50 protein-coding genes (2 of these 50 running past the window's edge) are annotated in these 57,671 nt (G+C 58.6%); 26 read left to right on the top strand and 24 right to left on the bottom strand.

The features are described 5' to 3' along the window. A protein-coding gene (locus LG294_RS03540; protein ID WP_404289554.1) for an isoprenyl transferase crosses the window boundary here: on the top strand, positions 1-143 show its final stretch. It extends 619 nt beyond the left edge of the window; only the last 143 of its 762 coding nucleotides appear in the window; its start codon lies beyond the left edge, outside the window; it ends in the stop codon at positions 141-143. 258 nt (positions 144-401) lie between these two features. After that, entirely contained in the window at positions 402-1,715 is a 1,314-nt protein-coding gene (locus LG294_RS03545) for a PhoH family protein (RefSeq protein ID WP_404289556.1), read from the top strand. Here LG294_RS03545 and LG294_RS03550 read toward each other — a convergent pair. Further along, positions 1,712-2,506: a hypothetical protein gene (locus LG294_RS03550; RefSeq protein ID WP_404289558.1), complete on the bottom strand. Its 795-nt coding sequence runs from the start codon at positions 2,504-2,506 to the stop codon at positions 1,712-1,714. The two genes, LG294_RS03545 and LG294_RS03550, sit on opposite strands and share 4 nt — an antisense overlap. An 84-nt stretch (positions 2,507-2,590) precedes the next feature. Here LG294_RS03550 and LG294_RS03555 point away from each other — a divergent pair, with 84 nt between their 5' ends. Together LG294_RS03555 and LG294_RS03560 are read left to right on the top strand one after the other, a co-directional pair. Continuing rightward, the gene (locus LG294_RS03555; RefSeq protein WP_404289560.1) at positions 2,591-3,085 is read left to right on the top strand and encodes a prepilin peptidase; all 495 of its coding nucleotides are present in this window, start codon (positions 2,591-2,593) and stop codon (positions 3,083-3,085) included. A 4-nt stretch (positions 3,086-3,089) separates the two neighbouring features. Continuing rightward, positions 3,090-3,557, top strand: coding sequence for an NUDIX hydrolase (locus LG294_RS03560; RefSeq protein ID WP_404289562.1), 468 nt, complete (start codon positions 3,090-3,092; stop codon positions 3,555-3,557). A gap of 173 nt (positions 3,558-3,730) precedes the next feature. On the opposite strand, the gene LG294_RS03565 is transcribed toward LG294_RS03560, so the two are convergent. Next, a complete protein-coding gene (locus LG294_RS03565; protein ID WP_404289564.1) occupies positions 3,731-5,428 on the bottom strand; it encodes an MDR family MFS transporter in 1,698 nt (565 codons plus the stop codon). A 49-nt stretch (positions 5,429-5,477) separates the two neighbouring features. After that, complete coding sequence (locus LG294_RS03570; protein ID WP_404289566.1) at positions 5,478-6,137, bottom strand: TetR/AcrR family transcriptional regulator; 660 nt, start codon at positions 6,135-6,137, stop codon at positions 5,478-5,480. Positions 6,138-6,244: 107 nt separating this feature from the next. On the opposite strand from LG294_RS03570, the gene LG294_RS03575 reads away from it, so the two are divergent. Continuing rightward, entirely contained in the window at positions 6,245-6,811 is a 567-nt protein-coding gene (locus LG294_RS03575; RefSeq protein WP_404289567.1) for a GNAT family N-acetyltransferase, read from the top strand. Positions 6,812-6,909: 98 nt separating this feature from the next. Here the strand turns inward: LG294_RS03575 and LG294_RS03580 are convergent, their stop codons facing one another. The 3 genes from LG294_RS03580 to LG294_RS03590 all read right to left on the bottom strand — a co-directional run bounded on the left by LG294_RS03580 (position 6,910) and on the right by LG294_RS03590 (position 9,812). Then, entirely contained in the window at positions 6,910-8,322 is a 1,413-nt protein-coding gene (locus tag LG294_RS03580; protein WP_404289569.1) for a class II fumarate hydratase, read from the bottom strand. 140 nt (positions 8,323-8,462) lie between these two features. Continuing rightward, the gene (locus tag LG294_RS03585; protein WP_404289571.1) at positions 8,463-9,092 is read right to left on the bottom strand and encodes a carbonic anhydrase; all 630 of its coding nucleotides are present in this window, start codon (positions 9,090-9,092) and stop codon (positions 8,463-8,465) included. 63 nt (positions 9,093-9,155) lie between these two features. Then, positions 9,156-9,812, bottom strand: coding sequence for a DUF4245 domain-containing protein (locus tag LG294_RS03590; protein WP_404289572.1), 657 nt, complete (start codon positions 9,810-9,812; stop codon positions 9,156-9,158). A gap of 146 nt (positions 9,813-9,958) precedes the next feature. Between LG294_RS03590 and glpX the strand changes: the two genes are divergently transcribed. After that, positions 9,959-10,993 carry a class II fructose-bisphosphatase gene (gene glpX, locus LG294_RS03595; protein WP_404289575.1) on the top strand — a complete coding sequence of 345 codons (1,035 nt, stop codon included), beginning with the start codon at positions 9,959-9,961 and terminating at the stop codon, positions 10,991-10,993. Between the two features lie 76 nt (positions 10,994-11,069). Here the strand turns inward: glpX and manA are convergent, their stop codons facing one another. The 4 genes from manA to LG294_RS03615 all read right to left on the bottom strand — a co-directional run bounded on the left by manA (position 11,070) and on the right by LG294_RS03615 (position 15,753). After that, positions 11,070-12,278, bottom strand: a complete 1,209-nt coding sequence (manA, locus tag LG294_RS03600; protein WP_404289577.1) for a mannose-6-phosphate isomerase, class I — start codon at positions 12,276-12,278, stop codon at positions 11,070-11,072. Between the two features lie 85 nt (positions 12,279-12,363). Beyond that, positions 12,364-13,890: an LCP family protein gene (locus LG294_RS03605; RefSeq protein WP_404289579.1), complete on the bottom strand. Its 1,527-nt coding sequence runs from the start codon at positions 13,888-13,890 to the stop codon at positions 12,364-12,366. A gap of 113 nt (positions 13,891-14,003) precedes the next feature. Next, complete coding sequence (gene purE, locus LG294_RS03610; protein WP_404289581.1) at positions 14,004-14,537, bottom strand: 5-(carboxyamino)imidazole ribonucleotide mutase; 534 nt, start codon at positions 14,535-14,537, stop codon at positions 14,004-14,006. A gap of 55 nt (positions 14,538-14,592) precedes the next feature. Next, the gene (locus LG294_RS03615; protein WP_404289583.1) at positions 14,593-15,753 is read right to left on the bottom strand and encodes a 5-(carboxyamino)imidazole ribonucleotide synthase; all 1,161 of its coding nucleotides are present in this window, start codon (positions 15,751-15,753) and stop codon (positions 14,593-14,595) included. 241 nt (positions 15,754-15,994) lie between these two features. Here LG294_RS03615 and LG294_RS03620 point away from each other — a divergent pair, with 241 nt between their 5' ends. Next, entirely contained in the window at positions 15,995-16,552 is a 558-nt protein-coding gene (locus LG294_RS03620) for a GtrA family protein (protein WP_404289585.1), read from the top strand. Here the strand turns inward: LG294_RS03620 and LG294_RS03625 are convergent. Further along, complete coding sequence (locus LG294_RS03625) at positions 16,549-17,277, bottom strand: TIGR03089 family protein (protein ID WP_404289587.1); 729 nt, start codon at positions 17,275-17,277, stop codon at positions 16,549-16,551. The two genes, LG294_RS03620 and LG294_RS03625, sit on opposite strands and share 4 nt — an antisense overlap. A gap of 282 nt (positions 17,278-17,559) precedes the next feature. On the opposite strand from LG294_RS03625, the gene LG294_RS03630 reads away from it, so the two are divergent. The 3 genes from LG294_RS03630 to LG294_RS03640 are packed head-to-tail and all read left to right on the top strand — an operon-like array spanning position 17,560 to position 23,746. Then, complete coding sequence (locus LG294_RS03630; protein WP_404289589.1) at positions 17,560-18,081, top strand: WhiB family transcriptional regulator; 522 nt, start codon at positions 17,560-17,562, stop codon at positions 18,079-18,081. Next, positions 17,985-21,554 (top strand): glycosyltransferase, encoded by a 3,570-nt coding sequence (locus LG294_RS03635; protein WP_404289591.1) that lies wholly within the window; start codon positions 17,985-17,987, stop codon positions 21,552-21,554. The genes LG294_RS03630 and LG294_RS03635 overlap by 97 nt, the downstream gene beginning before the upstream one ends. After that, the gene (locus LG294_RS03640) at positions 21,554-23,746 is read left to right on the top strand and encodes a DUF5719 family protein (protein WP_404289593.1); all 2,193 of its coding nucleotides are present in this window, start codon (positions 21,554-21,556) and stop codon (positions 23,744-23,746) included. The genes LG294_RS03635 and LG294_RS03640 overlap by 1 nt, the downstream gene beginning before the upstream one ends. A gap of 6 nt (positions 23,747-23,752) precedes the next feature. Here the strand turns inward: LG294_RS03640 and LG294_RS03645 are convergent, their stop codons facing one another. Further along, positions 23,753-24,211: a metallopeptidase family protein gene (locus LG294_RS03645; RefSeq protein WP_404289595.1), complete on the bottom strand. Its 459-nt coding sequence runs from the start codon at positions 24,209-24,211 to the stop codon at positions 23,753-23,755. 89 nt (positions 24,212-24,300) lie between these two features. Between LG294_RS03645 and LG294_RS03650 the strand changes: the two genes are divergently transcribed. Together LG294_RS03650 and LG294_RS03655 are read left to right on the top strand one after the other, a co-directional pair. Continuing rightward, the gene (locus LG294_RS03650; protein ID WP_404289597.1) at positions 24,301-24,669 is read left to right on the top strand and encodes a DUF3499 domain-containing protein; all 369 of its coding nucleotides are present in this window, start codon (positions 24,301-24,303) and stop codon (positions 24,667-24,669) included. A 261-nt stretch (positions 24,670-24,930) separates the two neighbouring features. Beyond that, on the top strand, positions 24,931-26,490 hold the full coding sequence (locus LG294_RS03655) for a TIGR01906 family membrane protein (protein WP_404289598.1): 1,560 nt from the start codon (positions 24,931-24,933) through the stop codon (positions 26,488-26,490). A gap of 90 nt (positions 26,491-26,580) precedes the next feature. Here the strand turns inward: LG294_RS03655 and LG294_RS03660 are convergent, their stop codons facing one another. Both LG294_RS03660 and LG294_RS03665 read right to left on the bottom strand, forming a co-directional pair. Continuing rightward, complete coding sequence (locus tag LG294_RS03660; RefSeq protein WP_404289600.1) at positions 26,581-28,422, bottom strand: AMP-dependent synthetase/ligase; 1,842 nt, start codon at positions 28,420-28,422, stop codon at positions 26,581-26,583. Between the two features lie 70 nt (positions 28,423-28,492). Further along, the gene (locus LG294_RS03665; protein ID WP_404289602.1) at positions 28,493-30,103 is read right to left on the bottom strand and encodes a dolichyl-phosphate-mannose--protein mannosyltransferase; all 1,611 of its coding nucleotides are present in this window, start codon (positions 30,101-30,103) and stop codon (positions 28,493-28,495) included. A 67-nt stretch (positions 30,104-30,170) separates the two neighbouring features. Between LG294_RS03665 and rsmI the strand changes: the two genes are divergently transcribed. Both rsmI and LG294_RS03675 read left to right on the top strand, forming a co-directional pair. After that, on the top strand, positions 30,171-31,031 hold the full coding sequence (gene rsmI, locus LG294_RS03670) for a 16S rRNA (cytidine(1402)-2'-O)-methyltransferase (protein WP_404289604.1): 861 nt from the start codon (positions 30,171-30,173) through the stop codon (positions 31,029-31,031). Between the two features lie 138 nt (positions 31,032-31,169). After that, positions 31,170-32,657, top strand: a complete 1,488-nt coding sequence (locus LG294_RS03675) for an NAD-dependent succinate-semialdehyde dehydrogenase (RefSeq protein WP_404289606.1) — start codon at positions 31,170-31,172, stop codon at positions 32,655-32,657. Between the two features lie 98 nt (positions 32,658-32,755). On the opposite strand, the gene LG294_RS03680 is transcribed toward LG294_RS03675, so the two are convergent. From LG294_RS03680 to LG294_RS03690, 3 genes are read right to left on the bottom strand one after another with little or no spacing between them, the layout of a single operon-like run. Beyond that, entirely contained in the window at positions 32,756-35,164 is a 2,409-nt protein-coding gene (locus LG294_RS03680) for a transglutaminaseTgpA domain-containing protein (protein ID WP_404289608.1), read from the bottom strand. Continuing rightward, positions 35,161-36,492 (bottom strand): DUF58 domain-containing protein, encoded by a 1,332-nt coding sequence (locus LG294_RS03685; RefSeq protein ID WP_404289610.1) that lies wholly within the window; start codon positions 36,490-36,492, stop codon positions 35,161-35,163. The genes LG294_RS03680 and LG294_RS03685 overlap by 4 nt, the downstream gene beginning before the upstream one ends. Positions 36,493-36,495: 3 nt before the next feature. Beyond that, a complete protein-coding gene (locus tag LG294_RS03690; protein ID WP_404289612.1) occupies positions 36,496-37,458 on the bottom strand; it encodes an AAA family ATPase in 963 nt (320 codons plus the stop codon). Between the two features lie 203 nt (positions 37,459-37,661). Between LG294_RS03690 and LG294_RS03695 the strand changes: the two genes are divergently transcribed. The 7 genes from LG294_RS03695 to LG294_RS03725 all read left to right on the top strand — a co-directional run bounded on the left by LG294_RS03695 (position 37,662) and on the right by LG294_RS03725 (position 46,575). Continuing rightward, entirely contained in the window at positions 37,662-38,609 is a 948-nt protein-coding gene (locus LG294_RS03695; protein ID WP_404289613.1) for a TatD family hydrolase, read from the top strand. 271 nt (positions 38,610-38,880) lie between these two features. Beyond that, positions 38,881-40,071, top strand: a complete 1,191-nt coding sequence (locus tag LG294_RS03700) for a transglycosylase family protein (RefSeq protein WP_404289615.1) — start codon at positions 38,881-38,883, stop codon at positions 40,069-40,071. A 99-nt stretch (positions 40,072-40,170) separates the two neighbouring features. Then, on the top strand, positions 40,171-41,052 hold the full coding sequence (rsmA, locus tag LG294_RS03705; RefSeq protein ID WP_404289617.1) for a 16S rRNA (adenine(1518)-N(6)/adenine(1519)-N(6))-dimethyltransferase RsmA: 882 nt from the start codon (positions 40,171-40,173) through the stop codon (positions 41,050-41,052). A 2-nt stretch (positions 41,053-41,054) separates the two neighbouring features. Further along, complete coding sequence (locus LG294_RS03710) at positions 41,055-41,987, top strand: 4-(cytidine 5'-diphospho)-2-C-methyl-D-erythritol kinase (RefSeq protein WP_404289619.1); 933 nt, start codon at positions 41,055-41,057, stop codon at positions 41,985-41,987. Between the two features lie 101 nt (positions 41,988-42,088). After that, positions 42,089-43,459: an NAD(P)/FAD-dependent oxidoreductase gene (locus LG294_RS03715; RefSeq protein WP_404289621.1), complete on the top strand. Its 1,371-nt coding sequence runs from the start codon at positions 42,089-42,091 to the stop codon at positions 43,457-43,459. Positions 43,460-43,983: 524 nt separating this feature from the next. Then, on the top strand, positions 43,984-44,211 hold the full coding sequence (locus tag LG294_RS03720) for a heavy-metal-associated domain-containing protein (RefSeq protein ID WP_404289623.1): 228 nt from the start codon (positions 43,984-43,986) through the stop codon (positions 44,209-44,211). Positions 44,212-44,283: 72 nt separating this feature from the next. Next, positions 44,284-46,575, top strand: coding sequence for a heavy metal translocating P-type ATPase (locus tag LG294_RS03725; protein ID WP_404289625.1), 2,292 nt, complete (start codon positions 44,284-44,286; stop codon positions 46,573-46,575). Positions 46,576-46,659: 84 nt separating this feature from the next. Here the strand turns inward: LG294_RS03725 and LG294_RS03730 are convergent, their stop codons facing one another. Beyond that, positions 46,660-49,116, bottom strand: a complete 2,457-nt coding sequence (locus LG294_RS03730; protein ID WP_404289627.1) for a S26 family signal peptidase — start codon at positions 49,114-49,116, stop codon at positions 46,660-46,662. A 25-nt stretch (positions 49,117-49,141) separates the two neighbouring features. Further along, positions 49,142-49,768 (bottom strand): hypothetical protein, encoded by a 627-nt coding sequence (locus LG294_RS03735; protein ID WP_404289629.1) that lies wholly within the window; start codon positions 49,766-49,768, stop codon positions 49,142-49,144. Between the two features lie 568 nt (positions 49,769-50,336). Between LG294_RS03735 and LG294_RS03740 the strand changes: the two genes are divergently transcribed. Next, positions 50,337-50,597, top strand: coding sequence for a hypothetical protein (locus tag LG294_RS03740; protein ID WP_404289631.1), 261 nt, complete (start codon positions 50,337-50,339; stop codon positions 50,595-50,597). A gap of 49 nt (positions 50,598-50,646) precedes the next feature. Here the strand turns inward: LG294_RS03740 and LG294_RS03745 are convergent, their stop codons facing one another. Continuing rightward, positions 50,647-51,009 (bottom strand): iron chaperone, encoded by a 363-nt coding sequence (locus tag LG294_RS03745; RefSeq protein WP_404289633.1) that lies wholly within the window; start codon positions 51,007-51,009, stop codon positions 50,647-50,649. 229 nt (positions 51,010-51,238) lie between these two features. On the opposite strand from LG294_RS03745, the gene LG294_RS03750 reads away from it, so the two are divergent. Further along, positions 51,239-51,763: a hypothetical protein gene (locus tag LG294_RS03750; protein WP_404289635.1), complete on the top strand. Its 525-nt coding sequence runs from the start codon at positions 51,239-51,241 to the stop codon at positions 51,761-51,763. Between the two features lie 146 nt (positions 51,764-51,909). Next, complete coding sequence (locus LG294_RS03755; protein ID WP_404289636.1) at positions 51,910-52,845, top strand: alpha/beta hydrolase; 936 nt, start codon at positions 51,910-51,912, stop codon at positions 52,843-52,845. Between the two features lie 29 nt (positions 52,846-52,874). Here LG294_RS03755 and LG294_RS03760 read toward each other — a convergent pair whose 3' ends face one another. From LG294_RS03760 to LG294_RS03775, 4 genes are all read right to left on the bottom strand, one after another. Beyond that, positions 52,875-53,372: a hypothetical protein gene (locus tag LG294_RS03760; RefSeq protein ID WP_404289638.1), complete on the bottom strand. Its 498-nt coding sequence runs from the start codon at positions 53,370-53,372 to the stop codon at positions 52,875-52,877. Between the two features lie 153 nt (positions 53,373-53,525). Further along, entirely contained in the window at positions 53,526-54,242 is a 717-nt protein-coding gene (locus tag LG294_RS03765; protein WP_404289640.1) for an alpha/beta fold hydrolase, read from the bottom strand. 779 nt (positions 54,243-55,021) lie between these two features. Continuing rightward, positions 55,022-55,681 carry a GDSL-type esterase/lipase family protein gene (locus LG294_RS03770; RefSeq protein ID WP_404289642.1) on the bottom strand — a complete coding sequence of 220 codons (660 nt, stop codon included), beginning with the start codon at positions 55,679-55,681 and terminating at the stop codon, positions 55,022-55,024. Between the two features lie 139 nt (positions 55,682-55,820). Next, complete coding sequence (locus LG294_RS03775; protein ID WP_404289644.1) at positions 55,821-56,270, bottom strand: hypothetical protein; 450 nt, start codon at positions 56,268-56,270, stop codon at positions 55,821-55,823. Positions 56,271-56,370: 100 nt separating this feature from the next. On the opposite strand from LG294_RS03775, the gene LG294_RS03780 reads away from it, so the two are divergent. Together LG294_RS03780 and LG294_RS03785 are read left to right on the top strand one after the other, a co-directional pair. Then, a complete protein-coding gene (locus LG294_RS03780; protein ID WP_404289646.1) occupies positions 56,371-57,573 on the top strand; it encodes a histidine kinase in 1,203 nt (400 codons plus the stop codon). After that, positions 57,570-57,671, top strand: partial view of a response regulator gene (locus LG294_RS03785; protein ID WP_404289648.1) — the start only. The gene runs 582 nt beyond the window's last position; the window shows 102 of its 684 coding nt (coding positions 1-102); its start codon is at positions 57,570-57,572; its stop codon lies beyond the right edge, outside the window. The genes LG294_RS03780 and LG294_RS03785 overlap by 4 nt, the downstream gene beginning before the upstream one ends.

Here is a 57,671-nt window from a genome sequence, read left to right on the forward strand (position 1 = left end):
AGCGGCTTAGCGGATTTCTGACCTGGCAGAGCGCCTACTCCGAGTTCTATTTCTGCGAAGCGTTGTGGCCAGATTTCAGGCGCGTCGACTTCCTCCGCGCGTTGCGCGATTTCGCAGATCGCCAGCGCCGCTTCGGCGCTTAAAACTACCAAGTGAAATACCAAGTTTCCAGCGTTCTCAAAAATGATACTTGCTCTTAACCTACTGGAGCCCTGAGCGGTCTATGGTGAGAATATGGCGGGACGCAACAGTCCCGGCTGACCGAAAGGTTTCTCACTAGATGACCAGATGCGGCGTTTCCCCGGAGCAATTCGTGGGTCACCCTTGGCATCCGGTGGCGGAACTTCCCACTAAAGCGTGGGGAGATTCCCCACGCCGGATTCGAGAATGGGTGCGCTGCTATGACCCGAACTACCGACTCGGCTGTCCGAACCTACGTCATTGACACTTCGGTGTTGCTGTCGGACCCGAAAGCGATGTTCCACTTCGAGGAACACCATGTGGTGATCCCGTTGACAGTCATTACCGAGCTGGAACATAAGCGCAAGGACCCTGATCTGGGCTTTTTTGCCCGCCAAGCGTTGCGGCTACTTGACGAGCTGATCGCCAGCCATGGCGGTTTAGCTGAAGCGGTCCCGGTCTCCGATGCCGGAGGCACATTACGCATCGAGCTGAATAACATCGCCTCCGAGGTGCTTCCTCTGGGGATGCGTTCGGGCGAAAATGACACCCGCATTCTGGCGGTTGCCAAACACCTGCTCGATCAAGGCAAAGACGTGGCTTTGGTGACCAAAGACCTGCCCATGCGCATCAAGGCCTCGGCCATCGGCATCCACGCCGAGGTGTATCGAAACGAGCTGATCGCCTCCTCGGAATGGAGCGGGGTGGAATCCCTAGAGCTCGACGAATCGAAGATGGCCAAGCTCTATGACACCGAGCGACTCATTGATCTTCCCGAGGCTAAGCATTCTCCGGTGAACACCGGCTTTGTGATTACCTCTCCGCGCGGTAGCGCGCTGGCTCGCAAGGTCTCAGCCGACACGGTCAAGCTGGTGCGCGGTGATCAGCAAGCTTTCGGGCTGCATGGGCGCAGCGCGGAGCAGCGCATCGCGCTGGACTTGCTGATGGACCCGAACGTGGGAATCGTCTCGATGGGCGGTAGCGCAGGAACAGGTAAATCCGCGCTGGCCCTGTGCGCGGGGATGGAAGCGGTGCTCGAACGCCGGGAACACCGCAAAATCACCGTGTTCCGTCCGCTCTATGCAGTGGGTGGCCAAGAACTCGGCTACCTGCCGGGCTCTGAGGGAGAGAAGATGGGGCCATGGGCCCAGGCGGTCTTCGATACCCTCGGATCCATCGTGTCGAAGAACGTGATCGACGAGGTGGTCGAGCGTGGGATGCTCGAAGTCTTGCCGCTGACCCATATCCGCGGACGCTCGCTGCATGACTCCTTCGTGATCGTGGATGAGGCGCAGTCCTTGGAGCGCAACGTGCTGCTCACGGTGCTCTCGCGTATCGGACAGAACTCAAAGGTGGTGCTCACCCACGACGTGGCTCAGCGCGACAACCTCCACGTGGGACGCCATGACGGGGTCGCCGCGGTGGTTGAACAGCTCAAGGGGCATTCGCTCTTCGGGCATGTGACGCTCATGCGTTCGGAGCGTTCGGCGATCGCCGCGCTGGTTACCGAGCTGCTTGAGGGACCACTGGTCTAACGTTGTGCGCGCACCGTCCACGGGATGTGTGCGCGCACGTCCGTCATCGTGGGGGTGGCTACGGTGAACAGCGAGTCGATGTAGTACTCGTTTTTCGCCAGCACCGCGATGCGTAGCGGCGGTTGGCTCCCGTCCAGGAGCCTGCGCTCGACGCAGATTCCAGTCTCCAAATCCAGGATAATCAGCGCCTTGGTTCCGGTAGGGACCAAGGCGAATGACTCGCTGCTCGAATGATAGCTGTGCCCGGCGGTGAGCACCGCGGATAGCTGAGCGCGCCCGTGCTCGCTGCGCGTGGGAGCCAGCTCGTGGATGTACGTGGGATGTTCGAAGGCGAGATCAAGAGAAGCCGGCTCGGTTCCCGCCAGTTCATAGGGATCAAGCATGCTCTGCAAGAAATCCAAGGGTAAGAGATCTTGATAGCCGTCGATCTCCGGCCGCCTGGCGATCAGATGATCATTGGTGTACACCGGATAGGTCAATGAGGCCGGCAGCTTCCAGGAGGACTCGGTCGCGGCCACATAGTCGCGGCCCCGGTCCGCGGTGAACAATTCGCGCTGATAGCGCAGGGAATCTGATTCGTCGCTGATGGCGACGGCCTCACGGCCACGCAGGATCATCCCCAGCGTGCCGGAAAGCGAGTGCTGGGCGAAGATGAGCGGAACGTCTAGTTCCAGGCGCAGCGACGTGCTGAGCCACGGAGCCGAGCGAGCTAGTGCACGGAAACGCCTGCGCGCCGCGGAATCGGGTGCCGGATGCTCGGGAAACAACTGCGGAGCTGCTGACTGGATCATAATCCAAGTGTAGAAGCGCCCAAGTTATTCACAACCCCACAGCCAACACTAGAGTCCAAGTCCATGCCGCCTTATGCTCTAACCATGATCGCGATCTGGCAGGACTCAATCGGTACGGCTTTGCTGCTCATGCTGTTCTGCGCCTGCTTCCTGAGCTTCGGAGTGGCACTTGCGGTGGCCGACGTAAAGAGCCATCGATTGCCGAACCGCTTGCTTTTGCGTTGGGCTGTGGCAAGTGTGCTGCTCTTACTGGCGCTCAGTGCGGTGCGGGCAGAATTCATGCCTCTGCTCTGGGCGTTGCTCGGCGCGATTATTTTAGGCGGCGCCTACTTGGTGCTCGCGCTGATCTCCCGCGGGTCGATGGGCATGGGCGACGTGAAGCTGGCTGCGGTGCTCGGCTTGAACCTCGGCTACTTCTCCCTGTCTGCGCTATTCGTAGGCAGCGTTTTTGCCTTCGTGCTTGCCAGCCTCGTGGTGCTGGTGGGAATTATCGCGCGAAAACTCACGGCAAAGTCGGCGGTGGCCTTCGGCCCGTTCATGATCCTCGGTGCGGCCCTAGCCTTGCTTATGACACGATAGGCCCATGGCAACTCCCGAATTCATAACCGAACTGCGTACCCATATCGGCCATGGGATGCTCTGGCTCAGCGGCGTGAAGATCGTTGTTCTGGATGGGACTAAGGTCTTGCTGGTGCGCCGGGCAGACAATGGGCTATGGACGCTGCCGGCAGGAATTATCGAACCCGGTGAAGAGGCTTCGCACACCGCGGTGCGCGAGGTCCACGAAGAGACCGGGGTCGACTGCGAGCTGACCCACCTGCTGGGCATCGGGGTCACTGCGCCGGCAACATATCCGAACGGTGACCACGCCCAGTATCTTGACGTGGTCTTCCGGGCGACCCACGTGGGCGGTACGGCGCAAATCAATGATGATGAAAATGTGGAAGTCGGCTACTTTGAACTCGATGACCGCCCACGGCTGCCACCGCTGCATGAGCGAGCCATCGACTGGGCGCTGAATCCGCGGCCCGGAGGGTACTTCGCTGCCTAAGGGACCGTTTTAGTCGGCGATTCACTGGCGGCGCATGAGGCGTTTGCCTGCCCGTCGCCCAGAAAAACGAACACTGTGGAAAAAGACAACGCCCCGCACGAGCGCTTCCTCATCTCCCAGCAGGCTGGGGGAGAGGAAGTGCACGTGCGGGGCGGCGCTTAGCGCGAGGCAAGTTACACCCTTGGGTCTGCCTTGCTCTGCGGGCCGGTAGCTGCATCCTGCTCGGACTCACCTTGCGGGGGATGGTTCACCAACCTCGCTTGTCGTTCTGCATCTTCCAGCAGCTTGGCTTCCTCGCCACCTATCGCCTCGCCACGTGCCACCATGCCAGCGGTGTCCGAGAGCGGGACCTGCTTGAGCAGCAAGGCCAAGACGAAGGCGATGAGAATGAAGGGGATCAAGTACCAGAACACCGGCGCCAGCGAATCGGCGTAGGCCGTCACGATCCCATCGCGCATTTCTTCGGGCAACTTGGCCAGAGTCTGCGGGTCCAGCGTCGCGGTTGCATTGCCAGCGTCCGCGGCGCTTGCCCCGGAAGCGGTGAACACCTCGGTGAGCTTTTCGGATAGCCGGTTGGTGAACATGGCACCGAAGATCGCCACACCCAAAGAGGCACCGACTTCACGGAAGTAGTTGTTCGTCGAGGTGGCGGTGCCGACCATGATGGGATCCACCGCATTTTGCACGACGAGCACAACAACCTGCATGATCAGGCCAAGACCGGCACCGAAGACGAACAGGTACACGCAGATCAGCCACAACGGGGTGCTAGCGCTCAGCGAGGTGAACGCGAGCATGGCCAGCGCGGTCACCAGAGCACCGGCGATCGGATAGCCCTTGTACTTTCCGGACTTCGAGATGGCGATACCGGACCAGATGCTGGTACCCATCATGCCGATCATCATCGGAACCATGAGCAGTCCGGAGACTGCGGCGGAGGTTCCCGAAGACATCTGCAGGAAGGTCGGAACGAAGGCAATCGCCGCGAACATGCCAAGGCCCAAGGTGAATCCGATAGCTGTGGCGTTGACGAAAATTCGGTTCTTGAATAGTGAGAGCGGAATGATTGGGTCTTCTGCCCGGGCTTCGACTATCACGAACAGCAATGCGGCTGCCAGCATGCCAAGGCCCCAGCCCCAGGTTTCCAGGGCGGCCCAGCCATGGTTCTTCGATCCGCCGAAGTCGGTGAACAAGATCAGGCAGGTGGTGGCGGCCGAGAGCAGCAGCACGCCGAGAATGTCGATTTTCTTGCTGGCCTTCTTGCTCGGCAGCTTCAGTGCGAACCAGGCGATCAGGAAAGCGCCGATGCCAATGGGGATATTGATGTAGAAAGCCCACTGCCAGGTCAGGTGGTCTACGAAGAATCCACCAAGCAGAGGACCTGCGACGGCCGAGATGCCGAAGATCGCGCCCAGCGGACCCATGTATTTGCCGCGTTCGGAGGCCGGGACGATGTCAGCGATGATTGCCTGCGAAAGGATCATCAACCCGCCGCCGCCCAGACCCTGCATGGCGCGGAAGAACACGAACATCCAGAAGGTGCCGGCAAACGCGGCGCCCACGGAGGCCAGGGTGAACAGCGCGATGGCGATCAGGAACAGGTTGCGCCGACCTAGCACGTCGCCGAACTTGCCGTAGATCGGCATCACGATGGTAGTAGCCAGCAGGTAAGCAGTAGTAATCCACGCCTGATGCTCCACACCACCGAGCTGCCCCACGATGGTGGGCATGGCGGTGGAGACGATGGTCTGGTCGAGGGAAGAGAGCATCATCCCGGCGATCAGCGCCGAGAAGATGATCCAGATACGCCGTTGCGTCAGTAGCAGCGGCGCCGGTTCCGGGTTTTTCCGGGACGCGGTGGTCGTTGACATGCGTGTGTCCTTGCGAGATATATAGCTGGTTGGTGTTTCTGGCGTCCGGTTAGGAACGAGTCAGGGGCTGGCAATACAATTCCCGAGCCATGTCGATGACTATGAGGAATTCTTCTGCAAGCGTTCTTTCGCTGTCCGACTCCAGGAAGCGGTCGATGGCTTTGAAGGTGGAGAACTGCAATGAATGAACAAGTAGTGCAAGACCTGGATGATCCGCATCGACGCCTTCACGTTGGGAGACGAGCTTCATGAACTCGGCCTGACGCTCGGGGCCAACCTGCATCATGCGTTCGAGCAATTCGGGTTCGCGGTGCACGGCGGCGAAGAACCCCTGGGTGCTTTGGATTGCCTGTTCATCGCGGTCCAGTTGTTCGATGATCAGGGCGACGAGATCTGCCTGCAAAGTGGGGGAGATCCCAACGATCCCCGCCGGCCGGGCGGCAAGAAAACGATCCAATGCACCCTCGGGAACCCCGTCATCGGCGTGCCCGAAGACCGCATCGATTTTTGTTGCGAAGTAGTTGAAGAAGGTGCGTCGGGAGATGCCCACCGCTGCGCAGAGCTGATCCACGGTGAACCCGGCAAAGCCGTGTTCGGCGGTGAGCTCGCGTGCGTGGCGGGTGATCGACAGACGCGTTTTTTGCATGCGTGCGCTGAGACCGGCAGGTGCTGCGGCCGGTTTTGAATCCTTCGTTGCACTTTTATTCACAAGATGCAGTTTTGCACTCAGGTTGACCGCAGTGCAACTTAAGTAATCGGGAACACTAAACCGCCAACGATGGCAGCGGACGGCCAGCGCGTATTAAGCTCGGCTTTATGACATTGCTAAAGTTGATCGAACCGAGCGCTCAATTGCACGAATCATGGCTTGCGAGCAACCGGGAATGGAATGGAGAGGACCAGCAGGGTGCCTCGGTATTCTTTGCCGAAAAGTTTGATTGGGATTTGGAGAAGCCCGAGGATTTCGCCTGCTGGGTGGCACTGCTCAACGAACTGAGCGACGACACCATTCTCCCGCCGCAGGGCTTCGTCAATCAGAGCACTCTCTGGCTGGAACGAGATGGCCATTATCTTGGTGCGGTCAGCCTGCGCCACGAATTGATCAACGATGCCCTCAAGCAGGTCGGCGGGCATATAGGCTACGGGCTGCGCCCCAGCGCACGAGGTGCCGGCCTAGCAAAACGGGCGCTAGGCGAAATGCTCGAAATTTCTCGCCGACGTGGCCTCGAAGAGGTTCTGCTTACCTGCGCTGACTCGAATATCGCTTCGGCGCGGACCATCGAGTCCTGCGGAGGGGTCCTCGAACGAATATGCCCGGTAGAGGAGATCGCCGAACCGTTCGGACTTCACGAGCCGCAACGACGTTATTGGATCAAGCTCTAAGTTCATTTCCTCGAAGAGCGCACTCAGGCGGCCACCAGTTGTTTCGGTGGCCGCCTGAGTCATGCGCTAGTTCGCCACGAAGTGCGTGGCGTTGGCTCTTAGTATTTGCCGATCATCGTGGAAACATCCAACAACTCATCAAGTTGAGCCTCGGTGACTTCGCCGCGCTCCACAAAGCCCAGCGCGATGGTTGCCTCGCGGACTGTCAGTCCATCGGAGACTGCCTTTTTGGCGATCTTCGCAGCATTCTCGTAGCCGATGAGCTTGTTCAGCGGGGTCACGATCGAGGGGGAAGCCTCGGCGAGGAAGCGTGCACGCTCCACATTCGCGGTAATTCCATCGATCATTTTCTCGGCCATCACCGTTGAGACGTTGGCCAGCAAACGGATGGATTCAAGCAGGTTCGAGGCCATCACAGGGATGCCGACATTGAGCTCGAATGCGCCATTGGTGCCGGCCCAGGCGATCGCAGTGTCATTGCCGATCACCTGTGCAGCAACTTGAATGGCCGCCTCGGAAATCACCGGGTTGACCTTGCCTGGCATGATCGATGAGCCCGGCTGCAGGTCCGGGATCGCGATCTCGCCCAGGCCGGTATTTGGGCCCGAACCCATCCAACGCAGGTCGTTGGCGATCTTGATAATGGAGATCGCGATGGTGCGTAACGCGGCAGAACCCTCGACTAGGCCATCGCGATTAGCTTGGGCTTCGAAGTGATTGCGCGCCTCGGTGATCGGCAGACCGGTATCTTCACGCAGGAATTCCAAGACCCGCTGCGGGAAGCCATCAGGGGTGTTGATGCCGGTGCCTACCGCGGTGCCGCCTAGGGGGACCTCGGCCACACGCGGCAGGGCGGCCTCGACGCGTTCGATACCGTAGCGGATCTGTGCCGCGTATCCACCGAACTCTTGGCCCAAGGTGACCGGGGTGGCGTCCATCAAGTGGGTGCGCCCGGACTTCACCACGTCCTTGAACTCGGTCTTCTTTGCCTCCAGTGAGGCGGCAAGTGTGTCCAGCGCCGGGAGCAGGTCGTTGACCAATGCGTTTGTGGCAGCTAGGTGCACCGAAGTGGGGAAAACATCATTTGAGGACTGCGAAGCGTTGACGTGGTCGTTCGGGTGGACTTCTGTTTCGCTTCCCGACTCCTTCAGCGCACGTGTCGCCAACTCGGCCAGTACCTCGTTGGTGTTCATATTCGAGCTGGTACCGGAGCCGGTCTGGAATACGTCGATCGGGAAGTGCGCATCAAATTTACCGGAGGCGACCTGGTCTGCGGCCACTACGATGGCGTCTGCGCGTTCGGAGTCGAGCACCTGCAAGGCTTCATTGGCGAGTGCGGCAGCCTTTTTGACCTGAGCGAGGGCTTTGATGTGGGAGGACTCCAACGTTTTCCCCGAGATCGGGAAGTTTTCTACAGCGCGCTGGGTCTGGGCACGGTACAGGGCCTGAGCCGGAACCCGGACTTCGCCCATGGTGTCATGTTCAATTCGAAATTCTTCACTGTTGATCATGAGGCTCACCATACGCCTGGAAGTCGGAGCAGAACAGGGATCTGCCGCAAACATCACAGGCATCAGTGAGGTTAACGGAAACAGGGAATAAACTCCGGATTAAATGCAGTGACCCGCGGAAACTCCGCGGGTCACTTAGATTATTCCAGGCCCATGTTGGAGACCAGTTGCGCTTCGCCTTCGGCTAGCTTGTAGGCCACGCCGGCCACGGCGGTGCGGCCTTCGGCGATCGCGGTCTCAATGATGCTCGACAGGTCAACCAATCGCGCGGTGGTCTGCTTGACGTGTTCGACGACTGTACCGTTCACGTCGGTGACATTTGCTCTTTCGGCGGCAAAGACCGAAGGGATGATGTGCTCGACCAAGTCGCGGACGAACCCCTTGGGCATATTGCCCGATTCCTTGGCCTTGATCGCACTTGTGACTGCGCCGCAACTGTCATGTCCGAGAATCACGATCAGCGGAATATTGAGGATATCGACGGCGAACTCCAGGGAGCCGAGGGCTGCCGTGTCCAGCACGTGGCCGGCGGTGCGCACCACGAAGACATCGCCCAATCCCACATCGAAAATGATCTCAGCTGCAAGACGGGAATCGGAGCAGCCGAAGATGACTGCGAAAGGTTCTTGTCCCGTCACGAGGGACTGACGTCGGGCACCGTCCTGATTGGGGTGCTCTGTGGCGCCTTGGATGAATCGGCTGTTGCCTTCGGTGAGCTTTTTCCAAGCTTCTTGAGGGGTCAACGGTGTCTGGCTGTGTTCAGAATCCATAAGTGGAATTCTACTCTTGAGGTCGAAGGATCGGCCTCACCGATGTCCATGACCAGGCAATAATTACGAGATCTGCGCCTCGGCAGCTTGCACGATTGACATGATTTCTTCCTCGCCGGTGTCGCTGGAGATGATCAGCGTGGAGTCCTCGCGTTCGGAAATCATGTAGGTGGTGTCGTCCTTGACTCGGACCTCCCAGGTTGAGCCGTTGACTATGCGCTCATCACTGGGGACAGCATTTTCAGTGACCATAGCAACCCAGGTGGGGTTCGCATCAGCGGTTTGGCGCACGTAGACAAAGTTCGTTTCGCTCATCACCAGACCGAACTCCCAGTAAGAAATATCCTGCACCTGATTACTCTTCCAACGCGCGAAGTTCGCATAGTCTTCGCCGGAAACCTCCGGGGCGAAAACCTCAAATTCTGCAATACCAGAAGCTTCACTAGCCACCTTTTGCAGATCAACCGCGTGCTGGAAATTTTCTTCCTTGGTGCCAGGGTTCAGCAGCAGCAACGGAATGAGCACCGCGATGGTAAAACCAATGGACAGGATCATGCCCTTGAACGTCTGGTTAGCGCGCTTTGATTGCTTCTCGGTGAGTACCGGGGTGAATGGAAGATCTTCAAAGGTAGCTTTGGGGTCATTCAGGTCACGGCGTACCGGCTGCGGACCGGTCTGGCCGTCATTCTGGGGAGTGTTCTCTGGCTGCACGAGTCCCATTCTCCCCGATGTTCCTGTGCAAATCGAACCGAGGTGCCCAAACACACGTTGTCTGCGGCCCGGCGCGCTCGACACGAATTACATGCAAAAAATCGATGGGGATATGATGGAGTTGTTTGCATAGGCGCAATGACTACGACTCTGTGATGGGATCTTTCGTGACCGAAAACAACAATTATGCCCAGCTTTCCCCTCGACTGTCGGTAACCGACTCGGAACCGGACCGCAACCTTGCCTTGGAGCTGGTGCGTGCCACGGAAGCGGCAGCCATTGCTTCATCCCCTTGGGTTGGCTTCGGTGACAAGAACGCAGCCGACGGCGCAGCAGTGGATGCAATGCGCGGACTGCTCTCCTCCGTGAACTTCAACGGCGTGGTAGTCATCGGCGAAGGCGAAAAAGATGAAGCCCCGATGCTTTACAACGGTGAACAGGTCGGCAACGGCTCGGGTCCCGAATGCGACGTGGCAGTTGACCCGATTGACGGCACTCGCCTGACCGCCCTGGGCCTGAACAACGCCCTGTCCGTGTTGGCCGTGGCCGACCGAGGCTCGATGTTCGACCCTTCGGCAGTGTTCTACATGGAGAAACTGGTGACCGGCCCGGAAGCCGCGGACCTCGTTGACCTGCGCCTGCCGGTGAAGCAGAACCTGCACCTGATCGCCAAGGCCAAGGGCAAGAAGATCAGCCAGATCACCGTGACCCTGCTCGACCGCCCACGGCATGCCGGGCTGATCGAAGAGATCCGTGCCGCTGGTGCCCGCACCAAGCTGCTGATGGACGGCGATGTCGCCGGCGCCATTGCGGCAACCCGAGAGGGAACCGGCGTGGACGCGCTGATGGGCATCGGTGGAACTCCTGAGGGAATTGTCACCGCTTGCGCTATCAAGGCAATGGGCGGCGTGATCCAGGGCCGACTGTGGCCAACCGATGACGACGAGAAGCAGAAGGCCATCGACGCTGGCCACGAGCTGGGACGCGTGTTGACCACCAACGACCTGGTAACCAGCGATAACTGCTACTTCGCGGCCACCGGCATCACCGATGGCGACCTGCTGCGCGGCGTCCGTTACAAGAACGGGCGCATCCACACTCAGTCGATCGTGACGCGTGCCAAGTCCGGCACCATCCGCTTCGTCGATGGTGAGCACCAGCAGGACAAGTGGGAAGCTTACACCCGCTAAAAATCATTAAACGAGTCGAGCCGCAGATCTCCCGAAAGGGAGATCTGCGGCTCGACTCGTTTTGGGCCAGTTAGCGCTATTTGCCTTGCGCGCTGGCGGCGAAGAGCGTTGCCGCGTCCTGGGTCGAGGACACCGCAGTCACCGGCAACTCATTGGCGGCAATGAAGACTGAGCCGCCACGGGGCACCTGTAGGGTCTGCGATGCGGTTTCCAGACTGAACTCACCTGCTGTGCACAGCACCAGCGAGGCGCCGTGCAATTTCAATTCGGTGCGAATCTGAGGCGCAGTGGTTTCAACCACCTGAAGCTGGAATTCGTCAAAAGCAGGCTGGAAGAGCCGGGAGTGCTCCGATACTGCAGAGCCCTGCAACAGCGGCGCCTCCGAGGGGTCGGCGATGGTCACCTCTAGCAGTTCGGGAACATCGATATGCTTGCTGGTCAGCCCACCGCGCAATACGTTATCCGAGTTGGCCATTACCTCGATGCCGAGCCCGCGCAAGTACGCATGGACATTACCGGCACCCAGGCTAATTGCTTCGCCCGGCTTTAAGAACACCAGATTTAGCAGCAAGGCGACTAGGACACCGGGATCCGCAGGATAGATCTCGTTGATCCGGACCAGCTCGGCGAACTGCACATTTTCTTGCAGGACGGGGTCTGCGGTAATGGTCCCGCAGATCGTGAGCACCAGATCGTTGATACCCGTACTCGAGGTGAGCACGAAATTCAGCGCCTTTCCCAGCGGATCGGGGGACTGCAATGACGCAATCAGCTGCTCGACGAGGGCCGACTCCGTGGTGGATAAACGGGGAAGGAAGCGGCGCAAATCCGCGATGATCTCCTCCGGTGCACGAAAGCCGGAGAGCGCCACAAAATCGGTGAGCGCATAGAGCATCTCGGGTTTGTGATTGTCGTCTTTGTAGTTGCGTTCGGCCGCCTCACGGGGGACACCGGCAGCATCTTCCTTGGCAAAACGTTCCCGTGCCTGTGCAAGGGTCGGGTGCACCTGAATCGACAGGGGCTGAACGGCGGAGAGCACCTTGAACAAGAACGGCAGGCGGCCGTAGCGTTCATTGACCTGCTCGCCGAGCGTATTCACCGGATCGGCCGCGATTACCTCGTGTAGCGGCTGACCGGTTTCCAGGAGCATGCTCGGGCATCCGGGGTGGGCACCGAGCCACAGCTCAGCCTGTGGGCTGATCTGCGCAGGCTGACCTAGCAACTCGGTAATATCCTGCTTCGAACCCCAGTGATAATTCCGAATGGAATTTTTCAACTCAAACACGATTTGTACCCTTCAACTTTCACAAACGATAGTGGTTTCAAAACGGTCGGGGGGTCTTAACCGTGGGCGAAACCTTGAATGCTGTTTAAGGAACCGAGCATTCGTCGTTGTTTGCGGCAATCTGTGCCAAACGAGTCGTCTGGCCAATCATCTCAAGTTCCACCAGATATTGCTCGTCGATTGGGCTGCCATCGCGCTGGGTGAAGGTTTCTTGCTCACCCTTAGACAGCTTCGGAGCGTCATTGATGTTGGTGGATTCTTCCTCGGCGCTTTCGGACGGTTCGGCTGAACCGCTTGCCTCGGTGGTGTCCTTAGATTTGGCAGTCTCCTCGGATTTCTTGGATTCCTTGGGCGCCTTTGGAGCGTTCTGCTTTTCAATGATCGAATTGATGCGATCATGAATCTTGTCGAATTCCGGGTAAGTGGAGAACGAACGATCGAAGTCTGGCGCGCCCAGGGTCAAGCGGCTAAACGGAGTGCCCGATACCTTGTCGGCCACCGACACGAATGAGCTGAGCTGGCTGGCGGGAATGTTAGTCTCAACCAGCTGTTCGCCGGCCTGCATGATGCTGCTGAAGTTGCTCAGAATGGTCTGCGGGGTGAACTGCTTGATGATTGCCTGTTGCAGGCACTGCTGCCGCTTGATGCGGTGGTAGTCATCGGTGAAGTCACGAGAGCGGGCGAACCAGAGAGCGTCCTTGCCATTGAAGGTTTGCTCACCCGGAGCGAACCAGTGGGTGTTTACCAGCGAGCCTTTCCACTTCTTGCCGTTGTAGGGGACCCAGCCGCCGGAATCGATGGTGACCCCACCGAGGGCGTCAACAAAGTTTTCGAAGCCGGCCATGTCGACCATGACGTAGCCCTGAACCTCAAGCCCGGTAGTTCCGCTCAAAGCATCCATGGTGGCTTGCGCGCCGACGTTCTTCACCGAATTCGGGAAGCGATCGGCATGGTTATCGACCGCGTCGCGGTAGATCGCGTTGAACAGGCACTCATCACCGCAGCTGTAACCGTCGGGATAGACCTCCGCCATGGGCGAGCCCTCGGCGAAGCGGGCGTTCTGGAAGTTACGCGGCACCGAGATCATCAGTGACTTACCGGTCTTGGCATCTACCGAAAGCAGCGCGATGGAGTCCGTGCGCACGCCATCTCGGTTCGAACCAGAGTCGGCACCGAGTACCGCGATGTTGTAGCGGCCATTGACCGGATCAAAGGCGGGACCTTCATCGAAGACCTTGACGATAGTTTCTCGTCCGGTGTTCAGAATCGAAGCACCGTATACGAAGATGCCACTGGTGGCGATGACTGCAGCCAAGGTGAAAATGGAGACGATTGCGCGCATTCCAGGTGCCAGCATTCGGGGCCGGATGACGAACAGCGTGTTGATGAACATGATCAGCCAGCCGACGGCCAGCGCCGAGAGCATGATGATCAAGAGCAACTGGAAGTTCGGGTGCGCTACCCAACCAAGGATGATCGAACGATCAATGAAGTAGATGGCTGCGAGCCCAATGAGCAGGGCCCAGCAGAGCATAGTGATAGTAACCGCGATGCGTCCCAGCTTGCGGTTACCCGCAATCAGCTGAGCGCTACCCGGGAAAATAATGGTCAATACGACCAGTATTAGGGCGCGTTTACTCCGGGCCGGAGACGAAATCGTCTCCGGGTTCCTGAGCGGATTTGGAGCGCGGTGACTGGCAGAACCCATGTACTTTGTGACTTTCCTTAGGAAGAGAAGTTCTCGTTTGCTACTTCGGCACGCAACGCGGCGCCCTTGGCATACGCAGAATCGCGCAACGAATCTGCGAAGGCTAGCAACTTAACCTGTAACGACTTAGCCAGCTCATCGGTTCCCGAAGCCAGCATACGCACAGCTAACAGACCGGCATTTCGAGCACCACCGATGGATACGGTAGCCACCGGAACACCAGCAGGCATCTGCACGATCGACAGTAGGGAATCCATTCCATCGAGCTTGGCTAATGGTACCGGAACTCCCACCACCGGCAGCGGCGTCACTGATGCGAGCATGCCCGGCAGGTGCGCGGCACCGCCAGCACCGGCGATGATAATGCGCAGACCACGCTCGTGAGCGCGCTTGCCGTACTCGATCATCTCGGTGGGCATACGGTGCGCCGAGACGACGTCGGCTTCGAAAGGAATACCGAATTCGGTAAGCGCCTCCGCTGCCAGTCGCATAACGGGCCAGTCGGAGTCTGAGCCCATGACGAGTCCGACAAGTGGTGCTGTTTCAGTCATTGGAATTTATGTCCTTGAAAATCGTGGCCCGGAATGAGCGAGTCTAGCTGAAAGCCTAAGCGGTCGGGGGGACGCCATCACGGATTAAGCCGGCGACCCGGTCAGCGCGTTCACGAAGTTCCGCCACGCTTTGTCCTTTTTCGGCCACCACATTAACGTGTCCGATTTTGCGTCCGGGGCGTACGGATTTGCCGTAGGCGTGCACCTTGACTTCCGGCGCGGCAGCCAACGCGGCCCGGAATGAGGAAAACAGATCCTGGTTGGCTCCGCCAAGGAAATTCTTCATCACGGTCAACCCAAGCTCGCGGGTTTCGCCTAGCGGCAAGTCCAGGACCGCACGCAGATGCTGTTCGAACTGGCTGGTTACCGAACCGTTCATTGTCCAATGCCCGGTGTTATGAGGGCGCATGGCAAGTTCATTAATGACGAAACCGGCGCCTTGGCCAGGGGTTTCGAAGAGCTCAGCTGCCATGACTCCGGTGACGCCAAACTCTTGGGCGATGCGCATTGCAGCATTCGATGCGGTAGCCGCCGTTTCCGCCGAGATGTCTTGGGCCGGTGCAATCACTTCGTCGCAGACTCCAGCTACCTGGATGGTGTGGACAACCGGCCAAGCTTTAGTTTCACCGGATGGTGTCCGCGCGACCATGGCTGAAAGCTCGCGGGTGAAATCTACTTTGTCTTCGGCCAGCAGGGCGCCGTTGGCGAACCAATCTTCTGAATCACGGGCCTGTTCGGCGTTATCCAACATGCGTACGCCCTTGCCGTCGTAGCCGCCGCGCGGAGTCTTGAGCACGATCGGCCATCCGGTCTGCTCGCCGAAGGAGATCAGCTCAGCCACATTTTCAACCTTGGCCCACGCCGGGTTTGGCAGTCCGAGCTTCTCAATCGCTGCACGCATCACCAGCTTGTCTTGCGCATGGATCAGCGCTTCGGGGCGTGGCTGGACGTTGACTCCCTCATTAATGAGTGTGGTGAGGAACTCATTGGGAACATGCTCGTGGTCGAAGGTGACCACGTCTTTACCCTGGGCAAAGGCGCGCAGAGTCGCCAAGTCTTTGTAGTCGCCAACAGGCGCATCGGGTACGCAACGTGCCGCCGATACGTCCGGGCCTTCGGCTAGAACATGCAGTTCAAATCCGAGGTTCAGGGCCTCTGGGGCCATCATTCGGGCTAGTTGCCCGCCACCAATCACACCAATTTTAGGAAAGCTCACCTATCTAGGTTATCGAAATAGTTCCAGCTTCCCGTCCTCGCGGTGACTGATTACTCACGAAATCCGGGGATTTGACAGGAAAAGCGGATAAAATGGCCTGATGTGCCCTCATGCCTTAGCGTATTCAGGGTTCCAATAGACCGATAACCGAGGGAACGTAACTTCCCGAGATTCTGACGATCTCTGGGTTTTGATGATTCGAAAGCTATTCATCAAGAGCAGCAGATACGTCTGGAGGAAAATGTTCGAGCGCATCTCACGAAAACTAGTTGGACTCATTTCGCTGCTCTGGCGCGAAGTGGCAAAGTTCGGCGTTGTCGGTGGAATTGCGTTCATCATCGACTCCGGAATCTATGTGTGGTTACTGCATGGACCGATGAGCGATTCGCAGGTTAAAGCCAAAATCATCGCAGGCATAGTCGCCACGTTGTTCTCTTGGGTTGCCAATCGTTATTGGACCTTCCGTCATCGCCGCCAGGCAAACGTGGCTCGTGAATTGGTGATGTTCCTGATCATGAACGCTATCGGTTTGGGCATCGCCGCCGCCTGCGTTTGGTTCACCAAGTATGTGCTGAACATGACGGACCCGACCAGCGTGTTCATTGCAGGCTCCGTTGTCGGTCTGGTGCTGGGCACCATCTTCCGTTTCTTCGCATACCGTTTCTGGGTCTTTGGCGCAGAAATGGATCAGGAAGAAAAGTTTGCCCATGATCATGAGCTTTTGGCCCATCACGAAAAGGGTGCCAGCAGCCAGGTAGCTACCCCGGACACCGGCACCATTCCCACAGTGAAGAGCTAGTCAGTTAGTACGTAATCGTGACTGATTTTTTCGCCCTCGCGAAGCCGGTCGCTAACCTGCATGGTTTCATCTACCAACACGATCGTGTCGCCGGCCTTCCACTGCGCTACCGCGTAAGGCAGTAGATCTAGTACCGGGATATCTGAGCGCACCAAAATAGTGCCACGAGCTTGTGCCTCGGCGGCAAATAATTGCGCGTTGGAAAGCTCTTGGCCGCTCGTGGTGATGAGACTGATTCCTGAGCCGGTTACCGATGATGGGTAGAACTGATCCCCATAGGTTCGCACGTTGGCGTTGTAGTCTTCGGCGACCGGGCCTAGGTCGGCGCCAAAGGAAAGCGCCATGGCGGCAGGGTTTACCGCAAGGATTTCGGAGGCACCTGGAATGCGCTCATCTGCCGGGTCGCTGGTGATCCAAAGTTGCGCCTCGGCGGCTTGATCGTGTTCGGCGGAGACTAAGGTCGCTCCGTGGTGCAGGGCGGCGAGCGCCAGAACCAGAGATTTCCAATGCGCCCCCAGATCTAAGACCACGACGGATTCTTCGTCGAGATCGAAAACTTCGCCGAGCAGGTTTGCGCTCTTCGCGACCCAATTATCAAAGACCCTGCCTGACAGCTCGATTCTTTCACCGGAAGTCGAGTACCAGGTTAGCCACGGCGAAGCAGAGGCACGGCGGGGTGCAAGTAGGCCTTCGGCAAAAGCTCCTATAGCGGAGTTGAACGACATTTTCCACCTTAAATAATTTACTGAGAATTTACCGACAATTCGCGGAAGTTGCGACTCGCCGAATTCATTGGTGACTTTCGCGGCGTGTTGTGCCGGGAGTTTCCTGAGAACTCTCCATAGAATAACCTCCCCGCTTGACTATGACCGAGTTACACGGCTGTAATTAGATGGTGAGTTCGGCTCGTCCATCGTTTCACTATTTCGATGGAATAAATAGAGACGTATGGATCGAGAGCACGGATGGCTCGATCTTCTCAAACCAATCGAAAGGTCTACATCAACATGACGAAGCTGGAGCAGGGGTACTCCGATTTTTCGACATCGGCTGTAGCGTCCGCCCAATACGGGGTTGAGGGTGCACCATCGGACTGGTTTGTCGATCCACAAGCTGGTGAAACCGCACGCGTTGCGGTAGCTGCAGATATGGAGAACGCCGCAGAAGACTTCCTACGGGAGCATGCGCCAGCGGAAACCGAAGGGGGATCGACCGCAGGGTCGTGGGCCCCGGAGCTGGACGAAGACGAACAGGTTCGCGAAAGCATCAAGGCAGTTTGGCTCGGCGTCGGTGGGGAAGTCGATGAAGGAGAGCTCGGTTGGCAGGCCCGTGCATTATGCGCGCAGACTGACCCCGAAGCATTTTTCCCAGAAAAGGGCGGCTCGACCCGCGACGCTAAGCGTGTCTGCGGAGCCTGTGTTGTACGTTCAGAATGTTTGGAATACGCGCTGAGCAACGACGAGCGCTTCGGTATCTGGGGAGGGCTCTCCGAGCGCGAACGCCGCCGACTACGGAAACGAGCAATCTAATTCGACCGCCAATTCACGTCACCGCCATCGTTGCTGCGCACGATGGCGCTGACTTTTTACCCCGAACTTTAGCCGCACTGCGTAACCAGTCCCGGCCAATTGAACGATACCTCGGGGTCGATGCGTCATCCCAAGACGCTTCCCACCAGGTATTAAAAGCAAATCTTCCATCCAATGCCACCCTGCTCACAGCCCCGGCTGGGTCGCTGGGACTCTCGGTTCAAGTAGCAGTTGATTCACTACCCGATGCTCGTGCAGATCGCGACGAGTGGCTGTGGATCATCCATGACGATTCGATGCCGGCTCCCGACGCGCTAGAACAAATTACGCGAACGGTCGAAGCCTCCGAATCGGTGACCATTGCTGGTTGCAAGATCCTAGACATTGACAATCCCCGACGCTTGGCAGAAGTCGGACTAAGCGTGGACCGTAAGGCCCAGCGCCTGACGATGATCGACATCGATGAAGTCGACCAGGGCCAATATGACGGCCGAAGCGATTACTTCGCCGTATCCTCGGCTGGAATGTTCATCCGCCGCGACGTCTTCGAAGAACTAGGCGGTTTTGATCCGGCATTGCCAGGTCGTGGCGATGACGTGGATTTGTGCTGGCGTAATCGCCTGGCCGGACACCGCGTGGTTGTCGTTCCGTCCGCAAAAATCTACCATCAGGTCGACGTGGTCGACTCACTGGCTGGACCGGGCGAAGCACGACGCTCGGAAGTCTTCCAACGGCTGAAGTTCGCGCCAACCCTGGGACTTCCATTTATTTGGTTAGGCCTATTGTTGGGCGGTCTCGGGCATTTCCTGCTGGCTCTTCTGGCCAAGGATCCGGGCCACGGATTCAGCCATTTGGGCTCGACTTTGCGAGGTTTGTTCTCTCCGGTGAAACTGGCGGCATCACGTCGTCAGACCAAGCAAATCCGCAAAGTGCCCCGAGGCCAAGTTCGCAAGCTAATGACTTCGAATAGCGCCGTGCGCGAGTACCGGCGAAACCTGTCAAACAGCGCGGATGACTCGCAGGTCTATGGCGATGGCTCCGGCGCAGAGGGCATGGTGGAGCCAAGTGGCGAGAACTTCTCGGACTTCGTTCGAATTGCCCGTCCACCGCGAACCACCGCGGTGCTGTCGCTGATACTCGCGTTGCTCATCACGACCGCGACCTCGCTGATTGCCTGGCGGTCGCTGATCGGTGCTAGTGCCCTGAGCGGCGGTTCCATGCGCCCGCTGTCGCGCTCGCTGAATGAGATCGGCGCCAACGCCACCTCTTGGTGGCAGAACGCGGGCACCGGCCTAAGCGCCGCTCCGGATAACACAGACATCATGTACTGGCTGCTCTCGGTAGTCAGCTTCAACCATGCGAACCAGGCATCGGTTGTCTTGTTCCTGGCAGCCATGCCGTTGGCGGCTCTTGCCGCTTGGTGGGGCGTAGGCGTAGTCAGCCGTTCGCGTGCTGTGCGCTTCTTCGCCGCCGTGGTCTGGGCTCTGCAACCTGCCTTGATTTCGGCACTTGCAACAGGCCGGCTTGGCTCTGTACTTATTCACGTTCTGTTGCCGTTGTTCTTCCTAGCCATGCTTCGTGCGCTCAATGCCCAGGTGCTGCCGGAGGGCAAGCCAGCCGCAAGCGCGCAAAACGAAAAGACATCGGCGTGGACCGCCTCGGCCTGCGCGGCGCTGATCTTGTGGGTAATTTCTACGGGATCGATGCCATTCTTCCTAGCACTCGTAGTACTGATTTACGTCTTGGCGATTTCGGCTCCTCGCCGATCGCGCACCCTGTGGTGGGTTCCGCTGCCAGCAGTCGTGTGGAACCTGCCATTGCTTTTCGAAGCTTTTGGCAATCCACGGCTGCTGTTCACCGAGCCTGGCGCGCCGCTAGCTTTCAATCCCGCCCCGCTGTGGCAGATGCTTTTGGGTTTCCCCGAAGCCTTTGACCCGATGCTCACGCCACTCGGTTGGGGAATCCTCCCTGCCGGACCGTGGGCTTTGATCGCCGCGGCTCTCGTGGGTGCACCGTTGGTGATTTTGGCGGTACTAGGCGCACTTGGATCGTCCTTTAGCCTGAACTCGACGATGCGTCGAAATTCGCGCAAGCTCATCTGGGCCGCAGCCTTATCTCTGGCGGCCGGTTGGGGAATCGGATTCATTTCGGTTTCCCTGGACTCGTCTCTGGCGGTCAGCGCATACACCGCACCGTTCGTTTCCTTCGCAGTCTTCGCGATGATTGCCGCCGCAGCTAATGCACTGGCCGCGCTGCGCCACGAGGAACAGCCACGCCCACTTCGCCGTCCTGCGAACCGGGCAGTGCTGAGCCTGATGACAGCGCTGAGCGTGATTAGCCTGGTGGCCGCCGGTTCGGTTGCCCTCGGCGCTCAACTGGATTCGCAAAATCCAGATGGCACCTTGACCGCGCTGAACGCTTCCCAGCAGGTGTCCGGCTCGCAGGAACGCACGATTCCGGCCACTGCGGCGGATGCCGGGCGTTCGGAATCTGCAGAGCGCACCTTGGTGCTCACCCCGCGTGCTTCCGGTGAAATCGACAGTCAGCTGCTGACCGGGACTGGCGAAACTCTCGACTCCATGAGCCGCTCTTCGCAGGTTTCACAACTGAGCGGATCGCTGCTGAACCCAGCACGTAATGAGGCTTCGGCCACTGGAAACGTGCAACGGGAAGCCGTGGCAATGCTGTTATCTGAATCCGCTCTTGACTCGCGCGAAGCTTTGCGAGATTTGGGTGTTGGCTTTGTAGTGCTCAACGAGACCGGTGAATCCGTCTCGGCCGCCGTGCGTGTGCTGGATGCGGCGACCGGGCTAGCCTCCGTGGGGCAGACCGACAATGGCTGGTTGTGGCGCGTCAATTATGAAAGTTCTACGCAAAGCGCTGGCGCAGGTTTTGCGCGCCTGATCGACGAGTCGGACCGGGTGCAGGTGCTGGCCACCAACCGTGGGCAAATTCAGAATGTTGAAATACCCGCAGCCGATGCCGCACGCACACTCGTGCTGGCGACCGCCCAGGATCCAAAACTGCGTGCCACCTTGGATGGTGCTCCATTGCGAGCGGTAGCTTACCCGGCGGATTCGGAAACTCGTTGGGCGCAGGCCTATGAGGTTCCGGCCGAAGGTGGCGAGCTTACGCTGACCCACTTCGAACCGTTGGCTTTGCCAACGCTGATTCTCGGTGGCGTCGTGCTGCTCATCGCTGTGCTGCTAGCGATTCCGGTACCAAGTACCCGTCGCCTCGCTAGCTATCGCAATAGCGAGTATCGATTCCGTGCAGCCGAGAACTCGGTCGACGGGGAAGACGAAGAGACTGGGGAGTTGGCAGAACCAGCATTCGAACCGGAACCAGAGACAAGCTCAACGCCGTTGAGCCGTCGTGAGGCTCGCGAACGCGGACATGAAATCCGTGAAAACTTGGCCCCGAAGCTCGGTGACCGTATTTCGGACACCGACACCGAGCAGGAGAAAAAGTAGTGAGTGATGAGAAGAACCCCGCTTCGGATGACGCAAAAAATGAGAAGGCCGGGCACCCCGCGCATGCTGCGGAACCACGTAGAGATTTAGGATCACCCGTGGCCGGCAACGCCTCCGCGGAGGAAAGTAGCAAGCCCGCGGCTAAACCGGGTTCAGAGGGAACCGACTCCTCAGCTGAGCCCGCTAAGCCAGCGCCGCAACCGGTGGCAGCAGCGAAGCCTGAGTCCAAGCCGACCGCTGCCGCTGCTGAAAGCGAGCGCCAGGCGAAAAGCAAGTCCGAATTGCGTGCCGAGGCCAAGGCTGAAAAGGAAGCCAAAGCGGAGGCTAAAGCCGCCGCAAAAGCTAGGGCGAAGGCTGACGCGAAAGCAGAGGCCGAGGCCAAAGCCACCGCAAAAGCTGAAGCCAAAGACCGCGCCAAGTCCCAGCCTCTAGCCAAGTCGGATACTCAGCCCGCAGCAGCTCCGGAGGCCGATGCCGAGAAGAAAGCCGCAGCCCTAGTGCTGCCAGCTGCGAAACGCACCGAAGGCGCAAACGATGTCCCGGTGCCTGCAGATTCAACGGCGAGCCGGCGCCGCCGCAGACTGGACGAAGCAAATAAAGCTGCTCGCAAGGACCAGGAAGCTGCTCCGGTGCGTCGACGTGCGGGAGCCGTGGCGCTCGGCCTGGTGGCCATCATTGCCGCCAGTGGCGTAGTCGCTGCGGGTTCGGTGCTGGCACCGCAACCATCTAATACGGCGCTCCCCGCTGCGGTGACGAGCCTTCCGGCCGGCGATGCCCAGTCGGTCTGTGCCGCTACTCCGCAGCTGCTCAAGGGCGTGGACGGTACCGATCCGCAGTTCGCCGCCGGTGCCGAGAAAATCTCAAGCAACATTCGCACAGCACTCGTCTCCGATTTGGGCAAACGAATTCCCGGTGCGGCTCTCAGGGATCTGGGCAGTGCTGATCCCACCCAGCTCAGCGAACGTATTCCGGATGCTGAAGCCGCAAAATCACTGGGCGCGGATGACCAGGGGCTGACCGGACGTGTGGGAAAGGTGAACACCACCAACGGCCGGGACCAGGCGCAAGTCTTCTCTTTGCAACCATTGGGCGAACTACCTTCTTGGGGTAGTTCCATGCGTAGCTTCCTGGCTAAGGATGGGGACCTCGCAGGTTTGGCCGCCGCGACCTGCCAGGCACCAGCCTCCAACTGGCGCTTTACCGGATTGCAAACGAACACCGGTGCGACCAGTGTGCTTCATTTGTCTAACCCGACTCACACCACCGCGCAGGTCACCATCGATCTGCGCGGCCCGGACGGTCTCATCGACACCTCAACGCTGCAGAACGTGGTGCTTGCCCCGGGCTCAACTCGTGCCCTGGTGCTTGGCGGTTACGCCCAGAATTTGGATTCAGTGTCAGCCGATATCACTAGTCTCGGTGGAAAGATCACTGCATCGGTCCAGCAGGCTGCGTTGCGCGGCCTGACTCCTTCGGGAGTAGACCTAGTAGCTGCGAATGCTTCGGCATCCAACACGCAGGTGATACCCGGAGTTTGGCTGGGCAATAAGAATGACCGAAACGAACTAAGCAAAGATGACAAAAAACTGGTTCCGCAGCTTCACGTATCGGCCACAGGAGCGCAGGGTGCCGGTTTCAAGGTGAGAATCCTGGGAGCCGAGGGCGAAGTTACGGCAGATCTTGGTTCGAACCTCGCTGTAGCCTCCGATGCAACCAGCGTCATCGACCTCAATGGCCTCGATGCCGGCGCGTACACCGTGGTGGTGGAAGCAGATGCTCCGGTGACCAGCAGCGTACGCATGGTGCGAGGTGCGGATCCTAAGGAATCCTCGGACAACGCATGGGCAACCAGTACCATGCCACTTGCAGGAAAGCAGGTTGTGCCGATTTCAGCGAACGGCACTGGAGAATTCAGCATTGCTGCACCGTCTACTGATGCTTCAGTTGAAGCGGTAGTGGTAGACAAGGACGGGAAGCTTTCAAAGCCGACCACGCTTGAGGTGAAGACCGGGCAGAATATGGTGTTCAAGCCGACGGAAATCACCGAGGACGCCCAAGCTGTCATCTTCTCAGCAGACTCAAACGCCTACATCGGCCAGTTGATCTTCGGGTCAGATCGTTCGCTGGCCTGGGCGGCAATGCCGCAAGCCAATGTTGGACGCGATGGAATCGTCGTCAACATCGGCGGCTAGCCGAGGCTAATAATCCGGGTCCTCCGGAAAATATTCGGGATCAACTTCGTTGGGCGAAAGCATCCACAAGTTAGCGACCTCGTGCACCACACACTGGTGCACGAGGTCGACTAATTCCGTGTGACTATGGCTAGCTTGCTCTAACGGCAGTCGGTAAATGGAAATCCGGGCACGGCGTTTAGCCGTTGCAGGTCGTGCAGAGGACAACGGCATGCGGTCTCCGGCGGCAGCTGCCTGAGTCATGACCTTGTCGCCAGGCACCGGGACGATTCGAAAATCGATGACCGACAGCTTTTGGCCCCAACGCTCGCCTAATCGCTGGGCGCTGGCCATCACCGCGTCATCGAAGCGTTCCGGGCGGGTGCGATAGGCAGGCAGGTGCATTGGGATCAACGGGCCACGCCGTCCGCGTCCATGACGGTTGCGGCGCGATCGCTGCGGTGGTGTTTGCTGATTGTGCTCCATGGCTCCACAGTAAACGTTTGGGCGAGCGAACGTGGCCGTTCGGCCTAGATTACCGCGCTAGCCGTGCAAGCACGAGTAGACTTGAAGCCGTGGAAAGTCTTCGTCTTTGCTCTCGCCCCGCGTGCCGTGAATCGGCTCGCGCAACCCTCACCTACAACTACGCCGATTCGACCGCTGTGCTCGGTCCATTAGCGCAGTACCCCGAGCCGCATTGCTATGATCTGTGTGCTCGGCACGCCAATCGGCTCACGGTGCCCAGCGGATGGAATCTGTTGCGCGGAGCATTGCCCGAAGTCATTGAAAACGAAGATGAATTGCATGCGCTCATGAATGCCGTGCGCGAAGAACGCAAACCCAAGCACGCGGTTGAAACTCCTGCGCCGCGCGAGGTGCGGGGGACCCGTTTCGATTCTCGTCCACGGCTGGCAATGCTCCCGCCAGAGGCAGAAGAAATCTAAGTACTAGCACCAAGTTTATTTGTCCTCTCGCGGGATCTAATCCCCAATGGCACCGGGTCGCATTGCCTCAGACAGTTCGCATTCCTACTAATCGGATGGGAATGGCTATCTTTGCCGTTTCCCGCACCACAGTCCTAATTTAGGTGTGGTAATGCGCGGATTGGTGCGGTCAGCTGGATATGCTGAAACCGCGAGGCCTGTAGTGCAGGTTTCGTCTATTTATGATGGTCAGAGATCGCGCGATTTGCAGGAGGACTCCTCATGGCTGAGGCGGCGAACAACACCCCCGGTGGTAAGGGCCCAGATGGCCCGGATAAGCCCACCGTGGCCACCAATGCTGAATCGAACGAGCCGGTCACCAAGGCCACGCTAAGCCAGCGAGCCGAAGAACTGTCTGCGCGCCTTGAAGAGCATAAAAATCAGGCAAAAGCGCAGCAGGATGCTCGCGCGGCAAAAGCGGCAGCAGCTGCGAAAGCCGCGTTTTTGGACCCATCAGGAGCCAAAGAAACAGCATCATCCAAGCCAGCCGAAGCCAAGCCAGCCGAAGCCAAACCCGCAGGGGTAAAACCGGCGGCTACCCAAATCTCAGACTCCAAGCCCGCTGCGAATCCAACCACGGTGCAGCCGGCCGTCATACCCGCAGCCACCAAGCCTGTTGCGAATCCTGCCGCGAAGCCTGCGCCGACCAAACCAGTGGCGAGTAAGCCGGCAGCAGCCGCCAAACCAGCCGTAGCAAAGCCAGCGGCCGCAAAGCCTGCAACCAAGCCGGCAGCGAGCAAGCCAGCGGCCAGTGCCGCCAAGCCAAAAGCGGAGGAACCGGTAGAGGATATTATTCGAGCGATAAAGCTCCCGCATGAAATTGACGCGGAAAAGCAAGAGCCGAAGGTTCCCTCAAAAGCCGAAACACCTGCCAAGACCGAAGAGCCTCTCAGCAACACCAAGCAGACTGTGCCTCCGGTCAGCGCCGCACCAAATAAAGACAACCCCGAGACTACCTCCGCCGCGGTTGCCCAGGCGCGTACACGGGTCTTTGGAAACTACGCTCCGGAATCAGAGCCATCCGAGGCCGCGGTTAAACGCCGGGTGGCTCGCGAGCGTGCACTGAATTCCAAGCCGCCGCTTGCCCGCACTGCACAGGTGTTGCTTGCTCTCATCTTCCCGGTGCTGACCCTGATTGCAGCGATTCGCCTAGTCGCCACCCCTGCGTTCTTGGCGCTGGCTTACGCCAGACCCGGATTCCCGAGCGACCAGTTCGGTTTCACCGACCCAGAGCGCCTAACCTATGGCAGCTACGGGGTGGACTACCTGAATAACTTCGCTGGCCCGGAATTCCTGTCTGGATTGAAACTGCCAACTGGTTCGAGCATGTTCACCGCCCAAGAGGTGCAACACATGCTAGATGTGAAAAACCTGATCGGATTGGGCTATGTTATCGGGGCAGTGCTCGCCGTATTGGCCATGATTTTCCTTGCCTACCTGGCTAATCGTTATTCCGGCGGAGTGCGCCGAGCATTCTTCTCCGGGGCAATCTTGACCCTGGTGCTGCTTGCCGGAATCGCGGTCCTTGCGATAACAGGGTGGAATACGTTCTTCTCCGGCTTCCACCAGTTGTTCTTCGCAGAAGGCACCTGGACTTTCAACATCAGCGACACCCTGATCCGTCTGTACCCCGAGCAATTCTGGATCGATTCCGCGCTTGCCATCGGAGTGATCGTCATTGTGACCGTGCTCGTGGCACTCGTTACTTGCTGGCCAACCGGGCGTCGCCGCGAGAGCTCACGCCTACGTCAGGAAGCCCGAGTTTACGGCCTGAATAGCTAAATAGAAGACTCGGGACATAGCTCCTCAGATAGTAAAACCTCGGGTGCCGTGCTGTGCACGGTGCCCGAGGTTTCGCTATTCCAGGGCCAATCAGCGACGGTATAGCTCTTGTACTTCAGAGACAAAATCTTCTATTACCTGCTGGCGTTTAAGCTTTAGCGAGCTGGCCAAATGTCCGGAAGCCTCGGTGAACTCAGCCGGAAGAACCACAAATTTTCGAATTGATTCAGCCTGGGAGACCGTCTGATTGGCGGCGTCGATATAACTTTGCACCTCGGACAGCACGCTCTCATGCAGGGACGCTTCGGCAAGCGTCAGCTGCCCCATCTCGCGGGACTTCGTCCATAACATCAGCTCTTCGGCATCTAGCATTACCAAGGCCGCGATAAATGGCTTGTTCTCACCAACCACAACGCACTGGTCCACAATCCGGCCAGCCCGGACCATCTCCTCTAGCGGACCGGGGGAGATATTTTTGCCCCCTGCCGTGACGATCAGCTCTTTTTTACGTCCGGTGACCAAAAGGTAGCCGTCCTCATCTAGGCGCCCAGTATCTCCTGATCGAAAGTAGCCATCCGCGGTGAATGCCCCGGCACTGGCTTCTTCATTGTGGTGATACCCCGCAAACACTCCGATGCCCTTGACGAGGATCTCGCCGTCATCAGCGATCTTGATGCTGGTCCCGGGAAGCGGACGGCCCACGGTACCCACTCGATTGCGCTGAGCTTGATTCACGGTGGCAGGTGCCGTGGTTTCGGTGAGTCCGTAGCCTTCGACCAGCTGGATGCCGGCGCCACGGAAGAAATGCGCCAGATCCTGGTTAAGGGCGCTGGCTCCGGAGATCGCATACCCGCACTTGCCGCCAAAGACTGCGCGGAGCTTTGGATAGAGCACCCTATCGAAAAATAGGTGGCGAACCCGCAATGACAAAGACATCCGAACCTTTTCGCCACGGGATTTCGCATCCCGGATCTTGGAGAATTCAATAGCTGTCAGCTCGGCGCTGCGGAACAAATCGGCCTTGCCAGCTTGTTCGGCCTTAGTTAGTGCCGTGGTGCGGATCTTTTCAAAAACTCGGGGGACAGCCAGCAGAAACCCTGGCTTGACGGCGTTCAGGTCTTCCACCAGAGTCGCGGTCGAATTGCTATGAGCGATGATTGCACCGCCGTGGATGCAGACTTGCTGGACCGCGCGAGCCAAGACGTGCGCCAGCGGCAGGAACATCAACGTGCGGCGACGTTCACCGAGTACCTCTCGCATGTGCTCGGCGAGGTTGTAGGCGACTAAAGCGAAGTTCGCGTGGGTGATGTTGCATCCCTTGGGCCTCCCGGTAGTTCCCGAGGTGTACACGAGGGTAGCCGTGGTTTCCAGATTTAAGCTCGCACAGGCGGCCGAGATTTCTTGTTCGGTGATTTTTGCTTCATCAACCAGAATCTGCTGCAGTCCTGCAGCGGGGATCGCCTCCGGATCCGCGGTGTGCGACCCCTCAAAGAGGTGAATGGAAACCGTCTCTCCGAGCTGGGCTGCAGCCCGGCGAACATTGGCGCGTAGCTCATGGTCCTCCGCGAAGATGACCCGTGCTCCGGAATCGCGCAAGATCCATTCGATTTGGAAGGGACTTGAAGTCTCATAAATAGGTATTGAGATTCCGCCGGCAAACCAGATAGCTTCTTCCGCCAGCGCCCATTCATAACGGGTGCGCGAGATGATGGCTACCCGATCGCCGGGTCGCAATCCGTCGTTGATCAGCCGGGACGCTAGTCGTTTCACATCCCGCAAGAAATCCTGGGCGCTGACATCTCGCCACCCAGAAGGGCGTTGGACCATGAACAGGGTGTCGTCTGGCGAGGTGGCGACTCGGTCCAGCAGCAGTGTGGTTGCGTTGACCTGGGAGTCGAGGTCGTGCAGGAGCTCGACGTGCAGTTCGTGCATGGAAATCCTTTGAATTCGTTCGAGGTTGGGTGACGCAGCTCATGGCGTAGCGGCCCCTCCACGCAAGAATTTATCCCCAGCTAGGGATCCACACGTGCATGCGATAGTACTCATCCGAGGTGAGTTCTCCGGACCATACCGACCAGAAAAATGCCGAGACGACAAGGAGCAATGCTATTGAGAGGGCCACGATGATGATCCTTGATCGATAGGCCACATCGGAGCGCGGTTCGCGGGGAATGAACCTGCCAATCATATAGGTCAATGCGAGAACCATGAACGGCACCAACGGCAGGGTGTAGAAGAAGAACATCGTGCGTTCGGGGTACATCAGCCAGGGAAGGAATCCTGCGGCAACGCTCGAAAGCAGTGCTCCGGCACGCCAGTCACGCGCTCCAAGCCACCAGAAGACCAGCATGATCATGCTCAGCGTGCAGGCCCACCACATCACCGGGTTGGGCATGTCCATGATCACTTCGGTGCAGCGATCTATCGTGCAACCATTCTGCCCGTTATCGTAGCCTTCAAAGTACATCAGCACCGGGCGCCCGGAGAAGAGCCACGTCCATGGCGAGGAAGCCCAACCATGTTCCGAATTCAGTCCGGTATGGAATTCGTAGCTAGCCTGATGATAGTGCCACAGGCTGCGCAGGGTCTCGGGCAGCCACAAAATTCCCTCGCCGGGGTTCTCGACGGCCCACTGCCGGTAGCGTCCGCCGGCGGTGCTGAGCCAGCCGGTCCACGTGGCAAGGTAAGTCAGGAACACTATCGGCATCATGGTGAAGAACGAGTAGATTCCGTCACGAACTAACGCGGCCGATTGCCATCGCTGAATTCCAACGGTGCGACGTGCACCGAAGTCCCAGAGCACCGCCATCAGGCAGAACACCGCGACGAAGGTCAGTGCGGACCATTTGATGCCAACCGCGCAGCCGAGCATCATCGCTGCGATGAGCCGCCAAGGTCGCCACCAGAGCACGGGGCCGAAGATGAGCAGGAATTCGTTGGGCCTGTTCCCGGCGGGTACAGAGATTTTCCTGGCGAGCTGAGTTCGCCCGTGGACCCGGTCCTTGAGCAGCGCATAGAAGGCGGCCAAGACGAAGAACATCAAGAAGATGTCCAGCAACGCGGTGCGCGACATGACGATTGAATGGCCATCAATGGCGATCAACAATCCGGCGATACCCGCCAGCAGATGCGAGCCGAAGAGCAAGCGGGCGCATAGGGTGGTCAGCAGCACCGCGAGCGTACCGAAGAGTGCGGTGGCGAAACGCCATCCGAACCCGTCAAATTCGCCAAAGAGCATCATGCCGAATGCGATGAGCCATTTGCCCAGCGGTGGGTGCACCACGAAGGAAGCGGTATCTTTCAGCTGCGGATCGCCGGCGACAAATTGTTCGTTTGATTCGTCGACCCATTCCATTTCGTATCCGAAATGCAGGAGCGAGTATGCGTCTTTGACGTAGTAGGTCTCGTCGAAGATCAACATGTTTGGGTGGGCCAGATGCACAAAGCGCAGCAGACCGCCGAGAACAGTCGTCACCAGCGGAATAATCCACATCAACGCACCCGAGGGTGCTGAAACCGGTAATAACCGTTGTTTGAGGCTCTCAAAGGTGAAGGCAACGCGCGCGGAACGCACGTGCCCGGTATCTGGGGTCTTCGCTGCAGTGGTGCTCATCGTTGTTCATGCTACCGGCGTAACCGTGAGAATGTGTGCTTTTGGTACTTCGCGTAGGCTAAAGGATGTGCAGAACTCAGATAATGAGGGCGTAATCGTCCTGGGCGCCACCCCAATTGGCAACTTGTCCGACGCTTCGCCGCGGCTCCGCGAAATGATGGAAAGCGCCGACGTGATCGCCGCCGAGGACACCCGCAACTTTCATCACCTTGCCCATGCCTTGGGGATTAAACCCGCCGGAAGGGTGATGAGCCTGCATGAACACAATGAAGCCCATAAGCTCGGCGAAGTGATCGAGCTGGCTCGCGAAGGGGCCACCGTGCTAGTCGTTTCGGATGCCGGGATGCCTGCGGTCTCTGACCCGGGCTACCCTTTGGTGGCTGCGGCCATGGAAGAAGGCATTCGGGTTACTGCGGTGCCTGGGCCTTCGGCGGTGCTGACCGCACTGGCGCTTTCAGGACTTCCCACCGGCCGTTTCACCTTCGAGGGGTTCTTGCCGCGGAAAACCGGTGAACGGCGCAAACGCCTAAATGCATTGCTTCATGAAGAACGCACGATGGTGTTCTTCGAAGCCCCACACCGGGTTGCTGACTTCTTAGCCTCAGCAATCGAAGCATTCGGCCCGGAGCGCCAAGCTGCGGTGGCCCGTGAGCTGACCAAGAAATTTGAAGAAGTTCGCCGCGATGAACTCGGCGTCCTCAAAGCATGGGCCGATGAAGGCGTCCGTGGTGAGATTGTCGTGGTGATCTCCGGCGCTTCCGCCCCGGAAGCTGCCTCCATTGAGGATCTACTCCCCAAAGTCGACACGCTGGTTGCCGACGGGGTGCGCATGAAACAGGCGGTTGCCGAAGTCGCCGAAGCCGCCGGAGTGAAGAAGCGAGACCTCTACGAAGCGGTTCTCGCAGAACGTCACGAAGCGAAAAAATAACCGAAATCGCTTAGGCTGAATGCACAATGAAACAACGAGTTCGTGGTGCACTAGGCGATTTACAGCCTATCGAAACCAGCGCTAGCGTTGTGATCAACGAAGATTCCTTTCATTTACAACTTTCAGGAGAACCGCGTTATGTCGATTACCGCTGAACGCGAAGCAGAACTGCTCGCCAAAGTACCCACTGGACTGCTTATCAATGGTGAATGGCGAGATGCCTCGGATGGTGGCACCTTCGACGTACTTGATCCAGCCACCGGTGAAAAACTGGCTACGTTGGCCAGCGCCACAAGCGAAGACGCAATGGCGGCATTGGACGCAGCCGACGCGATTCAGGCCGAATGGGCGCTGACTGCTCCCCGTGAGCGCGCTGAAATCCTGCGCCGAGGTTTTGACCTGGTCACCGCGCGCGCCGATGATTTTGCGTTGCTGATGAGCCTGGAAATGGGCAAGCCACTGGCCGAGGCCCGCGGCGAAGTTACCTACGGTGCAGAGTTCTTGCGCTGGTTTTCCGAAGAAACCGTGCGCCACTATGGCCGTTACGTCACCACCCCGGAGGGCAAGAACAAGGTTCTGGTTCACCACAAGCCGGTCGGCCCATGCCTTTTGATCACCCCATGGAACTTCCCTCTGGCAATGGCCACCCGCAAGGTCGGCCCGGCAATCGCTGCAGGCTGCACCATGGTGCTCAAGCCAGCAAAGCTCACCCCGCTGACTACCCAGCTATTCGCCGCCACCATGATGGAAGCCGGGCTTCCAGCAGGTGTGCTGAACGTGGTTTCGGGATCCTCCGCATCGAAGATCTCCGGCCCGCTGATGCAGGATGATCGTCTGCGCAAGGTGTCCTTCACCGGTTCCACCCCGGTCGGCAAGCAGCTGATGAAAGATGCTGCCGACAAGGTGCTGCGCACTTCGATGGAATTGGGCGGCAACGCACCATTCCTGGTCTTCGAAGACGCAGACCTGGATGCAGCCGTCGAGGGTGCAATGGCAGCGAAGATGCGCAATATGGGCGAAGCCTGCACCGCGGCGAACCGCTTCCTGGTACATGAAGACGTTGCCGAGGAGTTCATCGCGAAGTTCTCGGACGCCATGAAGGCGCTGAAGACCGGACGCGGAACCGACCCATCGTCCACCGTCGGCCCATTGGTCGAGGAGAAGGCTCGGGACGAGGTCCACGCACTGGTGACCGATGCCGTTGCACAGGGCGCCATCGCAGTGACCGGAGGTGCCCCGGTAGATGGTCCAGGCTACTTCTACCAGCCAACTGTGTTGGCCAACGTTGCCAACGATGCAAAGATCCTCACGCAGGAGATCTTTGGCCCGGTCGCTCCGGTCACTACTTTCAAGGATGAAGCGCAAGCGATTCGTCTGGCAAACGCGAGCGAATACGGCCTGGCCTCCTACATCTACTCCCGTGATTTCAACCGGATGTTCCGCGTTTCGGAGCAGATCGAATTCGGTCTGGTTGGCTTTAACGCCGGCGTCATCTCCAACGCCGCCGCACCGTTTGGCGGCGTGAAGCAGTCGGGTCTTGGCCGCGAAGGCGGCGCCGAGGGACTCGGGGAATACACCACCGTGCAGTACATCGGCATTGCCGACCCATACGCACCAGTAAAATAATTTCGGCAATCAGGAGCCGCTAGCATTTAGCGGTCAGCATTACGGCCTTGGGCCCAGCATCTTCAAGGTGCTGGGCCCGAGGCTGTTAACTTCGCAAATTAGTGTGCGCTGCTGAACCGGTTTGCCTCGCGCAGTTGCCGCTCGCGCAGGGAAGCTGGGAAACAGAAGGCAAGCACGCGTTCAGCGCCGCGTAGCTCGCGGTGGAGCTGTACTGAAAGTTGTTCCAGAGCGGCAACCAGTTCGGTGCCTTGTTTCGTGTCCGGGTGGCGATGAGCGTAGAAGCTTGCCTGTATTCCTTCGCGTACCAGCGTGAGGGGCACGGAAAGCTGTTGATGATTCTCGGCTAAGCGCAAGGTGAAGTCGCTGACCGATTCATGCTCACCGGCGGGGCTGCCGGCGTCTGCCCCTACAGCACGCAGTTCATCCCATAATGCTTGTGCGCTACCGGCGCCACCTGAAATCACCCGTTCAATCCTGCGGCGACGGAGCCGCGCACGCTGCCATGGGAAGGCCGCAAGTACTAATGCCACTACCAAGATTCCGAGTAGGGTAAACCAGCCATAATTATCTGCCTGCGCCGAGTTTTGTTCCGGCGCGTTGGCTGCGGGGCTTTCTTCGGCCTGCGGATCATTAAGCTCTGGGGCGCCAGAAGGGTTTAGCTCCTCCGGGACCTCTTGCGGCGCACCGCTCGGCGTTGCCTCGGGTGCGTAATCCGGTGCCTGTCCTTGGCCAGGTGTCGGTTCGAAAGGAACCCAACCGATCCCCGGGAGGAATAATTCAGGCCACGCATGAGCCTGTTGGCCAGTGACCGCATATTCGGTGAATTCCGTATCAGGGGGCACACTGCGGCCGATCCCAGTGCCATCGGCCAAGTCGGATGCCTTGAACTTCTCGCCGGTTGGCTCGCCGGGGGCGTAACCGACCACGATGCGTGAAGGGATTCCGGCCGCTCGTGCCAGCAGAGTCATTGTGGAAGCGAAATGCACACAGTACCCTTGGCGGCGTTCTAGGAACGCCTTAACCACCTGGCGATTAGCTCCGTCATAGCCCTCGCGCAAAGGCGTACGCTCGGAATAACCGAAGGAAGAGGAACGCAGGAAGTCCTGAATTGCGACGGCCTTATCGAAGTCGTTCGCAGGTATGCCTCGTGGGCCGTAGGCTTCGGCGAGCGTCTGGCGCAGCAATTGGTCGAATTCGCCGTCGAGGTCCTCGGGCATGGAGAGATTTACGCTGTCCTGCTGGGATGTCGGCCCGCCGCCAAAATAGCCAAGGTTGCGGGCCATTTGCGAGCTCAAATTCATTTGCGTGTGCCCCACTGTGACTTGGCTTGTTTCAGCCATCGCATCCCCGCTGAGGCGAGCCACCGAAGTCTGCTTGGTCCAGTTCCAGGAACCGTTGACGCCGGTGACAAAAAAGCTGCGGTCTGGCAACGGCAGGCTCGGGTTGGTGACTTGAGCCTCCCAGTTCAATTGAGTAAGTTCGGGGGTGCCGTTGAAAATATCTGCATCGGTGTCCATCGCGGTATCCCCAAAATACGCGGATTGGAGCAAACCTTCACTCGGTTCCCAGCGGGTCGCACTCAGATCTTCGATAATCGAGGTACGCAGATACACCGGTTCGTCCGAGCTGGTGCGATAGGTGAAAGCGACACTTCCATTATTAGCCCTCAGATCTCGGCCCAGATTGAGCAGCGGGTCAACGTTGCTAGCTAGGAGGTCCCCTGAGGGGCGCGTGCCTTCAGGCAGCATGCCGTTGCGAAATCCCGGCATGAACAAGCTGCTGAGAATCATTGCGAGTGCGCACACGCCGGCGGTGGCGGCGAGAATTCCTAGTTGTCGTTTTGCCGGAAATCTCGCGCTGGCATGTTCGGAACGAAAAACATAGGGGAGCAAGGCGAAGTAGCCAAACAACGCCAGCATCATCAGCACTATATATCCAATGCCTGCCCCTTCTTGCTTGAATAATGAAGCGATCACCGGAGAGAAGCACAGGGGCATGATCACCAGCGGCGCTAGGCGTTTGAAAGACGCGAGCACTTCCACCACGAGGCTCAGCGCGACAGCGAGCAAGAGCAGTACGAACTCGACATATCGTGAGTAGGCCACCGGGGGGACCTGAGTGGAGAACTGTACGGAGGCTTCGGCGACTACCGCGCCGAACCAATCGATGAGCCCCACGGAGGTGCGATTGGTTTGCATGGTGTGATGACCCAAGACAGCACCGATCGCCACGAGCAAGGCAACCGGCAATGCCGTCCAGTGCCAACCACGGATGCCGCGCAGTACACCTGCGCTGCCATGAATAAGGATGACTGGCCATATTAAGGCTCCGAACCAGGCCCCGCCTTGGACGACTCCGCTGAGCGAGGCGAAGCCTGCGAGCATTGCAAGGCTGAGGCATGCGGCTGCTAGCGATCTCGCGTACAGATGATGCGTCCTCGGATTTTTGGGACCAAAGCCGGAATCGCTGGAGTTTGGGGCTGGCCGCTGGACGACTGCGGCGCTCATGACTGCGACCACAATTCGTTGATGTCAGTGTTTGCCGCCAAGAAATGTATTTTCCACCCGGTCTGGAGCAGCCGTTGCTGTACTTCGTGGTAACGCTCTGGGTGGGAAACCAGCAGGAACAGTTCGACATGGCGAACTGAACGCGCCAGCGTTGCCAGCCAAGCGGCCTGATCGGTTCGGAGTTCTCCAAGGATCATAATGACGGGTTCGTCGCGAAATCCCAGCAATAGCTTGCGCAATCCTTCGCCGAGAATTTCCGGCCCTTCGGTGACGTTAGATGGTGGGCGAAGCGCCATTTCGGCGCTCGCGGCATGAAGGTCTTCAAAACCGGCTTGGGCGGAAGCGCCAGATAGGGAGAGACTACCGGCTTGGAGCAGTTGTTCCCCTGATAGTTCTCGAAAGAGCAACTGGTAGCCGTTGGCGGCGTAGCGTTGGCCGATACTGCACGCTAGGGAAAGCGCGGTTTCGAAACGTCGGCTGCTTTGTATCGGAGGACCGTCGCCGTGCGGGATTCCCAAGCGCAGGTCCGCGCCATTCGTATGCCAGTGCTCAAAAGTCCTGTCAAAGACCAATAGTGCCTGTGCGGTGGCTACGTGGTTTTCTTGACGCACCATGAGCTTGCCCTGCCGTGCGGTGGCTTTCCAATGGACTTGCCGGATCGAGTCGCCTTGTTGATAGTCACGGGTGGCCACGTCGTAGTAGTCGGCGGTGGTGCTGCGGGAGAACTTTGCATCACCAGTCAGCATCTTGTCGCCGAGCGAGGCGAAGCGCTCCAGCGGATGAATTTCTGCGCATACGGGTACAGGCATTGCATCTCCCGAATCGACTAGGCCGTCCACTAGGCCCAAGGGATCGGAGAGAATCTGTTTTGCCGGACCTACCAAATGGATTCCACGGGTGCGGAAGATGAGCTCGTAGACCTTCTCGCCGGGACCGGTGAATTCGGGTCCGGGCCCAAACTCGGCAGGAAGCGATTCTTGAACCTTGGCATTCTCCGAACATGACAGCTGCAACCTGGTGACGTCGCCGACCACGGGATTTGGGGTGAGCAGGCTGCGACTCAGCTTGGATTTATTGCGTAATCGCAGTACCAGCAACCAGCTGACGAGAGCCAATGTCAACAGTCCAACGCCTATGGCCATCATTTCGTGGCGGCCGAGGATGTAGGCCAAGAAAACTAGCAGGGCGCCGCTGACAATTGTTCCCCAGCCTCGTAAGGTAAATAGGTCCAGTTGGAATCGTCGAAGGGATGCGGGCGTTGAATCGGCGCGCGTCCACGTCAGTGCATCACGCGAGTCGAACCGCTGCGTATCTTCCAAGGAGCTCATCGCCTATCCGACTGGTGTGGCGGAAACAAGCTCCTGAATCAAAGCTGCGGGTTCCACGCCTTCAGAGAGCGCCCTGCGAGTCAGAATGAGCCGGTGCGAGAGCAACATCTCGGCAACTCCACGCACATCCTCGGGCAAAACATGATCTCGCCCGCTGATCGCTGCGTGAGACTTTGCAGCGCGGACCCATTGGACGAGCGCACGAGGTGAGGCGCCCAATGAAATATGCGGATGCTCTCGGGTTGCCCGGCCCAAATCAACGACGTAGCCACTCAAACGATCAGTAACAGTCACCTTTCTCACTTGTTCAATCATTTGCCGTAGTTGCCCTAGTTCAAGAACTGAGCGCAATGAGTCAAGCGGTTCTGCGACATGGTGGCTGGTGAGCATGGAAATCTCAGCCTCGCGATGGGGGTAACCCATGGAAATTCGACCCATAAACCTGTCCCGTTGAGCCTCCGGCAAGGCGAAAGTTCCTTCAGAATCTATGGGGTTCTGTGTGGCAACAACCATGAAGGGCTTCTGCAAGGGGTGGGTAATTGAGTCGACGGTGACCTGATGCTCTTCCATGCACTCAAGGAGGGCAGACTGAGTCTTTGCGTTTGCGCGGTTGATCTCATCCGCGATCACGATATTTGCAAAGATCGGGCCGGGATGAAAAGTGAACTTATGATCTTGCGGGGAGAAAACCGAGACGCCGGTAACGTCGCTGGGCAGTAGATCCGGTGTGAACTGGATACGGTGCACGGTTCCGTTCACGCTACGGGCCAAGGACTTGGCGAGCATGGTCTTGCCGACGCCGGGAACATCCTCGAGAAGTAGATGCCCTTGCGCGAGGAGCACCACGATGGTGTTCGTAATTGCTTCGGGCTTACCTGTGATGACTGTCTGCACAGCATCAAACATCCGTTGGTAATTCGAGCTAAACGTCGAATCCACCGAAGGGAGTGTTGGGTGGGCACTCATGCGCATCCTCCTGGCTGGGCAACTTATCGTGCCGAGGTTGTCGTTGACACGCTAAGCAAATCCCTTAACTTGTGTTCACATCATATGGGGTTCTTTTCTCCACTAATAGCTTCTAACTACGCTGATTCTCTTCCGGTGTCCCGGTGGTGGAAGAATCGGAGCCAGGAACTGACACTATTTAGCATGAAAGGCCCGGTGCGCAGATGAGCGAAGCCGATTTCTCTGGGATTCCCGACGGGTACCGTCCGGCAGCGGAGCTGATTTCTTCGCATTCCGGGGAACCCGCAGGCTCGGCTAAGGCGGAAAAGGGTGGAAACAAACGAAATGCCCGCTATCCGGAGGCACCCGCACCGCTGCCGGTACCGGTGATCGACAACCATACGCACCTGGATTTCCATGGTGGTTCAGTAAATGCCAGCGTGCAACAAGCCCTTAACGCCGCTGCCGCGGTCGGCGTGGAGGGACTGATCCAGGTTGGCTGCGACGTTGAATCGTCTAAATTCGCAGTGCAGGTCGCAAACGACTATCCGAATATCTTGGCTGCAATTGCTATTCACCCGAATGATGCCGCACGCCTAGCCGAACGGGGTGAGCTTGAACTTGCTATTGAGCAAATCGAAGCGTTGGCAGTAAACGAGCGAGTGCGAGCCATCGGTGAGACCGGCCTGGATTACTTCCGCACCGGTGAAGAAGGCCATCTGGCTCAAGAAACCTCGTTCCGAGAGCATCTCCGGATCGCGGTGGAACACGGCAAAGCAGTCCAAATTCACGACCGTGATGCACACCATGATGTGGTTCGGATCTTGAAAGATGCGCCGTTGCCTGAGCGCGTGGTTTTCCATTGCTTTTCTGGTGACGCGGAGCTTGCGCGGATCTGCAACGCTAACGGCTGGTACATGTCATTTTCGGGGACGGTAACCTTCAAGAATTCGACGGACCTCCAGCAGGCCTTACGCCTAGCAGACCCACAGTTATTGCTTGTGGAAACGGATGCACCATTCTTGACGCCGCACCCATTCCGTGGGCGTCCGAATGCGAGCTATATGATCCCCTACACCGTCCGCTTCATGGCGCAAACTAGGGGTGTTGAATTAGCTGGATTATGCGAGCAGATAGCCTCGAATACGGGTGCAGCGTACGGCGCATTGTAGTACCGCCGAGTGTGGTTTCCGACATATAAAGGTTGCGCCAATTATTACAATTCGGTTACGATTGCTGGAAAGCGTTGAGTTGCGAGCGCGCCTTGAGCCGGTCGCAGCATAAGGCGTTGCCATATTTCCGGGTAGCTTCAGGGCATCCGCAGATCGGGTGACGCGCAGGCCAAATTTTATACAGGCGGCATGGCCGCCAAGGTTGAGCAAGATTTACCGGGAGTATCTTCCTGGCGTTCGACCGACAAACGATGGGGATCTCACTACCGTGATGCACTTGCTCAAAAAAAGCTGGGTCAAATATCTGGCCCAAGCCGTGGCTGTCGCCGTGGTCATTGCCGGAGCCGTTTTTTATATTTCCGGCCAGAAGTCCGTGACCGTTGCCGTTGATGGTGACGAGCAGACTTTCACCACCCGCGCAGCTACTGTTCAGGATGCACTCGAGCAGGAAGGCATCAGCGTTTACGAACGCGACGAGATGAGCGTCGCTGCAAGTTCGGAGCTTTCCGATGAGCAGCGCATTGAGATCAGCCGGAATAAGTCGGTCCAGGTTAGCATCGACGGTACCGACCGTGTTGTGCACACCACCGGTATGACCGTAGCGGATGTCATGGATGAACTGAAGCTGGATGAAAAGTCCGAAATTTCCCTCGGCGAAGATATCGAGCTCGTCAGCCTCAGCGATGAAATTGAGATCATCACACCTAAAGATGTGACTCTGCTTGTCGACAAGAAGAAGCAGACCGTTTCGACCACCGCGCAGACCGTCAAGGAATTGCTCGATGAACAGAAGGTCAAGCTCGATAAGGACGACGAAGTCAACGTTCAGGTAGGTAAAGACACCGACAAGGACGCGAAGACCAGTACCAAAATCGAGGAAGACACCAAGATTGAGGTCATCGTCGTTTCGGTGAAGACTTGGGATGAAAAACGAGATATCGATTTTGATACCGAGAAGGTTGAGGATTCGAAGCTCGAAAAGGGCAAGACCAAGGTCAAGACCGAGGGTGAAAAGGGCGAACGAGAGCTAACCCTTCGCCAGGAAACCCGCAATGGGAAAAAGGGCGAGGAAGAAGTCCTGAAGTCCAAGGTCACCAAGAAGCCTGTCGCAGAGGTCATTCGGGTCGGAACCAAGAAGCCAGAATCAAGCTCGAACTCAGAGGGCTCGGATTCAAAGAGCTCAGACTCCAAGACCAAGGCTCCAACCGGAAGCATCTCGTCAACCTGGGCGGCATTGGCCAAGTGCGAGTCCGGTGGCAACTGGTCGATTAACACCGGTAATGGCTACTATGGCGGGCTGCAGTTCTCCGCTTCGTCATGGCGTGGAGCCGGCGGAACGAAGTACGCGCCGCTGCCTCACCAGGCCAGCCCACAGGAACAGATTGCAACTGCTGAGAAGTTGCGGGCTAACGGCGGATGGGGCCACTGGCCACACTGCTCGTCCAAGCTTGGACTGCGCTAAGCAGTAGAGAACTTTTGATGCGACGCGTCCACCCTATTCGGGTGGGCGCGTCGCGTCGCGTCAGCAGTCCTTGTGCGCTGAACTAGAATTGTAGGTGTGATGTCTAAGGAATCTTTGCCACTGCTTGGGGCTACCGAAATCCGTCGACTGGCCGAGGAGCTTGGGATTCGTCCCACGAAGACCCTCGGGCAGAATTTTGTCATCGACGGAAACACCATCCGTAGGATTGTGGCCACCGCGAATGTCTCCCCAGAGGAGACCGTGCTCGAGGTCGGACCGGGCCTCGGTTCGCTGACCCTCGGTATCATGGACGCCGCCGCAAAGGTGGTCGCCGTGGAGATCGACCCGCCGCTCGCGAAGCGGTTGCCGCATACCATGGCCGAACTCCGTCCAGGCCGTGAAGAGGATCTGACGGTGATCCTCAGCGATGCCATGAAGATCACCGAGCTTCCGGGTAATCCCACCGCGCTTGTCGCGAATCTCCCATATAACGTTGCGGTGCCTGTGGTGCTGCACCTGATGGAACATTTCGAATCCATTACCCATGGACTGGTGATGGTGCAAGATGAAGTCGCCGACCGGATGTGCGCGACGCCGGGAAGTAAGATCTACGGTGTCCCCTCGGTCAAAGGCGCCTGGTACGGCACCATGCGCAAGGCCGGGGTGATTGGCATGAACGTCTTTTGGCCAGCCCCCAAAATCCATTCCGGCCTGGTGGCATTCACCCGCGACAAGGATCGCAGCGACGCACCTGACCGCAAGGAAGTCTTTGCCATCGTTGACGCTGCGTTCGCCCAGCGCCGCAAGACGCTGCGCGCTGCGCTGTCCGGGTGGGCCGGATCCGGCGCTCGTGCCGAGCAGATCCTGCGCGCTGCAGGCATAGACCCGAAGGAACGCGGGGAGAAGCTGGACGTGGACGGATTCATCTCGATCGCCCGTGCGGCTCACACGGTGCCGGCGCTTAGCCAGACCGAAGACTAACGATGGCTAAACAACGCGTCATTGCCACCGCACCGGGAAAAATTAATTGCTATTTCCGGGTGGGTCCACCACGTGAGGACGGCTACCACGAGGTCGCAAGCCTGTATGTCGCGGTATCTCTGCTGGAGCAAATCGAAGCCACGCTGCGTGAAGACGGCGAACTGCAGCTGAGCCTAGAACCAGGCTCACCCGTAGTTGCCGATCCCGAAAATTTCCCACTGGGCCAAAGCAACCTCGTGTGGAAAGCTGCCGAGCTGCTACGCGAGCATACCGGTTGCACTTTGGGTGCAAACCTCCACATCACCAAGCGAGTGCCGATCGCCGGCGGGATGGGCGGCGGTTCCGCGGATGCCGCTGCTGCGCTCGTGGCCTGCAACGAGCTGTGGGGGACCGGGCTGGACCGTGAAGAGCTGGGCCGGCTTGGCGCCCGGCTCGGCGCCGATGTGCCTTTTGCGCTCATGGGCGGTGCGGCCATCGGCCTGGGCATCGGAGACAAGCTCGCCCCCTTGCTGACGCGTGCCAAGACGCAGTGGGTATTGATCCCGGCCAGCTTTGGCTTATCGACCCCGCGCGTCTATTCGATGCTCGACCGGCTGCGCGCCGGGCAGAGCGTTGAGGTTCCTCAAGAGGTTGATCCGCAGGTCATAAAAGCGCTGATGGAATCCGATTCCGAAGCTTTGTCGCAACTTCTAGTCAATGACCTAACTCAGGCATCTTTGGCGCTGGCGCCGGAGCTTGGGACCGTGCGGGATCTTGCCGAAGGCGCCGGAGCGCTACGGGCTATGGTTTCCGGTTCGGGGCCGACTTTGGCGTTGCTGGTCCGCGATGCCGATCATGCCGAGCAGGTGATGACGCAGCTTGGCGACGAGGTAGGGGTCGCCACCATGATGGTCAGCGCTCCGGCACCGGGCGCGCACGTGGAACTTTCCGAATAACTTTTTGTACCCTTGCCAGTGCTGGGCGCGTGACTCTAGAGTGATTTCGGAGCCATGAAGTGAGTGTGGTTCATTTATTCGTTGCAGAGCGAAGGAATCACATGATCAATGGTCACGTCTCTCATTGGTGGGAAAGCCTGGGAATGCCCACCCCTCGTGAAAGTCTGCGCGGATCCCATGCATTCGACGTGGCAATTGTGGGCGCAGGTTTTACTGGCCTGTGGACCGCCTACTACTTGAAGAAAGCAGCTCCAGGACTGCGCATCGCTATTTTGGAGCAGCGCCACATCGGGTACGGGGCATCCGGTCGGAACGGCGGCTGGCTGACCAACACCATTACCGGCGGGCGCGAGCAATATGTGGAATCCCATGGCCGGCGTGCGGTCGACGATTTTCAGTTGGCAATGAACCAGACCATCGATGAGGTGATGCGGGTTTGCGCCGTCGAGAAAATTGACGCTGACATCTTGCAGGGTGGCGAATTCGAGGTTGCATACAATCCCGCGCAAGAAGCGCGGCTGCGAGCCTTTGTGGCTGCTGAGAAGAATTGGAAGCATGCCGGAGTGCAGCTCCTGGAAAGCGCCGAAGCTGCACGGAAGATTAAAATCGCGGGCACCCTTGCCGCCGCCTGGCATCCGCATGCTGCCCGGATCCAACCGGCAAAACTAGTGAGCGGTTTGGCTCAAGCAGTCGAATCAATGGGCGTGGAAATATTCGAGAATACGAAGGTAAACGAGATCCGCTCTCACCAGTTGGATTTTGAAGGCGGCACCGTCGCCGCAGACTTCATCATCCGTGCGACCGAGGGATTTACTGCGGGGCTTAAAGGCCACAAGCGCTTATGGTTACCGATGAACTCTTCGATGATTGCTACCGAGCCATTGGATGCGGCATTCTGGGACGAAGTTAATTGGAAGCAAGGCGAAGTGCTTGGTGATTTCGCCCATGTCTACATGTATGCCCAACGCACTGCCGATGATCGGATTGCCATTGGTGGTCGCGGTGTTCCGTACAGGTTCGGGTCTCGGACCGACCTTGATGGGAATACGCCCGAAGCGACGGTTGCCGGACTGCGAAAAATCTTGCACGGACTATTCCCGCAAACGAAACAAGCGGCAATCGATCATGCCTGGTCTGGGGTGTTGGGAGTCCCGCGAGACTGGGCTGCAACTGTTGGCATGGATCCACGAACTGGAATCGGCTGGGCTGGGGGATATGTGGGTACCGGTGTAGCCACCACCAACCTCGCCGGACGGACACTGCGTGACCTAGTTTTAGGCCAAGAGACCGCGCTGACCAATTTGCCTTGGGTCAATCACAAGGCGCGGCAGTGGGAACCTGAACCGCTGCGCTGGATGGCCACCAAGGGGCTCTATGCCGCCTATGGGTTGGCGGACCGTGGCGAAGCCAAAGGTGGAACGAAGACCTCGCCCATTGCGCATATTGCGGATTTGGTGACGGGCAAGAAGTAAACGATTTGAATAGATGATCGTGGCAACCTGGTTTCCGTATCGTTGCTTCCCGGTGAGATTGCAAATCGTGAACTAGGTTTTTTGCAGGCTCTTTCGGCATGCTGAATGGAAGCTACTGTCCAGTGTTGTCTCGGCCTGGATCTCAAGAGATGTTGAGTCTTGATGTTGTTAGCGTATTGCCGAGCTCTTCGGATGTTCCGTCAAGTGTCATATTGAGAATCCTGCCAAGTTCAATACCCTATGGGGGTACTTCACCATACACCCTATAGGGGTATATGTTTAAGGTACGCAAAATGAGCTGGTCAATGTTGGCTGCATGAGATTCTGGCCGGATCGGTCTAGCGCAATGTTTCGCCCTGAAGGCTGAAACGGGCTGATTGTTGGATGAGTAGGGTTGTTCGATGCTGAAAAGATCCTTCACAGTCCCGTTAGGAGAGGAATTAATGAGCAACGATTCAGGCTGCTGCGGATGTAGTTCGAACGATGAAGACGCAAATAGCAAAACAACAAATACGGAGGACGTCATGAGCAACAACATCACCTTGAAAATCGAAGGCATGACCTGTGGCCACTGCGTATCCTCAGTGACCGAAGAACTTCAGGAGATCCCGGGCGTCAGCAATGTCGAGGTTGACCTCGTCGTCGGTGGAGCCTCTACCGCTACCATCGCCACCAACGAACCAGTCGCGAACTCGGCTCTCGAAGCGGCTGTCGTTGAAGCGGGCTACAAGCTCGTTTCCTCGGGAGCCTAAATCCCCACCCCGAGGCAGAGCCCACCAAGGTAAATGGGCCCGGTGCCGGAGGAGTGAGAAAGAAGTGGAATCATGAGTAAGGAAACTGCCTTCCCCGCCAACCAACGCGTCGTTGAATTGGATATTCAGGGAATGACTTGCGCTTCCTGCGTGGGTCGAGTCGAACGCAAGTTAGGGAAGCTAGAAGGCGTCGAGGCGCTGGTAAATCTTCCGTTGGAATCTGCTCGCGTGACGGTTCCTGAGGGCATTACGGACGAAGAGCTGATTTCAACGGTCGAGTCCGCCGGCTACAAGGCGAACCTCAAGGTTGACCAGTACGCTGAGCAGTCAGCCCGCTCCCAGACCGGGGCTGTGCAATCCGCCGACACGGCGAGATCCCTTGAGTCTCCGCGCAAAAACAAGCCTTCCGCACAAGCTGGCCAGGATCTGAAGAAACGTCTCATCGTCGGGGCGATTTTCACCATCCCGCTGTTCATTATTTCAATGATTCCCGGCGCGCAATTCCCACACTGGGGTTGGGTTGCGCTGGCTCTTGCCACGCCGGTGACGTTCTGGTCAGCGTGGCCGTTCCACCAGGCCGCGGCAATCAACGCGCGGCATTTCTCCTCCACTATGGACACTCTGGTATCCATCGGTGTACTTGCCGCTTACTTCTACTCACTGTGGCAGCTGATTGCGGATCCGAATATCACGGCCCACGTCGGCATGGCCATGAGCGAGCATGCGCTGTACTTCGAGACCGCGGGTGTTGTGGCGACGTTCTTGCTGCTCGGCCGCTGGTTGGAAGCCCGCGCTAAGGTACGAGCCGGAGACGCGCTGAAGACCTTGCTGGATCTGGGCGCCAAGGAAGCCACGTTGATCCGTGATGGCGTTGAAACCAAGATTTCAGCAGCCGAATTGATTCCGGGCGATGAATTCATTGTGCGCCCTGGCGAGAAAATTGCCACTGACGGTTTTGTTGTCTCAGGGCATTCAGCGGTGGATACCGCACTGGTCACCGGAGAATCGGTGCCCGTGGAAGTTGGTCCGGATGACACCGTGACCGGCGCAACTATCAACACCTCTGGTGCTCTGGTTATTCGAGCTACCCGCGTTGGCAAGGACACCACGCTGGCTCAGATGGGACGCCTGGTATCACAGGCGCAGACCGGCAAGGCTCCGATCGCCAGACTTGCGGACCGCATCTCCGCGGTCTTCGTGCCGATTGTACTGGTGATTGCGCTGACCACCTTCGTTCTGTGGTTGCTGATCACCGGTGACATGGGCTCGGCCGTTTCCGCAGCGGTGGCAGTGCTTGTCATTGCTTGCCCTTGTGCCTTGGGGCTGGCGACTCCCATCGGTTTGCTGGTTGGTACTGGACGCGGAGCGCAGCTGGGCATCTTGATTCGTGGACCACAGGTCTTGGAGGATACCCGCAAGGTTGACACTGTTCTGCTGGATAAGACCGGCACGGTGACCGAGGGTAACCTTGCGGTCGCCTCTAGTACTCCGGCACAGGGATTTGACGAAGAGTCGCTGCTTGCACTGGCCGGCGCTGCCGAATCGGGGTCTGAACACCCGATTGCCCAAGCAATTGTTGAAGCGGCACGCGACAATGCTCCCTTGGCCGTGGCTACCGGGTTCGTCTCCGCCGCGGGCGGCGGCGTGCGGGCAACGGTGGGTGCACAAACCGTGGTGGCCGGCCGTGAAAGCTGGCTTCAGGAGAATGGAATCGAACTCACCGCGCAGCAACGAGGGGATCTGGAAACCGCACAGCGCACCGGCGCTACCTCGATCATGATCGGCGTGGATGGCTCCTTCGCTGGATTCGTCAATCTAACCGACACCATCAAGGCCTCCTCGGCTGCCGCCATTGCAAGACTGAAGGAATTGGGGTTGCGTCCGGTATTGCTCACGGGTGACAACAAGGCGGTAGCTCAGCAAGTTGCCGCGAAAGTTGGTATCGCACCGGAAGACGTGTTCGCAGATGTCTTCCCCGAGGGCAAGGCCCAAGCCGTGCGCCAGCTGCAAGAGCAAGGCAGGGTAGTGGCCATGGTCGGTGACGGCGTCAATGACGCTCCGGCGCTGGCTCAGGCAGACCTGGGTATCGCGATGGGTTCCGGTACGGATGTCGCGATTGAAGCCGCGGATGTCACCATCATGGGCAATGACATCGACCAGGTTGCGCAGGCTATCGAGCTTTCCCGCAAAACTCTGGGAACCATCAAGGTGAACTTGTTCTGGGCATTTCTCTACAACACCGCCGGCATTCCGGTGGCGGCCCTTGGGTTCCTGAATCCAATGATTGCAGGTGCCGCCATGGCCGCGAGCTCGGTGCTGGTCGTTGCGAACTCACTTAGACTGCGTAGATTCGGTCGGAAGTAATAATAACGCTGGGTTTCGGTCCGAGGCCCATAGCGTAGGTGCCGGTGTTCCTCCTCAAAGGGAGTAGCACCGGCACTTTTGTGCTTAGAAATCTCGGTCGAGGGTTCCGCTTTCGGTAACCGGAGCAATGGAGGAAGGCACCCCGGTGGTGCTGGTGACGGAGGACGTTGGCGTCCACACCATCGCGGTGGCCGCGGTTGAAGTGCGGAGACTGCCACTCGAGTTTATTGGAGCTCCAAGGGTCACTGTGACTACGGTTCTCGGGACTCCGGCGGTGGTGACGGTTGTGGCCGACATGGTGGCGTTGAACGTGATGGTCTTGTTGTTCTTGGCGAAATTGCTCTTCGTATTTACCGAGCCCAGATTTACGGAGCTACCCGGACGCTGCACGTCCACGGTGTCCCCGTTGTTGCCGGTGCCAAGGCCTTGGACATTTCCGTCGCGAAGGCGGAGCGTCACTGGCAGGGAATTGCCGGTCCAGCCGGGGGTGACCGAAGCTAGGTTGACCTGCTGGCTGTAGGTGAATGCCAGTGTGTCCCCGGCATCGAGCCTGCCCGAAACGCCGGAGCCGTTTGCGGCCTGAATATCCACGCCGCGCAGCGGGCGGTTGTCAATGCGCACGCCGGTGACCGGGGCGGAGATCGTTTCCTTGCCCGTGCCGTCGGTGAGGATGGCACGGAAATCGTACAGCCCGTCCGCCACGATCCGTGTGTCCCAGTCGCAGGAGTTTTGTGGCGAGGCCAGCGTGCAGCGCGTTGTCCAGGTGTTAGTTCCGGCGGGGGAGGTTTGTATGCGCACGTTGTTCACGCCGGCCGTTGAGTTCGCTGACGCAGTAAGGGTGGCAATGCCAGTCAGATAGTCACCCGGGTTCTCCATTGAGACCGAGGATACGGTATTGTCCACAATTCTGTTCGCGACGACGGCCGAGGTGGTGCTGTTGCCGGCTTGGTCTGTGGCGATGGCCCGGAATGCGTAGGAAGCGGAGGCCAGCGTTGTGGTGTTGAATCGGCAGGAGTAGGGTGCCTCGGTGGGCGTGCAGAAGGTCGTCCAGGTGCTGGTGCCCGTGCGGGCGTACTGGAGCTGCACCTTCTCGATGCCCGAGTGCGTATCCGCGGCTGTGGCTGCGAAGGTCTGGGTGCCGCGCAATGGCGTACCCGGATCGCTCATGGTGACGGTGGGCAACACATTGTCCACCAGGATGTCGGCGACCAATTCAGAGTAGGTCGAGGTGCCCCCAGAGACCGCCACGGCTCGAAGGTCATAGGCGACATTCGAGAAGTTGCCGGTGGGCCAGACGCATTTATATGGGGACGCCGGCATTTGGCATAGGGTGCTCCACCTGTTGGCGCCCTCCGGGGAGTACTCCACGCGGACGGCGTATGGGGTGCTGCCCAGACTATTAAGCGTGGCATTGAGCTCCACATTGCCGCGCACGACATCATTGGGAGCCGCGAGGTCTACGGAGAAGCTATTGGCCACCGAAGTTTGGATCGTGGATGAAGTGGTGCTGAGACCCGAGTTGTCCGTGGCTACGGCTCGCAGCGCGTAATTCCCGTCCGGCACGTTCCGGGTATCCCAAGTGCACGAATAGGGTGGGACTTCCTGTGTGCACAGCGTGGTCCAAGAACCGTTGGAAGGCAGATATTGGATTGCTACGGAGCGAATGCCCGATTCGGCGTCGTTGGCGTCGGAGGCCAGCGTGACGCTGCCCCGGATGGTGGTCCCGGGGTCCGACATGGAGACCGAGGGCGGGTTCCAGTCGGAGGCCGCGGTGAAGGTGTTGGCGGCGTTTGCCGTGGAAGCCGTAAAGGCCGCGGACGAGAAGCTCGTAGCGGTGGCCAGCACGAGGGCCGTCAAGGCGGCTAGGATGGCGAAAGCGGCACCGGTCTTCCAGCGCCGTGACCGGTCGCGGGGCGGCGGGCTGGTCTCATCCGTTTCCTCGTCGTCATGGTTGTCGTCATCTTCTTCGTCGTCGGGTGTACGCGTGCCGAATACGGCGATGACGATCGCCAAGAGCGTTAGCACGCTCCACCATGCGAGCGGGGCGAGGTTCCCGGTGCCCAGCCACAGTCCGGGCAGCCCCACTGCGGGGATCAGGAGCCGAGCTTGACCGGTGATCTGTTCGCGCACCAGAGGGGTGCTATCCACCTCGACGTTTGCATCGCCCGCGGTGACGTAGGTTCCATCCGGGTTCTCGGCAACGATCCGGTGCAGCCGGGTTTTCTCCACCCCGCTCGGCTCGGCCTCCGCGGGACTGGTGAACTGCACAACTCCACCAACCGGAACTTGTTGGGCGGCTTCGAAATCTGCCGCGAGCACCACATCGCCGGCGCTGATATGAGGTTCCATGGAACCGCTCTGCACCACGGTGCCGTGCCAACCCAGCAGGGCAGGAAGCATCGCAATTAGAGCCAGGCTCAACATCACGCCCAAATACAGCCGCGAAGCTAGGCACGCAAGAAATAGGGCCCAGCCGTCAGCGGAAAACAACGAACCCCACCGGGCGGACTTCCGGGCGGACCCGGATTCCTCCCGGTTCATAGGTTATGGCTGCCGTGATCTGTGATTACGGAGCGGTGGGGGATTCGTCGGACTGCAACTCCCAGACCAGGTCGATGCCCACGCGGGCACCCTGCAGCGCATTGACTTCATCCTGGCTCATGCCGGTGGTGTCAAAACGCCAGGTCCCGCGATAGCTCTGGGTCTCTCCGGGGGTGCCGGAGGTCATCCATGGCGCCCCGCCGGACGCGAAATCATTGTTTCTTGTGGACAACTCGGAGAGCGGCAATTCGGGGACGGTATTGGCGGTGGGCGTGAAGCCGGTGCAATCATTGAAAGAGCCGCCGGTGCCCTGCTCCAGATCGAAGAGGATCCGGTCCTCCAGGCCCTTGGCGCTGATCAGGTTCTGCGTGTAGGCGCGGACCTCGCCCGGGACGTTGGAGCCGGAGGTGACCACGATACATTTCTGGCCGGTTTGGCCTGGGACAATGTTTTCGACCGTAAAGGCGGCTGCGCCCAGGTCGTCATCGGTGAGGACGACATTGCCGGTGCTCCAGGCGTTGCCGGCGTTCCGGGTGGAGGCGGTGAAAGCGGCCTGAGATCCTTGCCAGACCATCGTTCCGGCAATCAATATGGCTAGGGGAGCTGCGGCGACGGTGGCGATCTTGCGGATTCGCGTGGAAGGGGTATTCATGAATGCTTCCTTTATTGGAGGAATCGAATTATTTATAGGACACGTGTGGCTCGCCATAAAGGCTGAACCGTTCCTCCCCAAGCGTCAGGGCATCGAAACCCCAAAAGCATGGGATCGGCCACACCTACGACAGTATCCGTTTCTCCTGCGACACGCTACTAGCAACGTCTAGTCAATTCTCGTTTCTATGTCTCTTGCACATGTTGGTATTCGACTCGGGAGAACCAAGACCAGCGCGATGGTTTTCCCACTGGGCTCGCCATCGGTTCGAGGCTGTGTATAGCTTGCTGCACTTCCCATCGGCTTCGTTACTCTCTTTTTCGGAGAATCTTTGAAAATAACTCCAGCCTTTGACTGGACCTTGAGTTAGCTCAGCGAGCACCAGTTCTCCAACGATTTGAACCTCCCATCGAGGTGCCGCACCAAGAGTGGTGCGGAGAGCGACGCTGTCCTCCCGACTGGTCGTGTAGCCAAGAAAGCAGGCTCTCGGGTGGATCCGGTGGGTCATCAATTGACACCTCCCACCGTTAGCGCGCACGCGGGATAGGCAAGACGGAAAAATTGAAATGTGAAAACGATTTTGAGAGCGGTATACGGAGTTTCAGCCGAAACGCTCGCGGCTGCGCTGGCTGGATGCTCGATTGACCCGATGATTTGGGACAGTGTTGGTTCCCAGAACATTCAAATGACCGACAAGTTGGTGAACGACTTATCCACGGGTGAATCGTCAGAAGCTATCTGCAATAATTCCTTGGCGGATCTTGGCGAGGCCAGTGAAGGGTCAGGGCTTTCGGCTGGTGAATGCCGTCTGGAATCGCTCATTGCATAGCGTCAGCTAACGAACGTCCCATAAAACAGAGCGCCATTGGCCCTTTTTCCTATTGTCTGTTGGCGTCGATCTCACGCAGATGCACGCGAACGAGATCTTCGACCAAACGCGTCGGCAGGGGGTTGTCCAGCGTAAATTGGATCGCGTGTTCGGTGGTCTTGTAGTCCTTGAGCTGTTCCTTCAGTTCCTGGATGGCCCAGGAGGAGGGGTAGAAACTCATATGCTTCTTAGATGCGGTGAAGTACACCAGCGCCCGGTTCATATATTTGAGTGTCGGCATCCCATAACTTATGGTCTCTTCAGTGTCCGGCACGAGATGCGTTACAAGTGCACGGATCCGTTCGAGTTCTGCCCGGCGCGCGGGATCGAGCGCTGCAAGATACTCTTCGACATTCTTCGCTTTTTCAGCCATATCACGAGTTTAGCGTCTGCGACTTTCCGGCTTGGCTGAAGCAGCGGTTTTGCAGAACTGCGGTTCGGATAGCTGGCAGGTGCATGCTAGGCGTAGGCGTGTGCGTCGGCCCGGACACGAGTGAAAAAAGGCGGATTCGCTAGACCATCTGCGGATACCCCGTCTTCGCCGTTGAGCGACACGGAGTGATTGCACCGAACCGGAAATGGTCACGGTGATAATGGTCTGCATGATTGATGTCGAACGGCGAAGCGTGCGATTCCCGAATAAATACCAGTCGGCCGGACTGGGCATGATTAGCTTGGTGTTGTGCACAAGCGTCATGACGGGGTGTTCCGCGTTCCGGGACTACACCGGAGACACCTGTGACGGGCGTAAGCCTGTAGGCTCCTTGGAACAAGCAGGCAAGGACCTGGTTACCGCTGCCTATGCTGCCGATCGAGACGGCGTATGCCGAGTCACCCACCCTTTCCCGGGAGGGGTTTTGGAAGATGAAATGGTCGTCAAGACACGGGAGATTCTGGCCAAGCGGGGCATTACCCCGCAGAACGCGAGCGTGGTGGTTGGTGAACAGTTTGGAAGCCACGTAATTATCCAGCTAACTGACGGCAGCCAGAACGAAGCCCACTCCGTGAAATTGGACGGCATCGGGGTTCGTGAGGACGGATTTACTGTCGGTCTGCCGCCCGAGCTGTATCCGGAGGTTGCCCACAGCTCGGCATCACCGTCCACTTCGACAGTCACCGCTCCCTGAGAAGCTCGGCGCCGCGGGGAACCGTCTGCGGGACAGACGGGAGCTGGCCACTGCAGTCGCCGCTAGAAATGATTATCTTCATCGAATAGTCCGAAGGTCAGTTGTGAAAGGATTGAGCATCAGCCGAGATTAGAAAGGCCGACTCAATGCAGTCGCATGGTCCAGCCGAGATCGATATAGAGCAATATGCGCGCTTCCTGCCGAAGGCAAGAGAAGAATCACTAATTCTTCCGGTTTCACAGTGGTGGCCTTGGAGAAAGCACCTCGTCCACCTCCTGCGGTTACGCGATGTTGACGCCCCGGTTCGGTTGATTGTTGTCCACGGGGCGGGAGCTCATGGCGGGGCGCTTTGGCCTATTGCCTCGCTTCTGGCTGGTCGCGGGATCGATATGACTGCAGTCGACTTGCCGCTTTACGGCCGCACGGCGACGGAATCCCGCGGAACAGTAAAATATGAAGATTGGATCTGCCTGCTGGTTGATCTCATCGCAGTTGAAGACGATGGTCGCCCAGTCATCCTCCTCGGAGCCAGCATAGGTGGCATGCTCACGGTGGAGGCGGCTGCCCGATCGCACTTGGTGGCCGCCGTAGTCGCTACCTGCCTTCTCGACCCAACGGAGTCCAACGCCCGTTCGGCGATGACGAGGTTCGGCCCACTAGCCCTGGCCTTTGTGCCTCTGCTCAGACTGGTCCGCGGTCCGCTTGCCCGGATCCCACTGCGGATCTCTTGGATCGCCAACCTCAGAAACATGGGTCGTGATCCCGGTCTGGGACGGCTTTGCGCGGATGATGCCCGCGGCGGTGGCGCATGGGTTCCGCTTGGATTCCTCGCCAGCTACATGCAGCATCCGCACTCCGAAGCGCGCACCAAGCGCGTACCTGTTCATCTGATGCACCCTGAGGTTGATGAGTGGACCCCGCTAGCGCTGAGCGAGAGCAGCCTACTAACTTTGCCCGGCCCAGCCACCGGCCGCTTACTTCGCAGTTGCGGCCATTTCCCTCTGGAGGAGCCTGGGTTGCAGGACCTCATGGACGGCATCGAAGAGGTGGCTGCTGCGGTCGTCGCCGGCACGCCGAGCTGACCGAGTTGTGGGAGCGTTTACAGGGCTTTCTACTTGCGGGTCATTCGTGCGGCGAAAGGTGCCCGAAGGATCTTCGTCCACAGTGATCGACGGTGTGGAGCACCTGGCGGAACACCAAGTTCCTTTTCGGCGCGATCCAAGCTTTCTTCGATAAGCGCATCGTGCATGGGCCGGAAGAACAGTGGCCAGGTAAGCATTGCCGTTCCGTGTGGTGATATGGAAAGTTCGTGCTGGAGCAACGTTGAGTTGCCTGTAAGGCCGGTGGCAGTGAACGAGTGCTGCCCCTTGAAGCCCGAAGGACCGGTGAACTGAAATTCGACCCTTTTGCCGGGCTCGTATGCAGTCACGAAATAGCGCACTGGCCCGTGGCCTCCCGCTGCGCCAACTCCAAGCGGTCCATCCAAGCGCATTGCTGGCCACTGGCTTCGGGGCCATAATCGATCGTCCTCACTGGCAAGCGAATCGATGAGCGATCCCACTTCGCTAGCGGGGGCTGCAATTTCACGCTGATGAGTGTTGTAGACCATGTGGCCAGAGTATCTTCGATTTGCGCCGGGCATAACCCGAAGCGGAACCTGTACAGGGGCTGTTCGCCAACGGTTTGATTCGCGGCATGGCAACTGACGCGTCTTGGGACAAAGGCAGACAGCACAGACTTGTACGTGCGTCTTTGAGCCAGGTTAATTTCCCGGCGTCATAGCGATTGTTTGGGCGAAATCGATCAGCGTCTTGGCAACAGCGTCTGGATTGCTCAAGGTGGCGTAGTGTCCACCTGGAATTTCTACCGGCTCGATTCCAAGCCGCTGGAGTACTTGGCGTTTCATAAATGACGCGGGAAAGAACTGGTCGTCGCGGCACAATATTGCCCGGGTGGGAACCGCCGGATGCCGCCGTCCAGGCCAGGGCCGCGCCATCCATTCACCTTGCTGGTCACGTCCCTTGGCGAGCGCCTGGTGCATCAATTCTTCCGGGACGTTGTTGAAAAACGACGCCTGGGTATCCGGATCTATTGTTTCTAGGTCATGACCCGTGTTGGTCCACCAGTCAGTGAATGTCTCACCTGGTGATGGAATCATTCCTGCGAGGTATATGAGTCCGTCCGAGTGGAGCTTGTCGCAGACCAAAGGCGCTGTGAAGCCACCCAGCGAGTGGCCCACCACGATCGTGTGCTGGACGTCGCCCACCGCTGCAGTCACTGCATGAACGTAGTCCTCTAGCCCGGCGGTCTTGTCTTCTATGGGTAAATCGACTGCGATGACCTCATGCCCCGATACCTCCAACAGCGGCCTGACAAGATGCCAATCCCATGCGCTGGAACCGCCACCGTGAATTAGTACGAAAGCCGCCAAAATACCACCCCAGATCGAAGGCGTACGCGAAAACCCTTCCGTAGCCAACGGTACACCTGGCTTGCGGCGTCGCGTTGAAGTGTCTGGTCGCCAGAAACACCGATCGCTGAGAACCAGTACAACACCTACGGGAACGGTCGCGACTGCCGTGTTCCGAAGCCGTCTGCGCGGCCCACACCGAATCCCTATGGGGAATCTTGAGAGGCCCGCATTACGAGGACCGACACACATAGAAGTTGGTGACGAACCTTTGAAACCAGCACAGCGATTGTCAGCTGTAGATCGCTGCTTCGAAGGCTAAACAGCGCCGTTTAGATGCCGAAGTGGATGAAGAATGCGTCGCCGGTTTCTTACTGAATGTCGCGAGCCGGCTGTTCGCAGGTCGAGGCCCATGCCTTTGCGCAAACCATTGTGGCCAACCGCGATCCCAGCGTATGTATTTTTGAAAACCTTCGTTCCCGGCGGCAAAGTTGGAGCCTCAATCCCTTCTTCCCGCAATGGCCCCTCTGCCCGAAGCCATAGATGATCCTTGCTTGGTAGGGATGAGTTCAGCCTGAAGACTGAGCCTTGGCTGAGGCGGACACCCCATATGAGGATTGCGCAAGCGCTTGCCCAGCTGCAAGCCCGTTAGGTGTGGCGTCCAGTGATCATTTGGCCATAGTTAGCGCCGCATAACAGGTGCGCTGTATTCGGAACCTCTTGCAGGACTGCGCTGCAGACCGGTCTGCAGCAGAGGCGGCGTGTAATTCCTGCGGCGCGCTTCGGATGCAGCGCGAGGATCCGATACATCGAGACATTGCGGAGATCAGCACTGCCGTCAAGTGGTTTCAGCTACTGGATCGCTGGGTTTTCAGTTTAATAAGCCAGTTGTCCCATGCCGGGCGCAACAGCGCGGCCAGTGCATTGTATCCGCCCTCTCCAGGATGGGCTCCATCTCCGTCGCGTACCTCGCGCCGCCATAGGTCATTGTTTTGCAGTTGATGCACAACACTGATGTACGTCACGGAGCGGAGTTCGCATTCGGCCGCAAGAGAGGCATCGAGGGCAATGATGCGTTCGTTGTGCTGCTCGTCTTCGACCGCTGGCGGGCCTGCGAGCAGCACGGGCCAGCCGGACTTGTCCAAGATCTTTAAGATCTCGCGCAAATTGGCGATCGAGGCTTCGTGCGCGACTCGGGATGCGCCGGACTCATTCATGGTGTCGTTGACACCGAAGGACAGCACAACCCCTGCGTGGCTTCCGGACGGCAAACGCGGCGTGCATTCGGCCAGGAATCGGCGGAAGATATCGGCGCTGGTGTCGCGGCGAATGCCTAGGTTGTACGCGGTCAGGGCTTGCCCTTGTGCATGGCTGTGCGCTGCCAGGCGTCCAGCCCATCCCAGGTGCCGGACGTCGCCGACTCCGGCCACGAAGGAGTCGCCGATAAAGCAGACCCGCACATCCGGTTCCTGCTGTTCCTCGATATCTTCAGTCGCCTTCTGAACCATCCTCATCCCGCCCGAGCTTCGTTGTTTTCACGGCCATGGACGTCCAAGCCTAATGCGTCCAACACCGGCCGTGGTGTAGAAGAATCGTGGTTCACACCGGATATTTGAAGAGGCCTTCAGGGTCAGGACGTCATCCCAGTCAAGAAGTTGGCGATTCATTGGCGGCGAGTTCTTCAGCCAATTCCATGCAGCGCAGGCGGGCGGGGGAGAAGCCGTAGGGCATCTTTCCAATGGCCTCGACTGCACTCATGGTCGTTTGCTCCGTGGCCGAGTCTGGGTGGACCTCGTCTTCACCCTCACTAGTGATAGCGGGGTGCAACGCATCCCAGGCGACGAAGATCGCTTCATCCCCCTGTGCTAGACCTGATTCCTCGATGGCCGTGTGCAGCATCAGTTCGAATCCGTGCCGCACGGCAGCCACTTGTGCCAGGCGGGGGTCATCGACATTGATCGTGTCATCGAGTGTTTCCTCGGCGTTCTCAATGCGGTCGGCTTCCTCCTGCAGATCTGGGTGGGTAGCCACGGCAATGAAACGGGTGGCCTGGACGGCCGCGCCGAGTGGGCCGAAGATCCGTTCGGTGACCAGCAAGCTGTCCAGATCCCTATGGCTCGGTGAAGCTGAACGCCCGCACTCTTTCTGCGCGGGCGCATTCAGTGGCTCGGTGACTGCGATTGCAGTCCTTTGTCGGTTGCTTACCGCATGCGTCTTCGCAGCGCTGGCCGCTTCAACGGCATCACCTGCGCCTTGGGCATCCGTGTACGATTTTGGGATGAAGACTGTCCGCTTTCAGCTGACGCAACTCAAGTGGGATGTAGTGTCCGCTGTCGTTCTCATCGGCTTGTCGTTCGTGCCGGGTGTGGCGCAGCAGGGGCTCGAGCTGGCCACGTCGCCCGGTCGACCGCTCAACCTGCTCGGCATTTGTCTCATCGTGATCCAGGGAGGCTCGGTCGCGATATTGCGCCGATGGCCGCAGTGGTCACTGGCCTTGACCTTTGCGGCGTTCTCGGCCTACCAATTGCTCGGATTCCCGACGACCTTCGCTGCCCTCGGTCTGCTCGTTGCCCTGGTGGGCGCAGGGGCATTGCTCCAGCGGTACCGGATGCTGACTTCGATGCTCGTCCTAGGCGGCTATGCCGCGCTCGTCGCGGCGCTGATTCCGCTGGACGCGGCACTCACCGTGTTTGACGCGCTGACCTTCGGAGCGCTTCTGGCGGCGCTGTGGATCTTCGGCTCGTGGCTCCGATCGCAGGCCGCTATGCGTCGCAGCCGCACCGAGAGTGCTGAACGCGAGACGATCACGGCCGAACGGGCACGCATCGCACACGAGCTGCACGACGTGGTCACCCATCATGTGACCGCGATGGTCGTGCAGGTCGAGGCCGGACAATTCCGTCCGAATCTTGATCAAGGGACGATGGAGCTGCTTGCATCCATCGCCGACGGCGGCAGAACCACGCTCGAGGACTTGCGCAGTCTGCTCGGGGCACTGGACGGGAAGGCCGAGATCACCCGTGCGCCTGCCGTGCAGCAGGTTAGCGAGGTCATCGCCCGAGCCTGCAGCGCCGGTCAGCAAGTCGAATTCGTGGAGCGAGGCGAGGCTCGCCCGTTAACGGGAGCCACCGCACTCGTGGTGGTTCGGGTAGTCCAAGAGAGCCTGACCAATGCGATGAGGCATGCGCACGACGGTGCCGCAGCGGTGGAAATCGCCTACGGCCAACATGAGATCATGGTCGAAGTGGTCAGTTCCGGCCGCAGCCGCAAGAATACGGCATCGATATCGGGGGCTCGGGGGATCATCGGAATGCGTGAACGGGTGGAACTGGTCGGCGGGACGCTGCAGGCCGAACCGGTCGGCCAGCGGTTCGTGGTGCGCGTGCGGATTCCGTGGTGAGCGCGGCCTCGGCGAGCACGCCGATCCGTGTGGTCATCTGCGATGACCAAGAGCTGGTGCGCACCGGATTCGCGACAATCATCAACGCCCATCCCGAT

Origin of the sequence: Glutamicibacter arilaitensis, from assembly GCF_044793945.1 — a bacterium.
GTDB classification, from domain to species: domain Bacteria; phylum Actinomycetota; class Actinomycetes; order Actinomycetales; family Micrococcaceae; genus Glutamicibacter; species Glutamicibacter arilaitensis_B.

What these genes read in the sequence shown, in the direction of transcription:
- LG294_RS03545 (WP_404289556.1), top strand. Translation starts at nt 402, where the DNA reads ATGACCCGAACTACCGACTCGGCTGTCCGAACCTACGTCATTGACACT.
- LG294_RS03550 (WP_404289558.1), bottom strand. Translation starts at nt 2,506, where the DNA reads ATGATCCAGTCAGCAGCTCCGCAGTTGTTTCCCGAGCATCCGGCACCC.
- LG294_RS03555 (WP_404289560.1), top strand. Translation starts at nt 2,591, where the DNA reads ATGATCGCGATCTGGCAGGACTCAATCGGTACGGCTTTGCTGCTCATG.
- LG294_RS03560 (WP_404289562.1), top strand. Translation starts at nt 3,090, where the DNA reads ATGGCAACTCCCGAATTCATAACCGAACTGCGTACCCATATCGGCCAT.
- LG294_RS03565 (WP_404289564.1), bottom strand. Translation starts at nt 5,428, where the DNA reads ATGTCAACGACCACCGCGTCCCGGAAAAACCCGGAACCGGCGCCGCTG.
- LG294_RS03575 (WP_404289567.1), top strand. Translation starts at nt 6,245, where the DNA reads ATGACATTGCTAAAGTTGATCGAACCGAGCGCTCAATTGCACGAATCA.
- LG294_RS03580 (WP_404289569.1), bottom strand. Translation starts at nt 8,322, where the DNA reads ATGATCAACAGTGAAGAATTTCGAATTGAACATGACACCATGGGCGAA.
- LG294_RS03585 (WP_404289571.1), bottom strand. Translation starts at nt 9,092, where the DNA reads ATGGATTCTGAACACAGCCAGACACCGTTGACCCCTCAAGAAGCTTGG.
- LG294_RS03590 (WP_404289572.1), bottom strand. Translation starts at nt 9,812, where the DNA reads ATGGGACTCGTGCAGCCAGAGAACACTCCCCAGAATGACGGCCAGACC.
- glpX (WP_404289575.1), top strand. Translation starts at nt 9,959, where the DNA reads ATGGGATCTTTCGTGACCGAAAACAACAATTATGCCCAGCTTTCCCCT.
- purE (WP_404289581.1), bottom strand. Translation starts at nt 14,537, where the DNA reads ATGACTGAAACAGCACCACTTGTCGGACTCGTCATGGGCTCAGACTCC.
- LG294_RS03620 (WP_404289585.1), top strand. Translation starts at nt 15,995, where the DNA reads ATGTTCGAGCGCATCTCACGAAAACTAGTTGGACTCATTTCGCTGCTC.
- LG294_RS03625 (WP_404289587.1), bottom strand. Translation starts at nt 17,277, where the DNA reads ATGTCGTTCAACTCCGCTATAGGAGCTTTTGCCGAAGGCCTACTTGCA.
- LG294_RS03630 (WP_404289589.1), top strand. Translation starts at nt 17,560, where the DNA reads ATGACGAAGCTGGAGCAGGGGTACTCCGATTTTTCGACATCGGCTGTA.
- LG294_RS03635 (WP_404289591.1), top strand. Translation starts at nt 17,985, where the DNA reads ATGTTTGGAATACGCGCTGAGCAACGACGAGCGCTTCGGTATCTGGGG.
- LG294_RS03645 (WP_404289595.1), bottom strand. Translation starts at nt 24,211, where the DNA reads ATGGAGCACAATCAGCAAACACCACCGCAGCGATCGCGCCGCAACCGT.
- LG294_RS03655 (WP_404289598.1), top strand. Translation starts at nt 24,931, where the DNA reads ATGGCTGAGGCGGCGAACAACACCCCCGGTGGTAAGGGCCCAGATGGC.
- LG294_RS03660 (WP_404289600.1), bottom strand. Translation starts at nt 28,422, where the DNA reads ATGCACGAACTGCACGTCGAGCTCCTGCACGACCTCGACTCCCAGGTC.
- LG294_RS03665 (WP_404289602.1), bottom strand. Translation starts at nt 30,103, where the DNA reads ATGAGCACCACTGCAGCGAAGACCCCAGATACCGGGCACGTGCGTTCC.
- LG294_RS03675 (WP_404289606.1), top strand. Translation starts at nt 31,170, where the DNA reads ATGTCGATTACCGCTGAACGCGAAGCAGAACTGCTCGCCAAAGTACCC.
- LG294_RS03680 (WP_404289608.1), bottom strand. Translation starts at nt 35,164, where the DNA reads ATGAGCGCCGCAGTCGTCCAGCGGCCAGCCCCAAACTCCAGCGATTCC.
- LG294_RS03685 (WP_404289610.1), bottom strand. Translation starts at nt 36,492, where the DNA reads ATGAGCTCCTTGGAAGATACGCAGCGGTTCGACTCGCGTGATGCACTG.
- LG294_RS03690 (WP_404289612.1), bottom strand. Translation starts at nt 37,458, where the DNA reads ATGAGTGCCCACCCAACACTCCCTTCGGTGGATTCGACGTTTAGCTCG.
- LG294_RS03695 (WP_404289613.1), top strand. Translation starts at nt 37,662, where the DNA reads ATGAGCGAAGCCGATTTCTCTGGGATTCCCGACGGGTACCGTCCGGCA.
- LG294_RS03700 (WP_404289615.1), top strand. Translation starts at nt 38,881, where the DNA reads ATGCACTTGCTCAAAAAAAGCTGGGTCAAATATCTGGCCCAAGCCGTG.
- rsmA (WP_404289617.1), top strand. Translation starts at nt 40,171, where the DNA reads ATGTCTAAGGAATCTTTGCCACTGCTTGGGGCTACCGAAATCCGTCGA.
- LG294_RS03710 (WP_404289619.1), top strand. Translation starts at nt 41,055, where the DNA reads ATGGCTAAACAACGCGTCATTGCCACCGCACCGGGAAAAATTAATTGC.
- LG294_RS03715 (WP_404289621.1), top strand. Translation starts at nt 42,089, where the DNA reads ATGATCAATGGTCACGTCTCTCATTGGTGGGAAAGCCTGGGAATGCCC.
- LG294_RS03720 (WP_404289623.1), top strand. Translation starts at nt 43,984, where the DNA reads ATGAGCAACAACATCACCTTGAAAATCGAAGGCATGACCTGTGGCCAC.
- LG294_RS03725 (WP_404289625.1), top strand. Translation starts at nt 44,284, where the DNA reads ATGAGTAAGGAAACTGCCTTCCCCGCCAACCAACGCGTCGTTGAATTG.
- LG294_RS03730 (WP_404289627.1), bottom strand. Translation starts at nt 49,116, where the DNA reads ATGAACCGGGAGGAATCCGGGTCCGCCCGGAAGTCCGCCCGGTGGGGT.
- LG294_RS03735 (WP_404289629.1), bottom strand. Translation starts at nt 49,768, where the DNA reads ATGAATACCCCTTCCACGCGAATCCGCAAGATCGCCACCGTCGCCGCA.
- LG294_RS03745 (WP_404289633.1), bottom strand. Translation starts at nt 51,009, where the DNA reads ATGGCTGAAAAAGCGAAGAATGTCGAAGAGTATCTTGCAGCGCTCGAT.
- LG294_RS03750 (WP_404289635.1), top strand. Translation starts at nt 51,239, where the DNA reads ATGATTGATGTCGAACGGCGAAGCGTGCGATTCCCGAATAAATACCAG.
- LG294_RS03755 (WP_404289636.1), top strand. Translation starts at nt 51,910, where the DNA reads ATGCAGTCGCATGGTCCAGCCGAGATCGATATAGAGCAATATGCGCGC.
- LG294_RS03760 (WP_404289638.1), bottom strand. Translation starts at nt 53,372, where the DNA reads ATGGTCTACAACACTCATCAGCGTGAAATTGCAGCCCCCGCTAGCGAA.
- LG294_RS03770 (WP_404289642.1), bottom strand. Translation starts at nt 55,681, where the DNA reads ATGGTTCAGAAGGCGACTGAAGATATCGAGGAACAGCAGGAACCGGAT.